Here is a 56,717-nt window from a genome sequence, read left to right as displayed (position 1 = left end):
AAAGAAGCTGAACTCTTTAAAGTGCTGCAAGGTTTAGAAGCCAATACCTTGCGTGAAGATGGTTGCCTGCAGTACAGAGTGACCCGTCATATTTCAAGCCCTTATGCCGAAGGCAAAAGTTTTCCGATTGTGTTTAACGAAATTTGGGCTGATATGCAAAGTTTTGAAGCTCATTGCCAGCGCAATGAAATAAAAGACTTTTTCCAGACCTACTGCGTCGCTGAAACAGGTTTAGCAGCAGATTGGAATGTCTGTATTTACAGCGATGAGCCGGAAAACTTTGATGCACCAAAGTTGGTGTAACAGAGTCAAACTGAGCTGGCTTTATCTTTTAATCGCAGATCTGCTACTTTGCCGCGCAATGCCCAAATGTAGCCTGAATGCTGTAAACACGTTCTTACTGGGTGAGTTCCGAGATGTCAAAACCTGTATTTAAAAAACTGCCTGCCCGCTCTATGGCCTATGTGATGCCGCTGATTTTATCCATTATTATGAGCTGTATTGTATCTTTGATCAGTACCTTAAAAAGTACCGGTTTTGGCGGCTTTGAACTGACGATTTGGCTGGGAGCCTGGGCTCTGTCCTGGGTGGTGGCCTATCCGGTATTACTGTTGATATTGCCGCTGGTGCGAAAACTAACCAGTTTTATTGTTGAAACGCCTTAGTTTTTTTCGCTGAAAAAACATTAAAAAAGCCGGTTTTTACACCGGCTTTGTGTTTGGAAAGCGTTTTAAGAGCCTATCACGCCACCATCATCTTTGGTGACAATCACAGTCGCTGAACGTGGTCTGCTGCTGCCGTCGTTCGCTGGCCAGTTACTGGTAAACTGGGTTGGAGTAGAGCGATCACCAGGGTGTTGAATATTCACAAACATGGTTTTCAAGTCTGGTGTAAAGGCTAAACCTGTTACTTCTGCATCCACTGGTCCGACAAAGAATCGCTTCACTTTGCGGGTTGCCGGGTCGGCCACCAGCATCTGATTGTTACCATAAGGGCCTTCACCTTGCTGAGAACCGCTCATATCTGTCTGGATCCACAGCAAACCGTTGGCACTGAACATTAAGCCGTCCGGGCTTGCCATATGATTGTCTGCAGTCAACGTCAGGTCAGTACCTGGGGTGGTAGTACCAACATCACCTGCCAGCAGAAAAATATCCCAGTTAAAACTTAAACCTTGAGTTGCTGCATTTTCTTTCCAGCGAATAATATGGCCAGTGGCGTTATTGGCGCGTGGGTTTGGTGCATCAATTTGAGCCGTGGTTCGGGCTGTATTGTTAGTCAGCGTAAAATACACTTCACCAGTCGTTGGATGCACTGCACCCCATTCAGGTCTGTCCATTTTCGTCGCACCGGCAATATCAGCCGCCAGACGGGTGTTTAACAAAATGTCGGCCTGACTGTCGAAGTTAACACCAGCAGCAGCGGCTTTGGTCATCAGGGTTTCGTTATTGATATCCAGAGCCAACCATTCGCCAGAACCGTCGGCGTTAAATTTAGCAACATACAAAGTACCGTCATTTAGTAAATGACCGCCTGCAGTGGCTTTAAAGTAAGGCGCTTTAGAGACATATTTGTAGATGTATTCAAAAGTAGAGTCATCGCCTGAGTACACAACGATCGGCTGACCTTCCACCACAGGGCCAAAAATAACGCCTTCGTGGCCAAAACGGCCTAAAGCTGTGCGTTTTTGTGGCACGCTGTCTGGATTAAATGGGTCAATTTCTACTATCCAGCCAAAAGTATTTGGCTCGTTACGGTAATCTTCTGTGGCATCAGCACCTAAGCTGGTTGCGTTAAAGCGCTGATACTGCTCGGCACCTGAATCGGCAGTTTCCCAGTAATAGCGGCCATTTCTGCTGCCAACGCCATAACGTCTGTGTTCACGTGGCTGAGTTGCATCTGCATTCATAAAATAACCCGCCCAGTTTTCTTCGCAGGTTAAATAAGTGCCCCAGGGGGTAAAACCATTACCACAGTTATTTAAAGTACCGCGGGTGCGGGTGCCGTCCTGGCTGTATTTAGTCACCACTTTGGCATCACCACGCACTGGGCCTGTGATATCCATAGGAGTTGCACCTGTGATGCGGCGGTTTAGCGGGCTGCCTTGCACCAGTTGGAACTGGCCTTGTGCATCTTTTTTGATATGAGCCACAGTGACACCGTGGGCTGCTACTTCTTTACGAACTTCGTCAGCTGGGCGGGGCAAGCCTGTTGGACCCATAGGGTGCAGTACGTTGGCATCCAGATATTCATGGTTAAATACCAGTACACCTTCGTTGCTGTTTTGGTTGCTGCTGCGCGCATCTAAAGGGAAAAAATGCATACCATCATGGTGAGCACCCACTTGCTGTTCCATGTCGGCACCAGTGTTGCTGCCATCAGCCAGATAAGCCGGGTAACTGCCAGAGAGTGGCGTGCCCATAGGTAAAAATGCCCGGGCTGTGTAACCCACAGGTACTGTAATCTCATCCAGACGGTTAGCCGCAATAGCGGCAAAACCCAACAAAACCGGAGCTGGTTCAGGCTTGACACCCACAGGGCCTGTGACTGGTTCAGCTGTATCACTGCTGCAGCCGACTAAAGCTGAGCCCATAATGGTGGCTATGGCTGCGCCTAAAGAACCTTTTAAGAAACTGCGGCGCGAGGCCAGTACGGACTGAAAATCGGGGTTATCTGAAAAGTTAGTTTGTGGATCTATACCCGAGTTATCAATCTGGAAATTTTTGTTCTGCATTTTGACTCCGATGTCGGTTTAATTAGAAATCTGCCGCGACATTAGAGCTGTTGTTTGTTTCAGTAAGGTTACTTTTTGTTGATAAAATAAAGACAACTAGGGAGCTATAAGAAAAAAACGATTAACGGCAGGAAAAATGCGGTGTAAGCAACTTACACCGCATCTGAACTTTAATGATGACCTTTGCTGACGCCATCGCTGCCGTCCGGCAAACTGATCCGCACATTTTGCATCATGCCCGGATCTTCAGGATAACTTCAGCTTAATTTCGCAAGGTAAGCAGGTACTATTTTAGCCGCAGGGCCGTAATAACCTTCGGCAAAATCGCCACGGGTGGCTTCCAGATTAAGCTCAACTGTATGGGCACCTGACTCTGCAGCTATCTGCACAAAACCTGCAGCCGGATAGACCTGACCCGAAGTACCAATGGAAATAAACAAATCGGCCTGCATCAGTGCATCTGTGCATTGGTCCATCTGATAAGGCATTTCACCAAACCAGACAATATCAGGTCGAAGTGGTTGTGGCGTTTTGCAGCAGTGGCATAGATCTGTGGCTGTTAAATCTTTTAACCAGCTTTGGCTTTTGCCTGAAACAGCACATTTTACTTTTTGCAGTTGACCGTGCATGGCAATGACATGCTCTGATCCTGCCCTTTGATGCAGGTTATCGACATTTTGCGTGATCAGTAAAAAGTTGCCCCCCCTGGCTTTATGTTGCTGTTCAAACTGCGCTAAAGCCAGATGAGCGGCATTGGGTTTAAGTTTGGGGTCCAGTAGTTGAGCGCGGCGCAGATTATAAAACTGCTGCACCAAGGCTGGATCTCGCGCATAACCTTCAGGAGTCGCCACATCCTCTATCTTATGGTTTTCCCATAATCCATTGTTATCACGAAAGGTTTTAATGCCAGACTCGGCAGATACACCTGCACCTGTCAGCACAACTATGTTACTAAACCGCATAAATGGAATCCTTTGTTGCTGTCAGTGCAAAAGTGTTTTGTCTGTGGCTTTGCTTATTCTGAAGATTAGTCTGGTATATGCTACTGCCAACTTTAACGGAGAACCAGACATGAACACTACTCTTAAACACACTATTCCTGTATTAGGCGCTGGTACTTTTCGCTTAAAAGGAGAAGATGCCTATCAATCGGTAATCACCGCCTTATAGCCACCGCTCAGATTTACGGCAATGAGCAGGATGTCGGCCGTGCTATCCGCGACAGTGGTATAAAAGCCAGTGAGCTTTTTGTTACGACCAAGATATGGACGGAGTTTTTAAATAAAAACAAACTCAAAGCCAGTCTGGAACAAAGCCTGGAAAAATTACAGCTGGATCAAGTGGATTTAACTTTGGTGCACTGGCCGTTACCAGATGAAGTGCCAGTGCAGTCATATGTTGAAGCTCTGGCTGAAGCAAAACAAGCAAAATTAACCCGGCTAATGGGCGTTTCCAACTTTACTGTAAGCCAAACCAAAGCAGCGATAGATGCAGTGGGAGTGCAGGAAATAGCCACCAATCAGGTAGAAGTGCATCCGTTTTTACAAAACCGCACACTGGTGGCATTTTTAAAAGAGCAGGGCATTCAGATCACCGCTTATATGCCTTTGGCTTATGGCAAGGTGCTGAGTGAACCTTTGATCCAACAGATAGCGGCAGGGCATCAGATCACGGCTGCACAAGTAGCGTTAGCCTGGTCGTTACAACAAGGTTTTGTGGTGATGCCGTCTTCCACTAAAAAAGTGAATCTGGCACAAAATTTAGCAGCTTTGGCTGTGAACCTTACCTCAGAGAACATGACTCAACTGACCAGCCTGGATAGAAATGAGCGTTTGGCCAATCCGGATTTTTCGCCTGCATGGGACTAATGTATTCGTCAGAGGTACCTCACTTAATACTGCAAATGAGCGTGTGATCAAAAGCTTAGGCTCTTCTGGCTTCTGACATAAATGAGTGGCCAAAGTCTGGCCACTTCAGCGTCCCCCTGCTTTTCTGAACGTCCTTCTTTTTTCTTCATTGGCCTGATGAGTTGGGGCATTTCTACTGATCTGACAATGACAAAAACCTGCATTCAGTGAATGACTGTGGTCCACCAGATAGTTACGGTGAATGCATTTATCACTTTTATCATTTTTATTGATATTTCGCTTTTGCTTTGTTACTATGCCGCTAAGGATGTTGTTACAGGCTATTCACTCATTTGTTGTATCGCTATTGCCTGTTTTTAAGGTTCAGCAGGAATCAGGACAGAAAGCGTAAGTGAGTTTACAGATGCAGAAGCAGGCTCTGACTTATGTATCACAGTGTGATGTCAATACAACGGGGTGACCTATGATTTTTAGCCGTAAAACGAAACAACTGATAGAAAACTTAACAACTCGCGTGACTATAGCCGACGCCGATCTGGGGGCTATTGAACAGTATTTAGCCGTGATCGAGTTTAGCCCCGATGGTTATGTGCTGAAAAGTAATGCCTTGTTTAACACCATGATGCGAGTGCAGGCAGATGCCATCATAGGTCAGCATCACAGTAAGTTTTGTAGCAAAGATTATGTAAATACACGTGAATACAGTCAGTTCTGGCAGGCTTTGAAAAATGGTGATTGTTTTGACGGCCAGTTTCAACGGATCCGCGGTGATGGCCAGATTGCCTGGTTGGAAGCGACTTATTTCCCTGTCAGGGATAGCAACGGAGTCGTAGAAAAAGTTATTAAAATTGCATCTGACGTCACAGCCTCTAAAACTGAGCTGGATACAAAAAATGCGGTTTATGATGCTATTAATCGCTCTATGGCTGTGATCCATTTTGATCCACAAGGCAATGTGCTTGAAGCAAACGCAAATTTCCTGCAAGCCATGCGTTACAAAGCTGCGGAAATAACAGGACGCCATCACCGGATGTTTTGTGATGATGAGTTTTATCAGATGAATCCAAAATTTTGGCTTGAATTGGCTGCGGGTCAGCATAAATCTGGCCGTTTCAAACGTTTTACCAAAGAAGGTCAGGTGATTTGGATTGAAGCAACCTATAACCCTATTTTTGACAATAACGGCAATGTAGTACGGGTTATTAAATTTGCTTCAGATGTAACCCTCTCTGTGAATAAAGAGCAGGCAGTCCGTCATGCTGCCGATATGGCGGGTAACACATCCGAAGAAACTTCAGTTATTGTGGCAACCGGGGTCGAAAAATTACAAGAAACAGTCAGTGTCACCAACGCTATGGTAAGAAAAATAAGCAGAGCCTATCAGCAAGCTGAAACTCTGACGTCCCATGCAAAAAATATTGGTGTCATTGTCAGCACCATAAGAGCTATCGCAGAACAAACAAACCTGCTGGCCTTAAATGCAGCCATAGAAGCTGCCCGGGCTGGTGATATGGGGCGGGGTTTTGCTGTTGTAGCCGATGAGGTTCGCAGTCTTGCTTCCAGAACAGCCAATTCAACCAGTGAAATAGCGACTGTGATTTCGTCTACACAGCAAACTGTTGAAGCCATGATGACGGTAATCACTGATGTAAATCAATCTGCTCAGCAGGTGAATGATCGTATCAGCGAGGTTGAAGATGTGATGTCAGATATTAAAGCCGGTGCAGATAATGTGGTGTGTCAGATCTCTAATGTTATTTTAACGTCGTAGACAGTGTTGCCTGAAATTGGGATGACTTCGGGTAATGTGTTGCAGCGACACAGTAAAGAGTGGCAGGATGTAAAAGTGATAAGTTTGAAAGCTGGAGCTCATGGTGAGCTCCTCGCAGTTATCCGAGCTTCTATTTACAGGTAGGATATGTCAAGCCCCTCGTTAGGTTCGTTAAGTGACTATATTGATCAATTGCTTGAAGCTATTTGTGTGGTTGATGCCAACGGCCACTTCTTGTATCTGAGTTCCGGTTGTGAGCGAATTTTTGGCTACAAAAGCACTGAAATGATCGGTCGGCCCATGATTGAATTAGTGCATCCGGATGACAGAGAACGTACTTTATTGGCCGCCAGCGAAATTATGTCTGGCGATCAGAAAATCGATTTTGAAAATCGTTACATCCGCAAAGATGGTCAGATTGCTCATATCCAGTGGTCTGCCCGCTGGTCTGAAGATCAAAAAGTACGGGTGGCTGTAGCCCGCGATATCACCAAACACAAACAACTGTTAAAGCAGTTACAGCACATTGCCTTTTACGATCCTCTGACCCAATTACCGAACAGAGCTTTGTTTGACGATCGGCTACAGCAGTCATTAGCACGTGCCAGACGTGAGAAGGGCATGCTGGCTTTATGTTTTGTGGATTTAGATAAATTTAAAGAAGTGAATGACCAGTACGGCCATGCTGCTGGCGATTCATGTTTGAAAAAAGTAGCTGAACTTTTGCTACATTCAGTGCGTGAAACCGACACCGTGGCCCGTTTAGGGGGAGACGAGTTTGTTATTGTGATGGATGCAGTGACAGATCAAGCCGCAGTATTAAGCATTTTGCAGAACCTGTTGACTAAACTTCAGTCACCGTTTTTATTTGAACAACACTCTCTGCAATTGTCCGCCAGTATTGGTATTGCACTTTTCCCGCAGCATGGCCAGGATCAAGTCAGTCTGTTAGCCGCAGCAGACCGGGCTATGTACAAAGCAAAACATGCGGGTGGCAATCAACTCTGCAAGGCCACTGAGCTGCCGAACTCAACTGACAAGAATTTCGGTTAATTTTACTCTTACTGCTGTTAAACTTTTGTTTTTCCAACGATAGTGAGTGTTGTGTCAGATGTCTTTACCTCGTCGTGTTCATCGCTTTTTAGGCTGGTGCTTAATTCTGCCATTTTTTATCTGGGCTGTTACGGGTCTGATATTTTTTATCAAACCAGGTTATCAGGCTGCTTTTTCCTATCTGACTATTAAAACCTATCCAATTAGCAGTGCTGTTCAAATTAATCCTCAACCGGATTGGCAGGAAGTTAAATTGCTGCAAAGCGTGTTGGGTGTGCATTTGCTGGTGAAACAAGCAGATGGTTGGCAGCAGTTGAACCCGCAAGATTTCACAGTACGTTCCCTGCCTGAAGAAGACGAACTGCAGCTGCTTATTAAAGATGCAATCAGCGTCGACCCTCAGCGTTATGGCCAACAGCTGCAAAAAACCGATCAAGGTTTTATCACAGATACCGATGTACAAATTCAACTGGATTGGCATAGTTTGAGTGTGTCGCAACAAGGTAAAGATACTGAATTAATTAACAATTTATACAAAGCTCATTACCTGCAATGGACAGGGTATAAAAGTCTGGATCAGGTTGTGGGTGTAATGGGATTAGTACTGCTGATGCTGACTACTGTACTTGGGATCCGCTTGTTGATCCGCCGTCGTTAAAAATGAATAAGAGCCTGTATACCGGGTATACAAAGTTCCCTCTGCATTAAACTGGTTGCAAATAAGAATTATTCTCGATAGCATACTTCCTGTCTGAGTGCAGTGCGATAAAAGCTTTGTCGCACTGCTGTCGCTGTGGATTCGTGCAGCTTTGCATTGACTCCAGGTTTAACTTTTCAGATCAGAGAGTCCAATTCAGGTTACCCAAAACGCCTGTTTGGCATACTTTGATCTGTTATCTGGCATTAATGTGGTGGAAAAGCGGTGAAAAGATCTGCCCTGTTATTTATTTTTGTACTGATGGTGCATGTAAGTTTAGTTGCAGCAGCTGTGACTCTTTCGACAGAACCACAAGCTAAAGCTGTGGAAACAGCCATTGAAGGCCTTATTATTCCAGCTCCAGTTACCCCGCAGCCAGAAAAACCTGAACCCAGCCCTGCATTATCAAAACCAGTAAAAAAGCCGAAGCCAAAGCCGCTTCAACAAAAACCGGCTGTCGCTAAAAAAAATGTCAGTCAGCCCAAAGCTGCTCAGTCCAAACCAACTCCTGTTGCAGAAGCTTCACCCACTGCTATCAGCGCACCAGAACCTGTTGCGGAGGCAGTACCTGCCAAAACCGTCACTGAAAATCCGGAGCCAGAAGCAGAGCCTCCAGCAACTCCACCTGTCGCATCGGCCAGTAATGCGGTGAATAAAGCGCCGATTTATCCGATGTTATCGCGCCGTTTGAAAGAGCAGGGCACAGTTTATTTGCAGGTGTTGGTGCTGAAAAACGGCAAAGTAGGGCAGTTAAAACTGAAACAAAGTTCTGGGTTTGCACGACTGGATCAATCGGCACTGAATGCGGTGCGCAACTGGACCTACGAGCCAGCGTTAAAATTAGGCCAGCCAATAGATTTCTGGTTTGTGCAGCCTGTGGTTTTTAATTTAAATTCAATTCATTAGAGAGTAAATCATGCAAGAAAATCCCTACGGTATTGCCGCACTCTGGGCCCAGGGTGACTTTGTTATTAAAGCTGTGGCTGTGATGCTGCTACTGATGTCAGTAGCAAGCTGGACTGTGATCGTGATCCGGGCCATTAGCTTATGGCGCTTAAAACGCATCAGCAGAGCCAGCAATGATTTTTGGCATGCCCATAGTTTTACCGAAGGTTTACGGATTTTAAGTTCGGCCGACTCAGCAACAGGGCCTATGAATCCATTCCGTTATATGGCCGATGAAGGTCAGGCGGCTTTGGATCATCATCAAAGTCATCAGCAAGACTTACATGGCAATTTACCGCTGGCTGAATGGCTGGTTTCTTGTTTACGGGGCGCTATAGATGAAAGTGCCGAGCAGATGCAAAAGGGCTTAGCTATTCTGGCGTCAGTCGGCTCCACTGCGCCTTTTGTTGGTTTATTTGGCACTGTTTGGGGCATTTATCATGCGCTGGTGGGCATAGGTGTATCCGGTCAGGCCAGCATCGACAAAGTTGCAGGCCCTGTAGGTGAGGCACTGATTATGACAGCTTTTGGTCTGGCCGTGGCTATTCCTGCAGTGTTGGGTTACAACGCCTTACAGCGTGGAAATAAAGAGGTGCTGAACAAAATGCAGCGTTTTGCCCATCAGTTACACGCCTATTTTCTGACGGGCGCAGCGCCAAAAAGCAGCAGAGTGGTTGTGCCTTTAAAGGAGGCAAAATAAATGGCTTTTGGTGGAGGTTTAGACTCAGATAATGAAGTGATGAGCGAAATTAATATGACGCCACTGGTCGATGTGATGCTGGTGTTGCTGATTATTTTTATTATCACAGTGCCAGTGCTGACTCACAGCGTAAAGGTAGATTTACCTCGGGTCAGCAATGAAAAGCAGGAAATTAAACCTCAAACTGTTACTTTAACGGTCAAGGCCGATGGCGCTGTATTTTGGGACGATCTGCCTATTGAAGTCGCCGTGCTGGATTTAAAACTGGCGGAGCAGGCGCAACAACAGCCTCAGCCTGAAGTACATATTAGGGGTGATAAAGCTGCACCTTACGAGCATGTACTCAAAACCATGGCTGCTGTGCAGCAATCGGGTTTGTTAAAGTTAGGCTTTATCAGCGAACCTGCGAACTGACTGTGATTGCTGTCTTGTTCGGTTTTTTGCTTCAACTACATCTATAAAATTAAATTGCATGCAATTTAATTGTTAGGCATTATGTTTTTACTTTCAGCCTTGACTGAAACCCCAAACTACAGAGGAGCACATGATGCCAAACCCCATTTTTGATTTAGCAGTGACCAACATCAAAGGCCAATCGGTCGAGTTAAAAGATTATCAGGGCAAAGTGCTGCTGGTTGTGAACACTGCCAGCAAATGCGGTTTTACGCCGCAATACAAAGGTTTGGAAGAGCTGTATCAGAAATACAAAGATCAGGGCCTGGAAATTTTAGGTTTCCCTTGTAACCAGTTTGGTAAGCAAGAGCAGGGCAATGAAACGGAAATCAGTGAGTTTTGTGAACTGAACTATGGCGTGTCTTTTCCCATGTTCGCCAAAGTGGATGTAAACGGTCCGGACGCTTCGCCTCTATTTAAAAATCTGAAACAGCAAAAACCTGGCCTGTTAGGCTCAGAATCCATTAAATGGAACTTCACTAAATTTCTGATTGGCCGGGACGGCAAGGCGATTTTACGTGCTGCACCGCTGACCAAACCAGAAGATTTAGAAGCTGAAATTCAGCAGGCGTTAGCAGCAAAATAGACCTAATCGAAATCCCCCAAATTAATTGATGTTGTAGCAAGGCGACAAGTGATTGGGACCCCAGGAGCATAGTTTTCCTATGTGCACTTGGATTGAAGCGTGATTGAGCAGGTCGTGCCAAGCGGATGTTTTAGAAAACACTGGGGCGAAAGAGCGAAGGTAACGCAGCTACAGCTTCAAGTAAGAAGGGGATTAAAAAATCGTAAGGAGCGATTTTTAACAGCTTTAGCTGGCCCTACGGGCATTTTACAAGGATGTAAAATGTAAAAAATCGCCTGACGACAGAGGTGTAGTCAGGCGCAAAGTACACAAGGCTGGGATTGGTTAAGTAAAAGACCTGTAGCTTTTACAACCTGTTCTGCTGTAAGGCAAGAACGGAGCAGAGTGTGCGCCTGTTTTGCTCTATGTACCTTGATATAAAACAATAAAACACCAACTCTGCCAACTATATAGTCAGCATCGATAAAACCAATAGAGTCGCCTGTTGCTTTGGCTAAACTGGTATTTCTTGCCACGCTGACACCTGCATTAACCTGACATAACAACAGGTAAAAGTTTGGTCGTGCTGAACTACAAATATGCTGTTGTGCCAGTTCAAGGCTGGCGTTTGTGGCACCATCACAGATCAGAATCACCTGAAACTGCTCTGCCAGTTACTCTGCGATGGAATCAAGCAACTGAGGAAAATAGCTGGCGATATTGTAGAAAAGGACGATAAGAGATAACAGCTGCTAATTATCCTTACATTCAGCATGCTGTTGTGACGAAACTGTATGCCGCTTTGGCGCCGCAAAAGCGGCATCATCTCTGGAATCACTGTGTTTACAGATCAGGCTTAATCTTTGCTGTTTTTGCACTTGCTTTAGTTTAAGGATTTTTGAACACTAGCCCGCTGTTTTCTGCATTAATCAGGTGGTTATGAAAAGTCTGCTTCACCCCGCTGTCGATCAACCGACTAAGGGAATTCTGTGTATGTTGCTGGCCGTTGGCATGTTTTGCGCCATGGATGCCTGTATGAAGCAACTGACGCAACATTATGGCCCTATGCAAATCACCAGCTTACGAGCTTTGTTTGCCTGGCCCTTAATAGTCGTCTGGTTAGTGACAACCAACAGAGTGCAGCATTTACTCAATTCACGCTGGTCTTTGCATTTGCTAAGGGCCGTGCTTGGCATCGTCATGTTGTCAGCTTTTGTGTATGCCATTCAAACCTTATCACTGGCTGATGCTTACGCCATCTTTTTTGCAGCGCCGCTGTTGATTACTGCTATGTCGGTTTGGTTTTTAGGTGAGCATGTGCAGCTAAGACAATGGGTTGCTATCGGCATTGGTATGTTGGCGGTGCTGTTTATGCTAAAACCAGAAGGCGATCAATTGTTGAGTTTAGGCGCGCTGGCAGCTTTGGTTTCAGCGCTTTGTTATGCCATTTCTGCTATTACGGTTCGGGTATTATCCCGCACTGACAACAGTGGAAATATGGTGTTTTGGCTGATGACCATGATAGGTCTTGGTGCTGGTGCTTTAGCTTATCCTGATTGGGTATCGATATCTTCGGATCATCTGTGGTTATTAGCGCTGATGGGGTTAAGTGGTGCTATAGGTCAGGTGTTTATTACTGAAGCTTTTCGTTTAGCACCGGCTTCTGTCATTGCGCCTTTTGAATACACTGCGCTGGTGTGGGGTTTAGGTTTTGATATTCTGCTATGGCAGTTGTTTCCAAGCTTATCGCTGCTTATTGGCGCTGGGGTTATTATGGCCAGCGGCTTATATTTATGGGCGCAGGAGCGTCGCTGATCTAAGCTTTAGGGTACAGCTTTTAACACCAGACGGGCAGGGCAAGCCCAGCTCTGGGATTTTGTGTCATGCTATTGTCATTCTGTGGTTTTAGTATGAAGTTTTTGCAAAAGGTGTGACAAAAGGTGTGAATAGTATGCTGATACAAAAAGGTTTTTCCCTGCTGCCTCTGAGCCTGTTGTCTTTAACTCTGTTATCCGGCGTTGCCATTGCCGCAGATGCTTGTGTTACTGCTCCTTTAGTTATTGCACACCGTGGTGCCAGTGGTCATTTACCTGAACATACGCTGGAAGCTTATATGCTTGCCATGCGGATGGGCGCTGATTTTATCGAGCCCGATTTAGTACCCACCAAAGACGGTCAGCTTATCAGCCGTCATGAAAATGATTTAACTCACACCACTAATGTGGCTGAACTAGCGCAGTTTGCCGATCGCAAAACCACCAAACGTATTGATGGCATTCCAATCACGGGCTGGTTTAGTGAAGACTTTACTCTGGCTGAAATAAAGCAGTTGAAAGCCCGCGAACCTTTACCTGGGTTAAGGCCTCAGGGCGCAGAGCACAATGACAAGTTTGCTATTGTTACTCTGGCTGAGATTGTGAGTCTGGTAAAACAGTTTGAGGCCGATACCGGCCGCAAAGTCGGGCTTTATATTGAAACCAAACACCCGACTTATTTTCGTTATGAAGGCAAAACTATAGCAGGAAACCTCATAGCGCTGGATATCAGCAAAATGCTTGTACAGCAATTACAGCAGCTGCGTTTTACCGAACCAAACCGGGTTTTTATTCAGTCTTTTGAAGTGCAAAATTTACTGGAGCTAAAACATCAGTGGATGCCAGCTTTGACGCTGAACATTCCGTTGATCCAGTTGATAGGAGATACAGAAAAAGCCTTTTTGCCGCCGAAAGATAGTTTTTCTGTGCCTTATGACGTGTTTTATCATCAGCAGCAGAGCGCTGATTTAGCGTCCATTTATAAAGACAGCAGCAGCTTTTTAGCCACAGAGTCCAAACCTCTGGATTATTCTGTTTTACTGAACGACAAAGGCCTGAACTTTATGCAGAGCTACGCCGCTGGTATAGGTCCATGGCGCAGCAGTATTTACCAGAAACACAGCCTGAATTTAAAGCCTTTTGTCAAAGCGGCCCAGCAACAAGGTTTACAAGTACACCCTTATACCTTCAGGGCTGAAGCGAACTATTTAATGCCCAAAGATGAAAAAACTAAATTCAGTTATTCTGATGAAATGCAGGCTTTGTTTAAGCAGGGTATAGACGGACTATTTACGGACTATCCAGATTTAGCGCTGGAACAACGCGCCTTGTTCCGGCAAAATTGTAAGCCTTAACTCGAGCCTGGAAAAACATGTTGTGACAGGTTTTTCTTGAGTACAGAGCAGGTCACAGATCAGCTCTGTACTAACCAATCAGTCTTGTGATCCAGCGAAACCCTACCAGACTGCGCATCATTTTCACGGCGCTGTTATGGCGCATCTGAAACAGGCAACCAGCGCAAAAACTCAGCATTAAGCCCGGAGTTGAGCCAATAAAACCCAAAGCTGCTGCTGATAATTGTTGTTTTCTTATCAGCAATAACTGCTGCTGTAGCTGGCTTTGTGCGGTCAGCTCAGTCAGCTTCTGTTGCTGCTTAGTGAGTAGCCGTTGGATCAGCATTTGTGTCTTCCTTCTGTGGCCTGAACAAGAGCAATTGCAATTGCCGCAAGGTATTTGAAAAGCCAGCCTGTGCCAGCACATAGGCTAAACTGCGCCAACACCACAGCAATAAAGCAAACTGCAACAACAACAGCGCTGTGGCAGTGATCACGACAGAGCTGCTTAACTGAAACAACAGATACCCTAACAGCAATAAAACACTGCCCCATAGTAATATCATGCCAGCGCCAAAGCATACGACCAAAGCCGCTGCTATGGTCAGGCTTCTGCCTGTGAGCTGCCATTCAGCAGTTGCTATTTGCCCTGTTAGTTTCAGCTGGCTGGCATAAGCTTGCTTGACTGAATTGCCAAGTGCCACTATTTCAGCCAGCTGATCCAAGGCTTGCTCTGCTGATTTAGTCAGGGCAGCCTGAGTGGATTCGGGCTGCCCTGGTCTTTGCGCAGGTGCTTCAGAACTTTCGCTAGGTTGCATAAATCCGCCTTCGTTGTTACTGCGTCAGTTGCAATCCTAGTTACGGCGTAGCAAAGCGGTCAAGAGTACACCAGCCGCAAAAGCTATGCCTGCAGTGGCCAATGGGTTTTGTGCTGCAAACTCACGGGTTTTACTGTAAGACAGTTGCAGTTGCTGTTTGATCTCTTCCTGTTTGTGCGTCAGCGTTTCCTGAGAGCTCGCTGCTGTTTTACGTAATGTATCTTCAGCTATAGCCGCTTTTTCTGCGACTGCGTCCACTGCATGATGGGCAGCTTCAATAGCTTTTTCCGTCACAGGTGAATTTAACGCACTATTGCTTTTTGCTTTCTCTGTTGCACTTTGTGAAGTAGCCATAATAAATCTCCTTGATGAACATTGTGAAATGCAGCTATGGCTGCAATTCGCATCTTACTCTTTGCGTTGTACTCTTTGCCTATTAATTAAAGCATTGGTTGTGCCAAATAGATATAAATCAATAAAAACAGTGCTTTGTCGATTCTTTATCTGCTGCGAACCTGTAGCTTGGCTGTAGAAGTTACCCGTTGCTGGTAATTTTTACACAGCAGTTCGCCTTAGATTCAAGGCTGCATAAAAGCGCTTATAACTCACTCAGCCATTGCTTTATGGAGTGGCTAAGTAAAGCAGGTTGCTCTAAGGGCAACATATGGCCAGAACCTGCCACTGCATGAAACACGACCTGGCTGTATTGCTGATTGCATATCTGACTGCTCAGAATAAAATCCTGCATCCAGTTACTATTAATCAGCGGATCCTGCTCGCTGTAAACAAAATAGATGGGGAAAGTCAGCTTAAGTAATTCATCTTTTAGATCTCTGCGTTCTGAGGTTACACGCAGCTGAGCTACTAACGCATCCTCGCCAAGTTCGGCATCCATTTGACGGATGATTTTTACTATATGTTGCATTGCATCAGGGCTGAGCTTAGCGCTGTCCAGTAAGGCTTCAGCTTTTTTCTGACTTATGCCTTTGTAACCAAAATCAGTGATCAGCTTCAAGCTATGCTGACGTGAAATCAACTCTTCTGTACTTAGCGGGCCGGGGCTGTTAGACACCAACATCAAGCCGGCAACTTTTTCCGGATAACGCACCGTTAATAATGAAGCTAAATAAGCGCCTAATGAAAACCCGAGCAAGGCTGATTTGTGTGGCGGTAAAGCCGATGCTAAGTGTTCGACCAATTGGTCTGGATCCGATCCTGATGGAATGGGCAAATGCACCAGTTCATAGTCGCTAAGGTAAGGTACAAGCTCAGACCAAAGCCTGGCATTACACAAAGTACCTGGAATTAAATACAGTTTGGTTTTCATGCTGTTACGCTTTTCGTACTGCCATTACTGGCCAGCATAAAAGAAGTCCGGCCAAATACCAAACTGTTGGTATTTTGCACGAGCGCTATCCCCGGGCTGGTGCTATATAACAATAAAAAAGCCGGAGCTTTGAGGGCTCCGGCCTGGCTTTTGTCACTCTGGATTAACTTAGAAATCCAGTTTTAAAGTGATGGTCGCAGTGCGTTCCGCACCTAAGTAATAAGCGCCTTCCTGTCCACCCGCTAAATAATCTTGGTCTGTCAGGTTGTTCAGCACTAATGACAGATCTATGCCTTTAAACATATCCTTTGATGACAAGTCTTTGCTGTAGCCCACATAAAAATCCATCAGGGTTGAAGCAGGAATTTCATCTTTATTGMCGCCCAAAGCAGCGCCAAAGTAGTTGTCAGTGCGCTTGGCAGTTAAACCAGCACGGTATGCATCACCCTGATAACGCAAGGACAGGCTGAGCATAGTTTMAGGTGAACCTGCTACTTTGTCGCCTGCAAAAATAGCAGCAGGGTTGATTGCAGGTTGTCCGTCCGGGCCTAACACCACTTCACCGTCTTCATCCAGTACCAGGGCATTAATCGTTTGGCTGTATTCAGCCTTATTGCTGGTGAACGCACTGTAAACACTCCAGCCCTGAGTAAATTCCCAGTTTAAGCTGGCTTCCAGACCACTGGATTCAATACCGCCTACGTTGACATAAGTGCCGTCTAACTCGTTCAGGTAGTCGGGGCCACCGCCGTTAGCGCCAGGCTGCAGGAAGGTAATACGGTTATCAAACTTCACATCGTAATAGGTGAAAGACAGGCTCAGGTCGTCGCCAAAATAACGTAAACCTAAGTCGATGTTTTTTGCCGTTTCAGCTTCCAGATCATCAAAATCCTGATCAGTTTCTAAGATGGCATCGCTGATGGCTTTAAAGTTCTCAGCATAACCACCAAATACTTCGTAGCTTTCGTTTAAGCGATAAACAAAACCCAGGCTTGGTAATAGATCTGAATCGCTGTCGAGTTGATCTGTATTGGTAGCGACAATATTGTCTTTGCGGCTGACATCAACAAAAAACTTCTTCACACCCAAAGTAACGGTTAAGTCGTTCCAGTTGATTTGATCCTGCAGATAAATTTTCTGCGTATCAGTTTCATATGTACGATCGTAATGCACCCAGTACGGCTGATTGTCGAAATAATGATACTGTTTCGGGTCGATAATATTGTGCCAGTCGCGGCTTTCATCACGGTCTTGCTGTTCAAGCCAGGCACCTAAACGCAGTTCATGATTATCCATGCTCCATTTCAACTCAGAAGTCAGGCCATAACGGTCTTTTTCATAGTGAGTGTGACGGTAAGAGGCGACCCGGGTTGCTCCTGTTAAATCAGCATTTGGATCCAGAATAGGCTGGCCTGCCGCATTAACATATTGATAAGGAATTAAAGTTCCATTGCCTGTGCCACGGCTGACTCTATTGCCTGCTGCATCTTCCACATACACCTGATAAGGCGGCATCCAGTCACCGCGACCTGATTGCATATGCACATAAGGTGTGACTGTCAGGTTCAGACTGTCGGTTAAGTCGGTATCAATTTTAACGTAAGTAAAGCTGTTCTCCCGCAACGTAGACCAGACTTCAGCAAAGTTCTGATCGATATCCGGGTTGCCAGTCCAGATGTTGGTCAGGCGATCCCAATCCGGGTTATCAAAAAACTGCTGCAAAGACACAGTGTTGTAGTTGTCTTCTTCAGTGTCGTCATAAGAAAAACGCGCTGTGATGGTGGTGTTGTCCAATTCAGTGACAGTTTTTACTTCACCGTGCAGACGGTCAGTAAAACCATTGCTGCCTGAACCTATCCATCTGTTGTTAAAGCTGTCAGACAAGCTGAAGTAAGCTGTGGTATTGCCACCAATCTGGCCAGTATCAAAGCGGGTGTAGTAACGGCGGGCATTGTGATCACCACCTGTTGCAGCGACAGATAAATTTTGTTCAGCTAAAGGGTTATTTGATACAAAGTTTAAAGTACCACCCAAAGCGTCTAATGAAGCAGATGCGATATCAGAGGTACCCTGACCCACTTCAACATAAGCTGTGTTTTCTGTGTCCAGGTAACGGTTGGCTTTACTGCCGCCACCGTAAGCTGAACCACCATTAGGTAAACCATCAACGGTAATACCCAGCTGTTGTTCGTTCAGGTTCACGTTAAAACCACGCATTGAAATGGTCGTGGACCAGTCATCACCACCAAAAGCATCACCCTGACCTACACTAATACCAGGCAGTTGGCTGACTAAATCCAATACGTTGCCTATAGGCGCTTTGGTGTTTTTGATCGCTTCATCTGTACTGTTATTGGCATAGCTAATGCGTTTGCCAGTAATGGCCAGCACTTCTACTTCCTGCTCGTCGGCTGCAGCAATTGCGGCTTCTTCTGCAACTACAGGTGCTGACAAACCTAAGGCTGAACTGATCGCAAGAGCGAGCAAATGTTTGTGATGTAATGCCACGTGAAACTCCATATTGTTGTTTGAATTGAAGAAAACGCGGCCATTCTGAACTGACCTAATGACAGCAAAGTGAAAGGAAGATGACAAAATGAAGTAATTAAAATGTGATTTTTATGAAAATAATTTTCTGTTGAATCAAAAGAACTCAAAGAAAATAGTGGTAATTGCTGTGAACTCTGGCCTATGCTGAGTTCTGCTTCAGATGGAATCTGGTTCATGAGAACACTGCTGTATTTTTGCTTTTTCTGCATTAGTAGTTGTATTGGTCTGGCGCAGGCGCAGCAACTCCAGCTATTGGTAGGTGTAGAAAAGCCTCCTTATATTAAAGTGGCGACTCAAACGGGCTACGAGCTGGAATTACTGAAAGCTGTAGTAAAGCGTATGGGGTTTGACAGCCAGTTTATTCATGTGCCAAACGGCCGTTTATTATCCTTATTCAGCGATGGCCAGGCCGATTTAGTCTCGTTACAGCGCAGCACTCCAGAGGGGCTTTATGCCACTCAGCCCTATATCAGTTATCAAAATATTTTGATTGTGCGACAAGACTTATATAAAGAAATCTTAAGCCTGCAAGATCTTGTGGGCCTGAGGGTGATGGCCTTTCAAAATGCCCGCCAGTTTTTGCCACCTGACTATACAGAAGCTGTTGCTAAAGCCAGCAGCTATCTGGAAGTGGTAGAGCAACATCAAATGCCCGCATTGCTGTTAAAAAACCGGGTAGACGTGCTGGTAATGGACAGAAATATCTTCTGGCATTATTACCGCCAAACCGCACCTGACGACAGCAGCCTGAAAGTTCTGAGTTTTTTCCAACCGAATCACTACCATGTACTGGCCCGCACCCCTGAAGTGGCAGAGCGTTTTAATAAAGCCCTGTCTGAAATCAAACAATCCGAGTTATTTAGCCAATTACAGCTGAGCTATTTTTCGGAGCTGAATCAGTAGGGGATTGGTTTGTAAGGCATTCGTGATTTTAGAAAAAGCTGTTGAAATAGCGGGATATTGGCGCTAGCTTGGTGTGAATTAGTAATTATGGACAAGTTAAGCCTGACTCCAAACGTATTTTGAAGCCACGCATACTGAGAGCGTTAAGTGACAATATGAGTAAATACATACCATTAGCTGAATACCTCGCTAGCCAAACTTCAGATTTTACTCAGTTCACATTTCCTCAAATAGAAGAGCTCTTGGGTTTCAATCTACCCAACAGTGCGAGGTTACATTCCGCTTGGTGGGCAAATTCAAGAACTAATGACTCCCATACATGGGCGCATCTATGGATCAATAGCGGATGGGAAGTGGATTCGTTAGATATTAATACCGAAAGAGTGACGTTTAGAAGGTTTGAAATATTCGAGATAAACAGTGACGCGGCTATTGAAGGCTATGATCGGGATAGGAAAATCTTAGTTAAACACCGAAACTCTGAATTGGCAAAGCAAAGGAAAGAGAGAGATAACTATTCATGTGCCGCTTGTGGGTTCTACCTAAATATTGAAGGAAAGTGGGTAATTGAGGTTCATCATTTGAACCCTTTAAGCATTACCGGAGAGGTTGTTACATCAATCGATGATCTTGTTTGCTTGTGTCCAACTTGCCATCGTATCGCGCACACTAAAAATCCACCATTTAACGTTGCCGAAATAAATCAGTTATTGCCTAAAAAGAACTCTGGCAACAGGTCTTGATTCTTGCACCCATTATTTTTCAATGGTTTATAAAAAGTTAATAGCCGTAGGGGCATTTGGTAACTAACACAACAAAGCTACATCTGCTATTGGGAAGCCATGCAAAGGAAAAAAATGAAAGATCTATTCCTGCTTAAAAATGAACTTCACAAGTCATTATTTGAAGACGTTAACTCGGCGCTGGCAGAGAAAAATCAGGCATACCTGCAGAAGTTTGGTGAAGTCGGTAGCCTGAAGTGGTGGGAGCATTATTCAAAAGGGGAAATTGAGTCTTTTGTGGTTAGTGGCGATGTGCTTTCAGTCTGGTCGGAAAGGAACGAAGAAAACCGATTAGTGCATTATGCTGAAATAGAAACTGATAAAGCTGTGCTGGAAATAGAGCAGACTGAATTTATAACGGCTGGCTTGATCGCTGTAGGTCAGTATTATGAACAAGAGTTAGTGACCATCTATGTTGATGAAGATGATCCGGAATCCAGTTATCAATTTTTAATCAGGGTGAGTGTTAACTCTTAAATGGCTGCTGCGTCAGATGTTGTCTGCAGTTCCTGCTGCAAAATTAAGTTTCAGATGCAGCAAAAAACTACTGTTTTATGGATGTGACTTCTCTCCGGAGTTTTTTGCAAATTGGCCTGACAGATCGTATTTTTGATCTGAATGAAATTTGCAGCGCAAGACGAAATACCTGATCCCAGTTGTGTTAATAGTACAGTGCCTTATCGCATCAGTAACTGCCATTCACGGACTATTTGTATGGACCAAAACAAGACCAAAGCCACCGATGCCAGCGTCGGGGATTACATCGCCTCAAGAGCCAATACGCAGCAAAGCAGCGATTGCCGGGATTTGATGGTTCTGCTTGAAAAAGTGACAGAGCAGCCTGCAAAAATGTGGGGACCGAGCATAGTGGGTTATGGCTCCTACAGCTACACCTACGACAGTGGTCGCAGCGGAGAAGCTCCTTTAACCGGATTCGCCATTCGTGGCCGGGAACTGGTGCTTTACCTGTCGGTGGATAGTGAGCCTCAGCAAACTTTGTTGTCAGGCCTTGGCAAATACAAGATGGGTAAGTCTTGTTTGTACTTTAAGCAGCTGGCTGATTTGGACCTGTCGATACTGGAACAACTGATTCGGGGGTCAATCACTGAGTTAAGGCAGCGCTACGGCTAGGATGATTCCGTGGCAGCTCTGGTATCTTATATCTCAGTATGGGCTGCGATGGTGTTGCCGCTTTGCATCAAGTGACATGCTGCCTCTGGAAAGTTAAAGGCGATAATCAAAGAACCCGAAGGTTCTTTTCACACTGACTCACATCAATACTTAGCGCGCTGATCCGGCTTAGGTAAAGTGGCTTTGATAAAGTCACGTAAATCCTGATTCGACTGGCGTGAGTCGTCGTAACGCAGGTAGATCATATGACCGCTGCGATGGCCTTTGAAGCTTAATCTGTTTTTCATTTTTCCACTTGGATGCAACGGCCACCTATTGTATTTGGCATCAACATAGTTGCTGTCTTCGCTCACCTGCCTTCAAACAATATAAAAAAAGTAATTGAACGGTCCTTTAATGGGTAATTAACTTGGCTCGGATAGTGGAAATATAGAAACCTTGAGGCTAGTTTTATGTCGGCGAACATTTTGAAAAAAAGAACATAGCTCCCTGTAAGCTCTTTTGATAAAAGTTAATTCAGTCAGTAGGCATAAGAAAAGGAAACAGAAATGAAAAATTTAATTTTACCGCTTTTGCTTTTGATGGCTGGCTGTTCTTTTTTACCCAAGGAAAAAGCGAGTACCGATAATATTCCAGAAAAACTCCGAGCAGCAGCCATAGTCGGATATGAATATGCGCAAATGGCTGAAAACACATATAAACCTCATGCTACATTTACACTACCAGTCAGTATTTCTAATCCAAAAAATGAAGACAATGATCGCTATGGTCTTGCTTACTCAGTATTTCATCGAATGGATAGTGGTTCTTTATCTGAAGTGATTTTATCTTTTCGTGGTACCGAAGGTTTGCAAGACTGGATCTTTGGTAATATCTTTGCCATGCAGAATGATAGAGGTCTTGCTGTATATCGAGATCTGCGAAAAACAACCCCATCAAATATTCCTATAACCGTAATTGGACACTCTCTGGGTGGAGCTATTGCTTTGCATGTTTCTCTGAGGGAGGAGAACGTAAATACCTTTGTATTTAATACCTCGTCACGGTTTACAAGAGGAAATGCACTCAATAGTGAACGGCATTCATATTCAGAGTACGCAGAGGTAAATAAAATTTTAAGAGTTTTCACTATTGATCCAAAATGGACGCATAGTATTTATAGCTGCACATTTGGTCATCCTGTTAAAAATCATGCTCAAGACAAGCTTGCAGCCTGCTTGACTGCCTGTGCCGCTCAGAGAGATGAAAATGCAAAACAAAGTGTCGCTAATAACTCAAAAATATTTGATGGAAACAGTGTTTTTGATCGTGCTTGTATGGAATAAAAGCCTTACAAACACCTTAGGTTGATTTGTTTGCGCAGGTTTATATAACGTAACTCCAGGTTTCAGGTCTAAAGTGTTTGGTGATCCAACCACCAGGAGTTCAACTATGAACTACGTAGTCAAAATTCTTTTCCTTGTATTTAGTATGTCCGCCCACAGCAGTGAGCCAGCTGTGCTTTCTGACCTTGCTGCTTTGCAGTGGAACCACAGAATTGTGGTTGTGAATGAGGTGCAAAGTCAGGAAGCTATTTTGGCTCTGTTTGAAAAAAATAAAAGTAAAATCGACGAGCGGGATATTATCTGGTTTGTGTTTACTGACAGTAAAGTCGAGACAAACTATCAAGGCGGCTTTTCAGAAGATTTTATCGCTCACACCAAAGAGCGTTACCAGATCAAGCCGGGTAAAATTATGCTGATTGGCAAAGATGGCGGCGTAAAGTTTTTGCTCGATCGTATGGATTTAGAGGCGATATTCTCAGAGATTGACGCTATGCCTATGCGGCAAAATGAAATGCTGTATTGAGTGTGGTGCTGGTTATGATTGAGTGCTTGATGGCGTAATGCCGCGTTGCGGCGATTGCACCCTACAGCCGACATAAAAAAGGACCCGAAGGTCCTTTTTCACACTCACTCACATCAATACTTAGCTGCTTGATCCGGCTTAGGTAAGGTGGCTTTGATAAAGTCACGTAAATCCTGATTCGACTGGAGTAAGTCGTCATAACGCAGGTACATCATATGACCGCTGCGATAGCCCTTGAAGCTTAATCTGTCTTTCATTTTGCCACTTGGGTCCAACTGCCACATATTGTATTTGGCATCAAAATAGTTGGTGGCGCCGTCGTAGTAACCCGACTGAGTCATCACATGCAGGTAGGGGTTTTGTGCCATGGCCTGACGTAAGTTTTCACCTGTATTGTCATTGCTTCTGTCCCACGGGTGCACGTTGCCAAACATATTGTATTTAATGTCAGTTTTGTAATTCAGCTCGTTTTTCAGGTAATGATTAATAGCCGGAGTAAAAGAGTGCAGCCAAGAGGTGAGTTCGGCGTTGTAATCCGGCACTGAACCAGCTTCTTTTTTATCTATGCCTAAATAACGGGAATCTAAACGGCCTACGGTCTGGCCGCGCTCACGCAGTAATTCTTTCCAAAAGAAATTGTTATCAATATCTAAGTTATTTTGCAGCACAACTTTGACTGATAAACCTGAATACTTCGCTACCTGTTCTGCAACTTTTTGTTTCTCAGCTTCAGGTAATGAATTGCCTTTTGCCAAAGCGGGCAGGTAAGTGTCTAACGTAAAAGCTTCCACTTCAGGTAAAAAATCCAGTAAGTCTTTTTGTTGGAATTCGCTGCTAAGCGCCTTGTGATACCAGGCAGTCGCCGCGAAATACGGCAGGCGGTTGGCTACATCGACAGGGCCGTCACGTTTAATACCTATATCAGTGGGAGACACCAGCACTACGCCGTTTAAGTACATCCACTGTTGGTTTTGCAGGGCTAAAGCTAAACCTGAAACCCGTGTCGTACCATAGCTTTCACCAATCAGATACTTAGGCGATTCCCATCTGTTGTAGCGGCTGACAAAGGTATTAACCCACTCGGCCAGGTATTTGATATCAGCGTTTACACCAAAAAACATTTTTTGCTGCTCATCACGGCTTGGCATTTTGCCATCTTTGCCCGGCAATACGCGGGAATAGGCTGTATTCACCGGGTTTACAAAGACAATGTCGGCCGTATCGAGCACTGAATAAGGGTTTTGTTTTACGCCATAAGGCTGCAGCGGGTAACCCTCGCTATCTACATTCAGCGCTTTAGGGCCACTGTAAGCAATTTGCATCCAGACCGAAGCAGAACCAGGGCCTCCGTTAAAAGAAATCAGTAAAGGACGGCTTTTTCGGTCTTTTACATTCTGACGTTCATAGTAGGTATAAAAAATGGCTGCTGTAGGCTCACCTTGTTCATTCCATACCGGCTGAGTGCCAGTGTAAGCTTTGTAGTTAAAGCTTTGATCCAGTACTGTGGTTTTATGGTCGGTCACCACGACTGAATCGGCATCTATTTGTATTGACGCATTTTTTGCGGTTTTGGCTTCTTCAGCCTGAACGGCCGGGCTTAAACTGGTTGCACTCAGACACAGGCTGAGCAACAGAAGTGGACTGATTTTCATAAGTTTCCTGATTTTACTGTTGTTATTCTAGTTCAGCCTACTGTTTAACTCAGAGCCAGCAAAATAACCACCCGGCTTGAGACTAATTACAAAGATTCAGGTTAAAAGGATATGCGGCTTTGTCTGTTGCTCCGCACTTCTTGCCTAAAAGTCCATTTGGGTAGTGTGGCTGATGCAGGTGCTGTAGTCTGCTTTTATACTGCGTTTACCGATCGCCAGAGGAGTGAAGTGTGAGCAATTTAATCGAGCAACAACTTGAACAGCTAAAAGCCCAGCTTATGCCGCATATGCCAGCCTATGGCGCGATGGAAAGCATTATTCCAGATCTATGTTTGTATCGCACTGAAGTGACCACCGAGATCACTCCTGTTATTTATGAGCCTTCTTTATGCATTATGCTGCAGGGCGAAAAAGAGGTTTATCTTAGCAATGACCGAATTGTGTACGACCCTTTAAGTTATTTGCTGGTGCCTGTGGCAGTACCTGCCAGTGGTAAAGTGACGAAAGCCAGTGCAAAAACACCTTATCTTGCACTTCGATTAACCATAGATCTAAAAGAACTGGCTGATTTAGTCATTGATGTAGGTGGCAGGGTAGAACGTAGCAAGGAGCAGGTGAAGGCGATATCAGTGGGACGGGTGGATGAAGGATTGTTGTCCGCTATAGCTCGTCTGTTGCAGTTGCTGGATAAACCTGCCGACATACCTGTGCTTTATCCACTCTTAAAACGTGAAATTTTATACCGCTTATTGTTAGGTGATTTAGGCAGCCAGTTACGTGACTTTATGCTGCTGGACAGTCAGGGCCATCGCATCAGCAAAGTGATTGAAGTACTGCGGAAAAAGTACAATGAACCGCTGCGTATTAAAGATCTGGCAGAAGAGGTACATTTAAGTGAATCGGCTTTATTTCAGGCGTTTAAAGCCGTGACAGGTATGTCACCTTTGCAGTATCAGAAGAAACTTCGCCTGAACGAAGCTCGCCGTATTATGTTGCATGAAGGCATCGAAGCCGCGACAGCCAGTTATAAAGTAGGCTACGAAAGCCCGTCACAGTTTAGCCGTGAATACAGCCGTTTATTTGGCGCACCACCTAAAGCGGATATAGAAAGAGTGCGTTTGCAAGGATACTGATTAATTCGGCTCAGAGTAAAATGAAGCTTAGGTGCTTAATTCTACTCTGACCCTAACTGGTTTATTGCTGTAACCACATCCGGGCGCTGCGTGCCGGTATGGTGACTTTTAACCACTGTGTATTGACCTGAAAACTGTTGCCGCTAATCACGTCGGTGTAATTGACGTACCAGTTCAGTTCATTGGCATAGGTATCTACCCAGTACTCTTGTGCTGTGTCGCATTTGTTAATGCCCACTATGCCTTTTTTATCCCGCTTAAACAGCAGGAAACACTGGCCACTGCCCAGCACTTGCATACCACTGCCTTGGGTGCTGTTGTGAAAACGGATCATGTTTTTAATGTCGGCTCTTTTATAAAAATCCTGCCAGCGATAGCCATCTAAATTAGCGGTCTCACCGTGATCCGAATAAATCATCGGCGTGCCGCCGTTGCGACCCAAAATATAAGCATGAGCCAGGGTTTCATCCGTGCTGTTCATGATCTGATAACGAAAGCCATCATTGGTTGGAATGTCGTGGGTAATGGCAAAAGTCACAGCTTTATTCCAGGCCAATGCCTGACCATAAGCACCAGGGTCGACCAGCACATTCATCGAACCGCCAAAACTAAAGGCATTACGCATCGAGGCAAAGAGTGGGAAGTCGTAAGCGCTGTGGCTGGTATTATCCAAATAAGGTTTTAAAAACAGCTCATATTCCTGATTACCTGAACCGCCGGAAGTAATGACTTCACCAAATACATGCATGCCGCTGATGATGGATGGCGTCAGCACAGCGTTGATATGAGCATTGCTCATATGTTTGACTGCATCGACCCGAAAACCTTTAATACCCATATTTTTCAGGGCTTGTAAGTAAGCTTGTTGCTGGCTGATCACCCAGTTGTTATTGTCCAGATCGGGTAAACCCGCATCACCACCGCCACCACACAAACGGTAATACTGCACTTGCCAGACATCCAGGTAATTACTGATACAACCTGGTGCATGAAAGTCTGAGCCTGACAGGAAGTTTTGGCTTAAATCGCCAAATAACTTCTGATTATTGGCATAAGTCCAGTTTGCCTGATAACTGCTTAACACAGCTGAGCCCGGGTAATTCAGGTCGCTGCGCTGTGCACTTTCGTTCGCCATATGATTCAGCACCACATCGGCATAAACTTCAATGCCTTTGCTGGTCATGGTTTGGATAAGGCTTTGCAGTTGTTGCTTATTACCACGCGGGTGATCAATTAAGCGCAAATCTTGCGGCTGGTATCGCGCCCACCATGGGTCTCCGCTGGATTTCATCGGTGGTGCTATCAACACCTTTTTATAACCAGCTTGCTGAATTTCAGTAGCTTTTGCTGTGATTTCGCTGTAGTTCCAGTTAAATGCGTGCAAAATTACATCGGCATAAGCCGGGCTTGCTGCGAGTAAGCCTGAGCCCACCAACAGTGTCTGTAGTGATAATTTCATTCGTTTTACCCTGTCATTGTCATCTTTTTATAGTCATGCTCATTCACCCGAACCAGAATGGCTGTTGGATTGATGGCTGCTTTTTATTCGTTGTGCACCGGTGACAGCTAAAAGTTATGAGTAGATGGCCTGTTTGTAAATGAATTGGTGTTGTTATTGATGAAATGCATACGTATTCACTGCAAACTGTTGCCAAATGGCAGGTTTTTGCTGATGAGCAACTACAGCGCAATTTTTAAACGGATCTTTGTTAATCTTTGTAATACAGATCAATAAAACGCTCTGGGGCTGTGCCATAATCGCTGCCACAAAAAGCTGAGGTCAGCTTTACTACTGCGCTTTTTCGGCAGTCTTATCCCTTTTGCATCAGGTGTTGAACATCCATGTTTAAATCTACAACTATAAGTCTGCGTTTGATTCTGGCTTTTGCGGTTCCATTGCTGTTATTAGTCGTTTTGGGCGGCCAAAGTTACTTTTCAGTACGGGCTATGCATCAACATATCGACACCTTATACGACGAACGTATAGTGCCTTTGGCCGAACTAAAATTGATTGCCGACGCTTATGCGGTGAACGTTATCGACGCAGTGAATAAGGCCAATGCCGGCGTATTTAGTGCCGAACAGGCCGTGCAGGAGCTGGAAAAAGCCCAACAGATCATTAAAGAGCAATGGGCGATTTACCAGTCCCATGCGATGCAAGCCGAAGAGCAACAACTGATCAACCAAACCCAGCAATTATTCAGTGCCGCCGATCAGCAGATTATCGCTGCTATTGAACTGATTTCGTCGAAACAAGGTTCTGTAGTGCGGCAACTGGATAGTATGGACGGGCCTTTGTATCAGACCATCGATCCCATCAGCAATCAAATCTCAGCTTTAATTCAGTATCAGTTAGATCAGTCCGAAGTGATTGATCAGCAAGCTACGGCTTTGTATGACTCAGAAGTGTGGGGGATCTGGATTATTACTTTGCTGGCTTTTGCTGGCAGCGCTGTGGCCGGCACTATAGTGACACAACGCATTTTACGCCAGTTGGGCGGGGAACCTTTGTACGCAGTGCAACTGGTAAAAGAAATTGCCGCAGGGCGTTTGGACCTGACCATTCATTTGCAAAAAGCCGATGAACAGAGTTTATTGTTTTCGTTAAAACAAATGGTTGATCAACTGATTAATGTATTAAAACAAGTGCAACAGGCGGGCGATTTAGTCAATCAGAACTCCGTCGCACTGGAGAACAACAGTCATCAGGCGTCAGCTCAGTTAGTTGTGCAAAAAAATGAAGTGATGTCGGTCAGCGCGGCGATGAACGAAATGACCACTACTGTGGCGTCTGTCGCTCACAGTGCCCGTCAGGCTTCGTTAAAGGCAGAATTTGCCAGCCAGGAAAGTGTTAGCAGCGGTAAGGTCATGAGTCAGGCGCTGAGTGCTATGCATCAGTTACAGCAAAATATTCAGCACTCTACTCAGACAGTACAAAGCTTATCGGCTGAAAGTGAGCAAATCAGTCAGGTGATTGAGGTGATCCGCGGTATTGCCGATCAAACCAATTTATTGGCATTAAATGCTGCCATTGAAGCGGCCAGAGCAGGTGAGCAGGGCCGCGGTTTTGCTGTAGTGGCAGATGAAGTTCGTACTTTAGCCAGCCGCACTCAACAATCAACTCAGGCTATTCAGCAGATCATTGGCACCTTGTTAAGTGGGGTGGATCTATCGCTGCAGTCGATGGAGAAAAGCCGCGATGAAGTGCAGCAGGTGGTGGAACTGGTCAATCAATCCAGCGACAGATTGCAGCAAATTAACCAAAGCGCGCATCTGGTATGGGATATGAGCTCAGAAATAGCCAGCGCTGCTGAACAACAAAGTGTGGTGGCTGAAGATATCAATAAAAATGTCAGTTTCATTCATGCTGGCGCAGAGCAAAGTTCAGTTGCTGCTGCAACTGTATTGGCATCGGCGGAACAGTTACAGCAGTTGTCTGTGCAATTGAAGCAACAAATTGCTTATTTCCGTTTACCGGCCTGAGTGAAGTATCGAATCAGGTTTTAATCAGAAGGTGCTAAACGCCATTGATCTAACCAGCTCCAGACTTGTTGTTGCTGTTGCTGGTTAAATTCGTGGCGCGCTTCAGTCCAGATCTCAGTGCGAAGTGCTGAGTCTGCGTCAAAAGCTTTCCAGACTTTTTTCAGTTGGCTGTGCCCCTGCAGAACACCTTGCAAAGGCATCAATGGGTCTTGTCCGCCATTGATTAAATACAAAGCTTTAGGCGCCATTAAACTGACCTGATCCACTATATCAAACTGACGGGCCAAACCCGGATGCAGCAGATAAAAAGACGATTGGCCTTTGGTCAGGTTTTGTCCGGGCTGCACTAAATGCTGATAAGTGTTAAACCAGCAAATAGCCGCTGCAGACTGAATATGCTCTGACAAAGCCGCCACTTGCCATGCCCGGTAAGCACCCATCGAAAAGCCTATGGCAGCAACTTTGCCTTTGGGCACATTGGGTCTTTGTGCTAAAAATTGAGCTAACTGCATATCTTCATAGGCCGACAAACCAGAGAGCGAATACCCTGTTGCCAGCAAATTAGCGGCTAATTGCTGTTGTTGTTCATACTGCACTGGCCCACGTTCACCAAAACCTAAGGTATCAGCGGCCAGCACCAGGTAACCTTGTTCCGCCAATTCATCGCCAATAAAACGGCCGCCGTAGTGTTTGTTTACCCAGTGTTGCGCTTCTGTTTTGACGCTGGAACCAGCAAAAGGCCGGATCATTTTTTCTTTACCAATGACAAAATAAGCACCGTGGTCATGCAGCAATAAAACAGCAGCTTTAATCGGCTGATTTTTAGGGGTTAGCAGAAGGGCTTTGCTATGGCTGATACTGCTTAACGGGATTTGCCATAGCTCAGCCTGATAACTGCCTCTGTTTTCCTGCTGCAGCAGTTGAGGTGTCGCCAGAGGCGTTGCTGGCGGAGCAAGCAAGGCATGGAGATAAAGCTGGCGTTGCTGCTGTTGCCATTGCTGCACTGGCATCGAGGCTTGCCAACTGCCCGGATAAGTGGCGGCAGGACTTACCGGCACTGTGATATCGGCATTAACAAAAAATACAGCTAAACCCAGCCATACCACAGCACTTAATCTGAACATAATGTAATCCCACCAATCTTTTATTCAGCATAAAACAAAGCTGAACAACAAGCCGGTATTCTGTCGATTTATTCCATAAACCGCACAGCGCTGGTGATTAGTCGCGTCTTTTGAAAGCCTTGGTGCAAAGGGGTGCTTTGAGCTGGCAGTTTTGTTATGCTCGGTTTCGAATTTTATTAACACTCACCCATTCGTCAGTGAAGCACTGGCTTCCACTGCGAAGGGTATAACATCCGGGGAACAGGATAGATGAGATACGCATTAAGCGCAGTAGCATTGGCTTTGTTAACAGCCTGCGGCCAACCAAGTGACACCACAAAAACACAAGAAACAGTTATGACAGAAACTCAGGCCGCTCACCCTTTTACTTACCCTGTAACCGCTAAAGGTGACGTGGTAGACAGTTATTTTGAAGAAAAAGTGGCAGACCCTTACCGCTGGCTGGAAGATGACCGCAGCAGCGAGACTGGCAATTGGGTAAAAGAGCAAAATAAAGTGACTTTTGCTTACCTGGACCAGATTGCTTACCGCGACCAGATTAAACAACGTTTAGAAGCGCTGTGGAACTATGAAAAAGTAGGCGCACCTTTTATTGAAGGTGAATACACCTACTTCTTTAAAAACGACGGCTTACAAAACCAGTCGGTGCTTTACCGTAAAAAAGGCGATGGCGAAGCTGAAGTCTTTTTAGACCCAAATACCTTCAGCACTGATGCGACAACCTCTTTGGCTGATGTGTCTTTTTCTGACGACGGTAAAACTCTGGCGTATTCCATCTCTGAAGGTGGCAGTGACTGGCGCAAAATTATTATCATCGATGTTGAGACGAAAAAACCAATTGAAGAAACTTTGGTAGACGTTAAGTTCAGTGGTGTGTCGTGGAAAGGTAACGAAGGTTTCTACTACTCCAGTTATGACAAACCGGAAGGCAGTGAGCTATCTGCAAAAACCGATCAGCACAAGCTGTATTACCACCAATTAGGCACTGCACAAAAAGACGATCCTGTGGTGTTTGGTGGTGTTGATGCTGAAAAACACCGTTATGTCGGTGGTGGTGTAACGGATGACGGCAAATACCTGATTGTTTCTGCCGCCAACGCAACCTCTGGTAACAAAGTCTTCCTGAAAGATTTAACCAAAGCCGACAGCGCTTTTGTCACTTTATATGCGGAAGGCAATGCCGATTTTGAATTTGTCGATAGCCGTGGTGATGCGCTGTATTTTGTCACCAACTTAAATGCACCGAATAAAAAGCTGATCAAAATTGATGCGACTGCACCTGAAGCGGATAAGTGGACAGAAGTGATCCCGGAAACTGCCAATGTGCTGGATGTGAATAAAGGTGCAGGTTTCTTATTCGCCAATTACATGGTGGATGCGATTTCTCAGATTAAACAATATGACTACGACGGCAAACTGGTGCGTGATGTGACGCTGCCGGGTTTAGGCACTGTGTCTGGCTTTGGTGGTAAAACCAAAGACACTACTTTGTACTACAGCTTCACTAACTACAACACGGCACCTAGTACTTTTGCCTTTGAGCCAAAATCTGGCGAAACCAGTACTTATTACAAAGCTGCTGTGAAGTTTAACAGTGACGATTACGAGTCAAAGCAGGTGTTCTATACCTCTAAAGACGGTACTAAAGTGCCGATGATGATCACCCACAAAAAAGGCATCAAACTGGATGGGTCTAACCCAACTATGTTGTACGGTTATGGCGGTTTTAACGTCAGCCTGACACCCGCCTTCAGTGTGGCCAACCTGGTATGGATGGAAATGGGCGGCGTGTACGCTGTACCTAATCTGCGTGGGGGTGGTGAATACGGTAAAGCCTGGCATAACGCCGGTATTCAGCTGAAAAAACAAAATGTGTTTGATGACTTTATTGCTGCAGGTGAATACCTGATCGCTGAAAAATACACGTCCAGCAACAAACTGGCTATTCGTGGTGGTTCTAACGGTGGTTTGTTAGTTGGTGCTGTGATGACACAACGCCCTGATTTAGTGAAAGTAGCTATTCCTCAGGTGGGTGTACTGGATATGCTGCGTTACCATACTTTCACCGCCGGTGCAGGTTGGGCGTACGACTACGGCACGTCAGAGCAAAGCAAAGAGATGTACGACTACATCAAAGGCTACTCGCCAGTGCATAATGTCAAAGAAGGTGTGGCTTATCCTGCAACTCTTGTTACGACGGGCGATCACGATGACCGTGTAGTACCAGCGCATTCCTTTAAGTTTGCCGCTGAACTGCAAGCTAAAGCCACTGGCCCTAACCCACAGATGATCCGCATTGAAACCAATGCAGGTCACGGTGCCGGTGTGCCGGTATCCAAGCAAATCGAGTTAGCTGCGGATATCTTTGGTTTTACCTTGTTTAATATGGGTGTGAAAGAGTTACCAAAGCAGTAAATACCCTTGGTTCTTGAAGCCGCAGCGTTGTTGACAGCGCTGCTCTCGCTCTTCAAAAGGTTTGTACATGAGACGGGCAGGGATAAACCCTGCCCCTACAAACTAATCTGAATTACTTTCCAACTACCTGATATAAAAACCGTTTTGCCACCTGCAATACATTCTGTCGTAACTGATACATCAACGGGCTTTCGCTTTGCCAGTAGTGCCAATACAGCTCTGTGTCGAGATAATAACCCGGGGTTAAGTCCACCAGCTCGCCGCTATCGAGCTGTGACTGCATTTGTAGTTCTGGCAATAAACCAAATCCTAATCCGGCTAATGTGGCTTTTAAAAAACCTTCAGAAGAAGGGCACAAATGAAAACGTTGCGGTACGGCTTGGGCTACATGCTGCAAATACTGATGCTGCAACTGGTCATCCTGATTAAACACCAGGCAAGGGGACAAACTAAGTTGAGCTGCTAAATTTGGAGTTAACTGATAACGCTGAATAAAAGCCGGACTTGCCACTGCGCGGTATCGCAGCGCTCCCAAAGCCATCACAGCGCCACCATTTACTGGCTGAGGGCTGGCACAAATACAAGCCATTACATCTCCTTGTTTCATCCGTTTTAAACCAACGGACTGATCTTCCACTACCAGATCAAAACGCACTGCCTGTTGTTCAGGCAAGACCAAAGCTTCGGGTAACCAGGTGGCTAAAGAGTCGGCATTGGTGGCCAGTCGCACCACCAGATCCTGTGGATCGTCAATCAACCCTAAAGCGGTTTCCATTTGCCGCACCTGTTGTAAATGGTTTAACAAACGTTGTCCTGCAGCAGTGGGCACTGGCGGGTTGCTGCGTAACAGCACTGGCTGACCCAACACAGATTCCAGCTGTTTAATGCGCCGGCTGATGGCTGACTGAGTTAAATGCAACACTAAAGCGGCCCGTTCAAAACCACCTTGTTCCACTACTGCAGAAAGTGCCTGTAATAAGCGATAGTCAATCATCAGTTTTTCTCATGAGGTAGGAAATTTATTTGTTGGATTCATGGTAAGCCTGTTGGTTAAGCTGGCGCTACTAATTTTATGGCGTGAATGGCTTTTGGGGAGTGAATAAGATGCTGTCGTTTTTTACCGGTTTTACTGTGGGTTTAAGTTTAATAGTGGCTATTGGTGCACAAAATATTTGGGTGTTAAGCCAAAGCATGGCTGGTGCAAACCGGCTGGTGATTGCTGCTGTCTGTATTTTATGTGATGCCGCTTTAATTGTTGTTGGAGTTTACAGTGTGCAGTTGATCCAGCTTTGGTTGCCTCCGCTGGTGCCAGTTTTGACCTGGGCCGGTGTTGCGATGTTGTTATGGCTGGCCTTTGGAGCAGCAAAGCGGGCCTGGCAGGGGCAAGGCACTTTGCTGGCAAAAGCTGAAGTGCAAGTGCAAAGCTCGCCAAAAACAGCAGTCACTGCGTTGGCCATTACTTTGTTAAACCCTCATGTGTATCTGGATACAGTGGTATTGATTGGCAGTGTGGGTTCTGCGCAGGCCCAACCTTTCTGGTTTACCGTTGGTGCTTGTCTGGCGTCTTTGTGTTGGTTCAGTGCCTTAACTGGATTAGCGCCAAGGCTTAAAATTTGGCTGAGTTCCCCACTGCGCTGGCGGCTGTTTGATGGCCTGGTGGCTTTTATTTTAGCTGGCATAGCACTGAAGTTGGCTGTTTAACGCGATATCCGGCAAGGAAAAGCCGTTGTGTCGCCCTTGCAGAGCTGTCTGTGATCAGGTCTGATAGAGGTCAGATTTCAGGAGGCCACAAATGACAGATTTTCGCAGTGACACAGTGACTCAGCCCACAGCAGCAATGAAAGCAGCTATGCTGGCAGCGCCTTTGGGTGATGATGTGTTTCAAGACGACCCGACGGTAAATGAGTTGCAGCGTTATGCGGCAGAGCTATTAGGTTTTGAAGCGGCTTTGTTTGCGCCAAGTGGCACTCAAACCAACTTAATAGCCTTGATGGCGCATTGCCAGCGTGGCGATGAAGCTATAGTTGGGCAGCAGTGGCATACCTATCGCTGGGAAGGCGGTGGTATGGCGGTGCTCGGTTCTATTCAGCCTCAGCCTATCGAGCATCAACCCGATGGCACTTTAGCGCTGGAGCATATACGAGCAGCGGTAAAACCTGACGATCCACATTTTGCCCGCACTAAATTAATTGTGATGGAAAACACCACAGGCGGTAAGGTGTTGCCACTGGCCTATATGAATTCAGTGGCGGCTTTGGCTAAAGAGCTGGGGTTAAAGTGCCATATAGACGGTGCCCGGCTGATGAACGCCGCTGTGGCTTTAGCCTCTGAAGACAATTCAGATCCAATTCAAAAAGCCCGGCAACTTTGTGCTGGTTTTGATTCATTGTCTTTATGTTTATCCAAAGGTTTAGGAGCTCCGGTTGGCTCTTTGCTGCTGGGTAGTCATGCTTTTATTCAGCAGGCAAGACGACTTCGTAAAATGTTGGGCGGCGGTATGCGCCAGGCCGGAGTGCTGGCTGCTGCTGGTTTATATGCACTGCAAAATAACATTCAGCGTCTGGCAGAGGATCACCAGCATGCACGACAACTTGCTGATGGTTTACAGCATATTGCAGCTGAACATCCACTGCTCAAAGGTAAACTGGAACTGGTGTCTGTTCATACCAATATTTTATTTACCGATATAGCTGTCGAAGTGGCAGAGCCTTTACTGGCTTATCTGTCGGAGCAGGGTATTAAACTGACCAGCAGTAATTACAACAAAGCCGATCACTACTACAAAAGAGTACGTTGGGTGACTCATTTGGATATCAAGGTTACTGATATTCAAAGTACGTTGGATGTAGTGCAAAAATTCAGGCTTTAAGTGGGATTAACTGACTGATTTCTGAGGCGGCCCCCTCTGCTTTTTTTTGGTTGAAGCTGATAAGGTAAAGGCAAATTAAAAAACAGTAAAAACAAAAACTCCGGGGCCATCTATGAAACTCAGTTTAGTCGCTTGTCTGACCGCCGCTCTTTTTGCCAGCAGTTATGCCGATGCTGCGTATTACCGCTCACCCGCTTTGCAAAACGATCAACTGGTATTTACTGCCGAAGGTGATTTATGGCTAAGCCAACTTAGCGGTGGCGATGCCAAACGTTTAACCACACATCCGGCAGAAGAAACTCAGGCGCTATTTACCCCTGACGGTAAAGCCGTAGTTTATGTGGCGGCTTATGACGATACCCCGGATATTTATTATTTACCCTTAACAGGCGGGTCGCCGAAGCGTTTAACAGCACACAATGCCAAAGTAAAACTGCAAGGCTGGAGTCTGGATGGCAAATTGCTGTACAGCACTGATGCCATGACGGGCCCGGTGAACAGCTGGGTGCTGAAGCTGATGGATATAGACACTCAGCAAACCGAAACCTTGCCGTTACTGGATGCAGTAGAAGCTGTATTGGATCAGCAAAATGGTTATGTTTATTTTATCCGTTACGGTTTGCAACTGACAGGCGATAATGCCCGACAGTATCAGGGCGGAGCTAAAGGCCAGTTATGGCGCTGGAAACTGGGTTCAGTGCTCGAAGCAGAGCGCTTATTGGTAGATCATCAGGGCTCGTTACGCAATCCTATGCTTTGGCAAGGACAGCTGGTGCTGATCAGTGACGCAGGTGGCAATGCTAATTTATGGTCTTACGATCCTGTCTCTGCACAGCTGAAAGAGCTGACCACGCATCAGGATTTTGCCGTACGTTCTGCCCGTCTTGAGCAAGGCAAAGTGGCCTATCAGTTAGGCGCAGATATTCAACTGCTGGATTTAAGCTCGGGCCAAAGCAGTACTCTAGCCCCTGCGTTGGTGACAGACTCTCCGCAGCAACGTCAGCGTTTATTAACTGAACCGCTGAAGTATTTAACCTCCAGCTCTGTTGGTTTTGCCAAAGAAAAACTGGTACTGACGCTTCGCAGCAAAGTGCAGGTGTTGTCCCGTTCGCCACAACGTATTGTCGAGCTGGCCGTGCCTGAAACAGCCCGGGCCCGCGGTGCTGTGATCAGTCAGGATGGCAAATGGGTGTATCTGATTTCGGATCAATCCGGTGAACCTGAAATTTGGCAATATGCAGCCGATGGTTCAGACAAAGGCAAGCAACTGACTAAGGATGGCCGTGGGTTTCGCTGGAACTTAGCCTTATCGCCTGATGGCCGTTATCTGGCGCATGATGATAAACAAGGCCAGCTTTGGGTGTTTGATTTGAAAACCGGCAGCAATCAACTGGTCCACAAAAGTGGCTTTGGTTTAAGCCCTTACGGCGATATGGTCTGGAATAAATTCAGCACTGTATTGGCCTTTACCGCAGAAAAAGATGGCACTGGTCGTCAGCAAATTGGTTTGTATTCCATCAAAGAGCAGCAGGCAAAATTGCTGACTACAGATAAATACAATTCCTACAGCCCGGCTTTTCATCCTGATGGTGACTGGTTGTACTTTTTATCAGAGCGCGAGTTAAAACCAACCCCAGGTTCACCTTGGGGAGATAGAAATATGGGGCCTGCTTTTGATAAAAGAGCGCAAGTATTTGCCTATGCGTTAACCAGCTCTGCGCAGTTTCCCTTTGATGCAGAAACTGAATTAACCGCTGGGCTTGAAGGCCAGGGTAAAGCGGTTTCAGTGAAAGACTTACCTGGGCAGTTGTGGCAAGTACCGGCTGCAGCGGGGAATTATCAGAAACTGCAGGTTGGCGCTGATTATTTATATCTGCATGAATTTGAACACAGTAGGGATGCGGGTTCAGTACGGGCCTTAAAAATTGAACCTGAAAACAAAAAACTGTTGAGTTTTGCCGGTAAGGTACGCGCTATACAAAGTAGTGCAGATGGTAAATCACTGTTTTTGCAGTACGAAACAGCGCCGGGCAGTTATAGATTTTTCTTAGGTTCTGCCGCAGCGAAAGCACCGGAGGGTGAAGAAGCTGAACCCTGGGCTATTGATAAAATTAGCCTGACCGTCACGCCTAAAGCCGAATGGCAACAAATGTTCCATGATGCCTGGCTGATGCATAGGGAGTTTTTATTTGACCCGGCAATGCGTGGTGTGGACTGGGGCACCACCAAAAGACGCTATCAGCCTTTACTTGAAAGGGTGACGGACAGATTTGAACTGGATGATTTACTGGCACAGCTGATTGGCGAATTGTCTGTATTGCACTCGCAGGTGCGGGGCGGCGATTATGCCAAAGCCAATGAAAGCAGCAAAGCTGCCAGTCTGGGGGGCGAGTTTGTCAGCCGCGATGGCAAATTAATACTACAGACTATTTATCAGACCGACCCTGATTTACCCTCTATTGCCAGTCCACTGAACAGAGCCGGAGTTGAACTGAAAACTGGCGATCAGTTGCTGGCTGTGAATGGTAAAGCTGTGGCTTCAGTATTGGATTTACATCAGGTTTTACAACAACAGCAAGGCCAGCAAGTGCTGTTGCAGTTAGAGCGAAATGGTAAAAACCTGAAAAAAGTCGTGGTGCCTGTCAGCCCGCAACAAGAGCAGATGTTGCGTTATCAGCATTGGGTGCAGCAGAAAAAACAACAGGTGGAACAGCAAGGCAAGCAGCAACTGGGTTATCTGCATTTATACGCTATGACAGCCAACGACATCAGCAACTTTGCCCGTGACTTTTATGCCAACGTGGATAAACCCGGCCTGATCATTGATGTGCGCCGCAACAGAGGGGGCAATATCGACAGTTGGGTGATTGAAAAGTTGTTACGCCGGGTTTGGGCATTCTGGCAACCGACTCAGGGCAATGCTTATGGCAATATGCAGCAAAGCTTCCGAGGCCAGTTGGTGGTACTGACCGATCCACTGACGTACTCAGATGGTGAAACTTTTGCCGCCGGTATTAAAAGTTTAGGTTTAGGCCCTGTGATTGGGCAACAAACCGCAGGAGCTGGGGTTTGGTTATCGGGTCGTAATTTATTAGCTGATATGGGGGTGGCCCGTGTGGCTGAAACCGCACAGTTTGATAAAGACGGCCGCTGGATTATCGAGGGTAGGGGCGTGAGCCCGGATCTGATGGTTGATAATTTACCTTACGCCAGCTTCAGTGGTCAGGATGCGCAGCTGTCATACGCTATTAGCTTGTTGCAAAAACAACTGCAGGAAAAAGCCGTGCCTGAACTAAAAGCTGAACCGTTAAAACCGGGCATTGCCAAAGACGCACAAAAGCTGAACTGGTAACCATATTCCTTTATCGCTTTAAGGGCTGAGTCAAGACTCAGCCCTTATTACTAAAAAACGTAACAGGCTTTATCCCTACTTCATTATGTAAGCGCTTTACATTTTGCGGTTAAACTGGTATCCAATTGAAATCATTCACTATTGGATAAAAGCTATGAAACTTAAACTCCTCTGTTTTTCCATCGTCTTGTGTAGTTATTCCGCAGTAGCTGCCGACTGGCAACCCTTACTGGATAAAAACCTCAGCCAGTGGGATACCTACTTAAGCTATAAGCATAAGGAGTCTTATGACGGTTCTGTGCCTAAAGATGAGCAGGGAAATCCTATAGCTCCTATAGGTTTAAATAGGGGCAACGACGTACATAAAGTTTTTACTATGCAGGAAGAAAATAACGAGCCAGTGCTTAGAGTCAGTGGTGAAATTTATGGCGCTGTGACCAGTAAAAAATCCTATAAAAATTACCATTTAAAACTGCAATTTCGTTGGGGTGAGAAAAAGTGGCCACCTCGTCTGAATAAACTCAAAGACAGTGGCATTTTGTATCATGCAACGGGTGAGCACGGTCAGGAGTACTTTCGTTCCTGGATGTTGTCACAGGAGTTCCAAATCATGGAAGGTCATAACGGCGATTATTGGCAACAGGCCACATCGGCTATTGATATCCGCGCTTATCAACCCGAATTTATTATGAATGCAGTAGCTGATGAGACTCAGCCCTTTATCAAAGTGGGCAAAGGAGAAGAGTTGCAGGGTTTTGTACTGCGTAAAGAAAACCATGAAAAACCTGCAGGGCAGTGGAACACGCTGGAGCTTATTGCTTTTGAAGGGCAAAGCCTGCATATAGTGAATGGTCATGTGGTGATGGTGTTGCGTAATTCCAGATATGTCACGCCAGAAGGCAAAACTGAACCTTTAATTGAAGGCAAAATTCAGCTGCAAAGTGAAGCCGCAGAACTGTTCTACAAAGGCATACTAATCAAACCTTTAGAGCAAATGCCAGCAGAATACAGCAAGCTGTTTTTATAAAAAAGGCAGCCAAATGGCTGCCTTAACTTCAATGCGCTAGTCGAACAAGAACGTCAGAATTTATAGCCAGCGTTAAAGACTGCGACAGTTCTGCTGTCGCCATCACGACGGCCACCATCGTAATCTGCAGTGCCTAAACCACCACCTAAAGTCCAGCCACGACCGCTAAAACCGCTGAAGTGGTAATCATAAGTGGCCAGTAATAAAGCTTTGCTATCAAATACATCGGAACCCGACGCATATTGAGCACCAAATACGTGCTGACTGCCTGCAGATGGCGCTATATGAAAACCTACAGCTGCACCGCCTACACCCACACCCACGTAAACAGCCATATTGTCTTCGCGGTACATAAATTTACCGCCTAAGTCGCCGTATTGAGAGCCAAAACCTGCGGATGGTACAAATTCACCGGCCTGAGCAACGCCTGTTGCGAATACTGTTGCGACGACCAGGGTGGCCAGAGTTAATTTAATTTTCATTGTTATGATCCCTCTTTCAAACACATACCGGGAGTTGCCCGGTTCAGATAAGGCGGCAGTGTACCTTGGTTAACTGAACGGCAGCTTACTGCTGTTGAGCCTGGTTTCGCAGAAGGATTTGGCCAAAAAATCAGGGGATAATGACTGGTTAAAAAACAAGCATTCAGTTCAGCTTAGGCTCATCTTTACGGGAGCAAACTAAAAATCCACCTGCCAGTGGGCTCTGTAATGAAGTTTAGATTTTAGTCCTTGGCAGTCTCAATACCACAAGGTATTAGCTTAAGTAAAAAGACAGGAGTGCATCTTATGAGTGCAATCAAACAACAGAAAAGTGCGCAACCCTTTAGCTTTGACGCCACTAAGAACGATACAGATTTAACCCAGCAAGAGCGCCGGGCTTTAAGTTTAGTCTGGAGTGATGCTGAGTCAGAGCCTGTGAAATCCAAAAGTCCTGACTTCACTACAGATCACTGTGCTGAGCTTGGTTATAACTAGGCCGATGTGCCACCACTCATCTGTAGTTCTGGTTTTAGTCAGTACTCAGGCAAGGCAGTCGCTGGTTTTATACTGGGCCCGCAGCTGTCTTCTGCCTTGCTTGTTTTTCGCTGTCAGTTGCTTTGATACAAAGCCAGCTGTTGCATCAGTTGCCAGACGCTTTGAGGCTGCTCCGTCGCCTGCAAATAGTCGCCTACTTTTTGTCGTAGTTCTGCTGATTTGTTCTGCGAGAGCTTCATTTTCCCAATGACGCTGCTGATCTCTATCCGCACCCCACAAATACCGTTCACCAGCTTTTGCTGATAATCCGCAGATTGCAGCATGTCGGGTGCGGAAAAGCTTTCCTGCCTGCGTACTAAAGCCAGAGTTTGTGCTGTATCTAAAGTAAAAGCTGTGCCTTTAAGTTCGACCAGGCTGTAGTTCCAGGTTGAAACAGCCTGCTCATCGCCATAACAGTCTGCTGCGACAAAAGCATGAGGCCCCATAATCACAATCTGCACCTGCTGATCATTAAGCTGCTTTAACTGCGGATTAGTGCGGGCCAGATGGCAAAATACAGTCAGATGATCGCCCTGCCAGTCCATTAAAAATGGCAAAGGGCTGTAATACAAATCCGGGTTGTTACTCAATAGCAAACCAAAATAATGCTGCTGTAAAAAGGAGCGGATCTGATCTAAATCGTCGCTCTGAAAGTGTTTAGGTAAATACATAGTGTTTTAGCTTTCCCTTTTGGCTACAAAAGCATTGTGGCATAACTGATAACCTACTTTGGGGTAATAACTCATCGCGCTTTCGGCACTGTGCAACAACTGCTGCACTTGCGGCCCTGTCACCAGTTGCACCTGACGTAACAACTCTTTACCTATGCCTTGTTGTTGCAGGCTTTTATCGACCAGTAAATCGCAGATATAGACCACCCATGCTTTGTCCGTCATGCAGCGGGCTAAGCCAACCAATTGACCATTTTGCCGCGCTGTCAGCAGTAAATTCGCACTGGAAAGCAGGGTTGCCATACGGCTTTTATCCTCTATGGGCCTGTTAATACCTGAGGCTTTATACAAGGTCAGCATTTCTTCTAAATCAAAACTGGATTCCACTTGATAACTCAGCATATACATTCCTCTTCGCTTGTAGAAGACGCTGTTTTATCGCTAAACTGGTTCTATAGAAAGTGCCAGTTTTGTCAAAGTGAGAGATCCAGTTTGCGTATAGAACTTGGAAGTTTTTTTCTGTCCGGTCAGGGCACTCTGCAGCAGCAGCTGTATCAGGCATTACGAGAAAAGCTGCTGACAGCGCAGTGGCCTGCAGAGGCATTATTGCCCTCTAGCCGTCAATTGGCTGTGGATTTACAGTTAAGCCGCAATACGGTCAATCAGGTGTTGCAACAACTGGTGGCTGAAGGTTATTTGTTGGGCCAGCCAGGCCGGGGTTATCAGGTGCTGGCTGTGGCTCCTGATCAATTTTTTCAGGCAAACGGTCATGCCCAAGTAGCGTTGGATCCAGATCAAATAACAGTATTTGATTATGGGGTTACAGCCAAAACCGGGCCTGCTTCGGGTTTGCTGCAAACCGGAGTGCCTGACTTATCGGCCTTTCCTTTTGCCTTGTGGCAAAAGTTAACTCAACGTCATAGTGGCAGAAGTGCTTTAGCTGGTATGGCTGATGCTATGGGATATTTGCCACTGCGCCAGGCGCTGAATCATTATTTACGCCAGTCCCGTCAGGTGGTGTGTGATGAAGAGTGTATTTTGATCACACCAGGCGCTCAGGCCGCTTTATTTATTGCCACTAAGCTGGTGAGTCAGGCAGGGGATAAAGTGGCGATGGAATCCCCTGGTTATCCTCGTTTACGGCAGGCATTGCAGTTATCCGAAGCCGATATTCATTACATCGATGCCAGTTCAGACACAGGGCTTGCCACTGCAGATCTCAATGGTTTGAACGGTTGCAAAGCCTTGTTTGTGACTCCGGCTCATCAATACCCCATGGGTGGCATTATGCCGCTGTCAGAACGGTTGCTTTTGCTTGAATGGGCCAGGCAACAGCAATGCGTTTTGGTCGAAGACGACTACGACAGTGAGTTCCAGTTTAAACACAGACCTATTGCCAGCTTGCAGGGACTGGCGCAAGGGCAGGGGGTGATCTATGTTGGCTCCTTTAGTAAAACTTTGTTTCCTGCACTGCGTTTAGGGTATCTGGTGTTACCCAATCAATGGGTCGCGAAAGCCGCTGCTTTATTACAGGCTTTGTATGGCGACGTCGCTTTATTGCCTCAGGCAGTGACGGCGGATTTTATGCTTGAAGGGCATTTTGGCCGGCATTTGCGCAAAATGCGTCAGCTGTACCAGCGCAAACAACAGTTTTGCCTGCAACTTCTTGCAGAGTTTCTGCCACAAGCGAAGTTACACGCCCGTTATGCCGGTTTACATATCAGCCTTGAGTTTCCCTATGAAGTGGCAGATCTGCAGCTAACGGCCGAATTGTTAAAAGCAGGCTACAGAGTGCAGCCTTTGAGCCGTTATGTATTTGCAGGTTCTGCGCGCACTGGGTTGGTGATAGGCTTAGCCAATAGTTCAGAGCAGCAACTGCGGTCAGGTGTACAGTTCATTGCACGTTTACTGCCTTTGTATAAAAAAGTCTGAAAAGCATAAATTATTGCTTAAATTGCAAATGGGAATTATTATCATCTGAGTTGTTTTTACTGAAGCCTATACACCTGATGACAGAACCCAAGCCACAAAACACACCCAATAAACTGTTTAAAACTATACGGCAATTGCTGGGGTTTGCCGTTGTACTGACAGGTGCCCTGGTCTTACTGCTTGAAAGTTTTGCTCTGATCCCTGGTTGATACTCCGGTTCTGGTTACACATCTGTGGATCAGGCCTTGGTGCTTTCAGCCGCAGCCAATAAAATCCTGCTCTTGTTGTTCTACTGTACACTGATTACAATCGCCGCCATTTCTGCTGTTAGTTTGGAGTTCTGATGAATAAAAGTCTTTTAACCAATCTGTTGTCTTTAGTACTGATGGCTGCTGGCTGGTTTTTCGCCTTACCATGGTTATGGGCTGTAGGGTTGTTTGCCTTTTCCGGCGCTGTCACCAACTGGCTGGCCATTCATATGTTGTTTGAAAAGGTGCCCTTGTTATACGGTTCAGGCGTGATACCAGCTCGTTTTTCTGAATTCAAACAAGGTATTTATGATCTGATCATGGGGCAGTTTTTCAGCAAAGAAAATCTGCAGCGTTTGCTTGCTGAGCAACATGAGCAAGACGCAGTCAGCTTAAAACTGGCACCTGTCATTGAAGCTATCGACTTATCACCTGCTTTTGATGCCTTGCTGGAGACAGTACAAAAATCTTCCTTGGGTGGCATGCTGGCGATGTTTGGCGGAGCTCAGATGCTTGTACCACTGAAAGAGCCTTTTATCGAAAACCTGAGCCGTTCTTTAATTGAACTGGCCGATAGCCCTGAAGTACAGCAGCAAATTAAAAACCAGCTGCATCAAGGCGATACTATTGATCTGTTGCAGCCTAAAATTGCCGCTGTAGTGGAAGGTCGTTTAGCTGAGCTGACACCTCAAATGGTAAAAGACATAGTGCAACAGATGATCCGTCAGCATTTAGGCTGGTTGGTGGTCTGGGGCGGTGTCTTTGGTGGCTTGATAGGTTTATTAAGCAGCTTTATTCCTGCGATTTGATTAAAACAATAGTAAGGGCAGAGTTGTCTGCCCTTACTATCAAAATGACAGTTAAGCTAAAAAAATCTCACCCTGTAAATAGAGTTTGGCCTGACCCGAAACCAGTACTCTTTCACCTGCTAATTCACAGCGCAATACACCGCCTCGTGCCGATGCCTGATAGGCCATCAACTGAGTTTTGCTAAGCTGTTCTGCCCAATAAGGCACTAAACCCGCATGAATGGAACCTGTCACAGGATCTTCATCGCCGCCATTGGCAGGCCAGAAATAACGTGAAACAAAGTCGTAATTTGTGCCCTGCGCTGTGGCAACCACATCATAAGGCGCCAGCTTTTTCAGTTCATGGCTGTTGGTCGTTAGCTGCGTTACCTGCTCTTCATCGGTATAAATTGCAAAATAGGCCTGAGCGCTTTGCAACACCAAAGCCGGAGCTATGGATAATCCGGCCATCAAAGCATCTGGTGCCGAGACCGCACTGGCTGGGCGTTTAGGGAAATCCATTTGGATCCAGCCATCAGCCTGTTGGCTCACCACTAAGTCACCTACTTCTAAGGTGCTGAAGCGAAGAGCTGTGCTGCTATTTTGTGCAAATAATACAAAAGCCGCAGCTAAGGTGGCATGACCACAAAAATCAATTTCAGTGACAGGAGAAAACCAGCGGATCTGATAATGATCTTTCGCCAAAGGCAATACAAAGGCGGTTTCAGATAAGTTATTTTCGGTGGCGATTTGCTGCATCAGTTCATCACTAATGGCCTGTTGCAAAGGCACAACGGCGGCATAATTGCCTTTAAATAGCTGATCGGTAAAAGCATCGACCTGATAAATCGGAAGTTTCATAGGCGTCATTCCTCTGTCTGACCTTAAGTTGCTGCATCATAGCTCAGAAATACACAGCGTAAGGATTGAACTTGCTTATAATACCCCAGCATTTTTTTGAGGATTTCTGATGAAAGTAGTAATTTCTGTGGTGATAACAGCTGTGTTGTTGTGTGGCTTTGCTTTTGCGAATGATGTGGATATGGAAAAAACCATGAAGCAAATGGCGCTAAACTTTAAACAAGCCAAAGAAGCGCAGTCAGTGGAACAGATGACGCTGGCATTAGCTAGTTTTGAAATTCAATTACTGCAGGCACAACAAGGTAAATTTCAGGCGGACAAAGCAGAGCTGTATCAGCAAGGTTTAAAAGAACTGGCTGTTGAAGTGGATCAAGCCCAATTGTTGTTAGAGCAACAGAATTTGGAAGGGGCGAAGCAGCACCTGCTGAAAATGGATGAACTGCGAAAAAAATACCATAAACATCGTAAACCCAGCTTCTGGCAACTGATTTTTGGCTAAGCTCTTAAGCTCGATTTTAAAGCTGAACTCAAGTATATTGCACACAATTCAATTGAGTCCGGCTATCTGATGATTACAGAAAACGAAGATTATTTAGTATTGGAAAAACAGCTGTGTTTTTCACTCTACAGCGCCAGCCACCGACTGGTGCGCAGTTACCGATTATTGCTGGAACCTTTGGATTTGACCTATCCGCAGTATCTGGCAATGCTGGTGCTGTGGCAGCAACCAGAACTGAATGTCAAAGAATTAGGTGAAAAACTGCATCTGGACTCTGGCACTTTAACTCCTTTGTTAAAACGATTGGAAACTAAGGGTTTAGTCAGTCGAACCCGCAGCCAGCAGGATGAACGTGTGGTGCATATTCGCCTTACTGAACAGGGGCTGTTGTTAAAAGCACAAGCCAGCCATATTCCAAAAACTATTTTTCAGCAATCAGCAATGCCGTTAGAGCAGTTGCAGCAGTTAAAACACAGTTGCGATCTGTTATTTCAACACCTCGAAGCCTTGTAATAACTTTTCGCATCCCCATTTCAATCATCAGATCCTCGCAGAGTGCAGGATGGTTTAAATGAGGCAAAAAGCATGAGTTTATCTTTTTACAGCGCGTCAGTTCCGGTCTTTAAGCAGTTCCTTACCAGTTTAAAAGACTTACTGGTTAAAGCTGAAAAGTTCAGCCAGCAAAAAGATCTGGCCGATGCAGTGTTGCTGCAATCGCGTTTATACCCTGATATGTTTCCGCTGGTACGCCAGGTACAAATTGCCGCTGATTTTGCTAAAAGTGTCTCGGCCCGTTTAGCTGGTGTTGAAGTGCCGGGTTATGAAGATACTGAACAGACTTTTGCAGAACTGCAGCAACGTCTGGATAAAACTCTGGTTTTTCTTGATACCTTAAGCGCAGAGCAATTTGCTAATGCCGCAGAAAAAGAAATTGTATTGCGTGCTGGTACACCAAAAGAAAAACGTTTTACCGGTACTCAATATTTAGCTCAATACGGTTTGCCACAGTTTTATTTCCACGTCACCACCAGTTACGCTTTGTTGCGTCACAATGGTGTTGAGGTAGGCAAAAAAGACTATATGGGCCAAATCTAGGTGATGTATGGGCGGGTCTTGTACCCGCCCGTCTTGCGTTCAATTCTGCCTAGGGCTATGGTATGAAGCCAACACAACTGTGGTTTTAAGTGCGACGGAGTTTGGCTTACTCGAAGTGCAAAATGCCATCAATAGCTTGTGTATTGATATTGTGATAATGCTTTAAAATCATCTGCCATTTTTCCGCAATAAACTGCTGCTGACCACTTTGACGGAATTTTTCTGCAGCTAATTTCCAGCTTTGCATCAGTTTTTGATCTGTGCCTGATTTCGACATCAGCAGATAAACCTCTGAAGTTCGGAGTTTATACACAGCTTTAATGTCGTCTGCTTGCAAGCCTTCTTCCCATAACAAATGTTGGATCCCCTGGCTTTCGTAAGCAATTAAATCCAGCCGACCCGAACGCAACCTCTGAATATTTTGCTGATGGTTGACTGAAGGATGCAGGTTATGGAACTCTTGTTCCAGCAACCATTCTTCTCTGATATCCCCTCGAACCACACCTATGGCTTTGACCTTACGCAACTGATCCAGCGTTTGAATTTGCACAGGACTTGAACTCAGAGCATAGACTGACCAGGTTTTAACCACCAACTGTCCAATCCAATAAAACTCATTTTCTCGTTTTTCAGTTCGGGAAAAACTGAATAACAGGACATTAGGTTCAGTGCGGGCAATATGAATAGCGCGCGCTTCAGGCATGACTTCGATTTTAGTGTTGTCATTCAGGCTGCGTTGAATAGCTTGCACCACTTCAACAGAAAAACCTGTCAGTTGGCCGTGGCTATCCAGATAACTGGCTGGAGGTTCTACTACTGTGATGATGCGCAAGGCCTGACTTTGCAGAGCGAAGCTGATAAGAAAGAAAAAAACACCCACAATCCATCGCATAGTCTGCGTTCTCTGAGAAAGAAACACTGTACTAGGTATAGTCAGATTTCACAGTGCTGACAACAAAGACTTATCACAAGTGTTCAAAGACGGACAAGACGTCTTAACTTTGCTGCCGGCAACAAAATAATTAAATTGCCTAAAGCGACAATACAAACCCCAATAAGAGCTGACCAGCTCCAATGATAATTCTCAAACAGGGTGGATATGCCTAAAGCAACAATAGGAAACAACACCATAGTGTAAGCTGCTTTGGCTGGGCCAATACGACCCACCAGCGTGAGGTAGGCACCAAAGGCCAGTACTGAGCCGAATAACGACAGATACAGCAAAGACAGATTAAAATTAAGACGGGTATCGAAAACCGGCATAATACCCTGTACTAAGGCTAATACCGCTATCATGCCGGCGCCATAAGCCATACCAAACACGTTACTTTGCACCACAGGTAAATGCTGTTGCTGGTTTTTGGATGACAGCATATTGCCAAGCGAGGCGATATAAGTACCAGCAATACTCAGCACTAAACCCCAAAAGGCAGAACCATTACTTTCCAGCCCCGCTAGTTCTGGCCAGAACACAAAAGCTATACCCAAAATACCCAACAAGGCACCCAGCAGGGTTTTGATTTCAATGGGGCGGCCAAAAAATAAAGCTCCGTTGAGGATATTCATCAGCACTATGCTGGAAAACACGACCGCGATCAGACCACTGGTTAAATTTGAGGTAGCCAAATAAATAAGCAGGTAATTTAAGCAAAATAAAAACAGACCTTGCAGCGCCATCCAGCCGTGCTGGCGGCGGTTAAAACTCAAAGGCAATTTACGCCATAAACACCAGAACCAGAGTAATAAAGCAGCCAGTCCAAAACGATAGGCGATAGACCACATCTCCGGCACATCGCCGAGCTGAAATTTAATAGCATAAAAAGTCGAGCCCCAAATCAATACAGTAGCAAGATACAAGGTAATGGAATGGGTCAGCATACTGCCTCAGGATACATGGGTATTTAATTGGCTTGCGAAGCAAGTGTGGTCAGTTTCTTCTGGAAATCGCGTTGTACTATGGCCAGARCTGCCAGCACTGTTTCTGTTGGCAAATCCTGTTGTTCCAGCAACAGGATCAGTTCCACTGCCAGCTGCACCTCAAGGGGGGCTTCAGATAAAGCCGGAGTTTTAGTTTTTGTCACGTTGGGTGTCTAAGAAACCTTTGGCTTTGGCAACAGCTTCCCGCACTTTCATCACCATTTCAAAACGTTCAGTCTGAGGCAGGTAAAAAGCCATATCCACTTCGTAACGAATATATTTTGGCGGTAGCTGATTCAGCACTATGCAGCATAAATCGGCCAGATATTCGGTGTCGTACTCATCATCCAGACGTAACTCCACTAGATGGTCCAACAGAAGTTTTTCGTAATAGTTATGGATATCGTCATCTAACTTCATCTGTTACTCCTTGTGTGCCTGGGCTTTATGCCCCTGCCGCTGACTACTTAACTGAACCTAAGCATAATCAGTTCGGTTATAAAACGCTACCAGCAGATGTTAACTTCTGGTCGTGCTGATAGAATAGCGCGGTCAAAACAACAGGCTGTGGCCTAAGATTAAAAAAATGCAAAAGAATACAACCCCTTGTTACTACGGTGACTACCTACAACTGGACAAAATTTTAACTGCCCAGGCGCCTGAAAGTGCAAAGTATGCCAACGAAGCTCATGATGAAACCTTGTTTATCGTGGTACATCAGGTCTATGAATTATGGTTTAAACAAGTGCTGCATGAACTGAAAGCTGTACTTGGCGTGTTTGCTGCAGACGAAGTGAAAGATCAGCAACTGACAGGGGTAGTGCATAAACTTAAGCGGGTTATTACCATTCAGCAACTGATGAACCAGCAAATTGGCGTGATGGAAACCATGACGCCTCAGGATTTTATGTCGTTTCGCGACTACCTGGTGCCAGCCTCTGGTTTTCAAAGCGTGCAATTTAAAATGCTGGAAATTGGCCTGGGTTTAAAAAGCGAATACCGTATCGACTTTGATAAAAACTCTTTTTACAGCCGCTTAAACGAAAAAGACCGGAGCTTTCTAGAAAGCTTGGAAACTCAGCCGAGTTTGTTTGAGCAAGTTGAAAAGTGGTTGGAACGTATGCCATTTTTACAATTTGGCGACTTCAGCTTCTGGCAGATGTATCAGCAAGCAACAGAGAAAATGCTGAACGAAGATGAAAGCACTGTGCTGTCGATTGAACAGATAGCTGAACATGAACGTGAACTGCAGCTAAAAGAAATTATCAATACCAGAGCCAAGTTTGCCGCCTTGCTGGATAAAGACAAATATGCAGAACTACAGCAACAAGGTAGCTTCCGTTTAAGTCAGCGCGCTATGCTGGCCGCTTTGTTTATCACCTTGTATCAGGAAGAACCTGTGTTTAACCTGCCATTCCAGGTGCTCACCTGCCTGACTGAAATCGATGAAAATATGACAATTTGGCGCTACAAACACGCCATGATGGTGCAGCGTATGCTGGGAACTAAGATTGGTACTGGTGGATCGTCAGGTCATGATTATTTAAAACGCACCACAGAAAAAAACCGTATTTTTACCGATTTATTTCATATGGCCACGTTCTTACTGCCAAAATCGGATTTACCTGAACTGCCTTTGGCAGTGCGTAAACAATTGGGGTTTTATTTCGCTGGCGCGCAGCAGGTTTAAGCCGCGGGCGCGGGTTTATCCCCGCCCGTCTATAATTCCAAACAAATCTCTATCGGGTTTTATTACAGCCTGCAGGGTAGGGTGCAATCGACGCGAAGCGGCATTGCACCATGACGCCACAGCACAACCTCAAACAATCACCTTATAGCGGATTGCCTGTGGCGAATCCACCCTACCTTGTTTCAAGCACGTAAAGCATGAAACCAGCGGTTTGTATTTGGCAACGACAAACCGCTGATTTTAAAGGCGGCATAAAATAGTTGTAGATGAATTTGAGTCAAAGCCTCAAGATCACGTTGATAACCGCCGCCAATCACAGCTGCTACCGGAATGCCTCTGTTGTGACATTCGTTGAGTACATACCAATCCCGCTCTGCAACTCCAGCTGTACTGATATGTAAAAGGCCTAAATCGTCCTGCCGATGAATGTCGATACCCGCATCATAAATCACTAAATCTGGCTGATGAATACGCAATAAATAATCCAGACTCTGTGTCACCGCTGCCAGATATTCGTCGTCGGTGCAGGCTGTGGGCAAACCTAAATCCCAGCTGGATTGTTGTTTACGGGAGGGAAAATTCTTTTCGCCATGCAAGGAGGCCGTGATAATAGCGGGCTCATCAGCAAAAATTGTGGCGGTGCCATCGCCCTGATGCACATCACAATCAAAAATCAGCACCTTATCCACGCCTTGGGTTAAGGCATAGCGTGCCGCCACTGCTAAATCGTTAAATAAACAAAAACCACTGCCTTCACCTGCAAAAGCATGGTGATAACCACCACTTAAATGCAAAGCTAAACCTTGCTGCAATGCAAGCTGGACCGTTTGTACTGTGCCACCGACCGAAGTTAAAGAGCGGGTCACTAATTGTTCAGACCAGGGAAAGCCTATACGGCGCATGGCTTTACTATCGAGCTGACCGGAGATGAGCTGTTCTGCATAAAAAGCCTGATGTACTGATAATAATTGTTCAGTGCTGGCGATTTGAGATGAAGTGAATTGAGCAGCTGGCACACCCAACTCTAATAAAGCTTGATATAAAGCCTGATATTTACCTATCGGATAGCGGTGTTTAAAAGGCAGTTCGAGTTGGCTGTAAATCGGGTGATAAATCAGCCCCGGCGGTTTTGTTCGGACCACTGAATTTCTACCTCTAATTCACTTAAAGCTTTACGGCAGCGGCCTAAACGGGCGTGAATGGCTAATACTCTGTCGGCGCTGGTGTCCGCTGAACCACCGGACAACTGGCGTTGTTCCAGTTCCAGCATATCCAATAAACGTCGCTCAAAGCCTTGATATTCCGAAAGCTGCTGATACAACTCCTGAGTGGTGCGGCGTAACTGCCCAACCATAGCCTGAGCTTGTTCTGACGCATTAGGTGAAGTAGGGCGTTTTTTTCCTTTACCGGGCAAGTAACGTAAGTCTTTGGTTTGAAAAGCCCGGCTTAAGGCCTGAATTTGTGCGCTGAGTTTAGCTGCCAAAGCCTGAGCTGAGCTGGTGCGCTGCTCAGTGCTCAGCTTTAAGCGTTTGAGCATAGCTTCGGCTTCAAGCACATAGTCAGTTAAAAAAGGCGAATGCGATTGAAACAAGTTGCTGTCAAACCAGGCTTTTTGTTGCCAGCTGCTTTGTTTACCGTCAATTACTTTGGCTTGTTGGGTCAGCTGTTTAAGTTGTTGCTCAAGCGCTGCCAATAAGTCTTTCATCCATTGCTCCAGGCTTGCCATAACAAGCGGGCGGTAATAGCTAGTACCATAGTTAAAAAAATCGGCCTGATAAACTTACTGCCAAAACGTATCGCTGAACGGGCACCAAAATAGGACCCAAGCATTAAACAAGCCCCCATGGCCAAACCCAATGTCCAATAAATATGACCAAGCCAGGCGAAAGTCACCAGCGCAAATACATTACTGACACCATTCATAGTGCGAGCTACACCGCTGGTCAACAGCAAGTTAATTTTATACAGTGCCATGGTCGACACCATCCAAAACGCGCCAGTACCAGGACCTGCCAGGCCATCATAAAAACCTAAGCTAAAACCCTGAGCGCGTTGCTGCCAGAAATGTTTAGGCGTCTGCTCTGGTAAAGTCAATTGATCGTCTGGCTGCATTTTTACCACCAGGCTATATAAAGCTGCGATGACGATAAAAAACGGAATAATACGTTCCAGCCATTCTTTGCTGATTAAGTCCACCACTAAAGTGCCACAAATGGCGCCAATAGCAGTAAATATCAGCGCTGTGCGCCAAAAGGCAGGATCAAAAAGTCGTCGTCTGTAATAAGTGACTGACGCGGTAATGGAACCAAAAGTGGCTGCCAGTTTGTTGGTGCCTAACACCAGATGAGGTGGTAAACCTGCCGTCAGTAATGCTGGGACAGTCAATAAGCCACCGCCTCCGGCCACAGCATCAATAAAACCTGCGACTAAAGCGACTGCACATAAAGCGGCGACTACCCAAAGTTCTAAACCTAATTCCATTGTTACTCTTCAATAGTTTGTGAAAAGGGAGGCAAAGCTTTCAGCATTGCTTTGCCGTAAGTTTTGGTGACTAAGCGTCTGTCTAAAATCACAATGCGGCCATGATCCATCTCCTGGCGCAGCAGTCTACCACAGGCCTGCACCAGTTTTCGTGCTGTGGCTGGCACCGTCATTTGCAAAAATGGATTGCCGCCTCTTTTGGTAATGGCTTCAGATAAAGCTTCTTCTAAAGGAGAAGAAGGCACAGCAAAAGGCAATTTAGTGATCACCAGATTGGTTAGCAAAGCACCGGGTAAATCCAGACCTTCAGAAAAACTTTGAGTGCCGCATAAGATACTGCCATCCCCCGCTTTTACTTTCATTGCATGAAGTTCGAGTAAGGACTGACGGGATGCTTCACCCTGCACTAAAAAAGACCAGCCTTTAGCTCGCAGCGCTTCTACGACTTTTTGCATTTGCCAATACGAAGCAAATAGCAACAAGTTACCGGCCTTTTTATCCAGATAGTTTGGTAATTTATCGATCAATTCGTCAGTAAAAGCATCACTGCTGGGGTCGGTTTTCATTTTGGGCAACAATAAACTGGCTTTGTTTTGATAATCAAAAGGCGAATCGACTTTGAGTGTTTGCAAGCCTTGATGCTGGGCAAGCCCCAACTCCTGTTTGATATAGTCAAAACTATTCAGTGTGGTTAAAGTCGCTGAACAAAGTATGGTGGCAAAAGCCTGACTGAATAATAAGTCGTCCAGTAAAAAACTCACCGACAAAGGGCTGGCATAAGCGCTGCTTTGCTGATGCTCTTTTTGATCTATGCTGACCCAACGTGCCTGATTCACATGTTTTTGCTGCGGCACTGAATACAAACGCCAGAGCTCTGATTGCTGCTCAAATCTGTGCTCTATCGCTGTGAGTTCAAATTGCAGTGACAACACCAGTTTGGTCGCTACCTTGTGTTCTGTCGTGGCTTCAGATAAAAATTGTTGTAATTTTTCTACACAAGATAAAGCTTTACCACTTAACTCTGCCAGTTGATCGGCGTTGGAGGAAAAAACTTCCGGCAATACCGCGTCGGCAAACCGGTAATGCGGCTCTTTGGCAAACCAATGGTGCTGATTCAGCTCAATCTGATGTTGCACAGGTTTGAGCTGTTTTAAAAAGTCGCTCGCCAGCTCATCGAGTTTTAATACTTCGGTCATAGCGCCATGCTGTGGTAATACACCGGCCAGCTGCTGGGTGGTCTTTTTTAATTTTTCCAGATACTGGGCTGGGAAACTCAGCGGCGCATGAGCTGAAAAGAAATCACGACCACTGTCGGGTAAATGATGAGCTTCATCTATGACATAAATGCAGTCAGCTGGTTCTGGCAATATTTGTGAACCGGCATCCAAGTCAGCCAGTAATAAGGCGTGATTGACAACTAAAACAGTACTGCCTTCTATTTCGGCACGAGCTAAATGAAAAGGGCATTGATGGTGTACTGGGTTGGCTTTGCTGCAATGCGCAGGATCAGAAGCAATGGCATACCAATGCTCATCTGCGATGGGATCTTTTAAACTGTCTCTATCACCCAACCAATGCCTCTGCTGCCAGTTGCTAAGTAACTGCTGTAATAAAGGCGCTGGCGCTGTACTTTGAAATAATGGCAATAAATCTGGTTGCTGCAATTGCTGGCGGAGTTTTTCGACACAGGCATAACGTTGCCTGCCTTTGACTAAACAGAATTCAAATTTCAGGCCACTGTATTTTAGAAAAAATGGTAAATCTTTTTGCACCAATTGCTCTTGTAAGGCCACTGTTGCTGTTGCTATTACCAGTGTTTTTTTCTGTTTTAATGCAAAAGGGATGGCCGCCATTAAATAAGCCAGAGATTTACCAGTACCAGTTCCGGCTTCCACCAGCAAGGTTCTGTCGTAGCTGTGATAACTGCCTGCCAATGTATTGGCAATTTCAGCCACCATTTTATTCTGACCAGGGCGGGGCTGGTAATTCGTCAGATTGCTTTTAAGCTGCTGATGAATTTCACGGATTTGGTTTTTTAAAGCATCAGTAAGCATTAAAACATCTGGATAAAAAAACAGGTGTTCATGATAAGTCAGCCTTTAGTTCAGCGCAATATCGATATTACCTCTAAAAAAACACACTTTAGGTTGCGAATAAATGAAAAAAATTAACTTATATATTGTGGAGTTATGTTTACAAAATCAGGCGATGAATTTAGAAGATATGCTGGATTGGTTATAAATTATGCTAAAAAAGGTTTTTTTGTAGCCTGAATAGGGATGAACCTACTAAAAACATCGGCCAATTTGAGCGTTAAGGCTTTAAGCAGCTTGGTTTGACGGAGGCGTTGACAACACTCAGTGAAATTTGTTCCGTAAAAGCTGTTGACCGTGCTGAAAAATTGCGTTTATTATCGAGACGTTGTTTTCGGGGTCTACCTCGAATTCGAAAAGTCCGGAGTTCCAGTCGCCGTAAAGGTTGGTCATCGTAAAAATATAGAATCACTAAATAGTGGTCCAGGGAGAAAAACATGTTTACAAATAATAAATTATCAAAAGCAGTGCGTTTAGCAGTAGCTTTTGGTGCAGCATCTACTGCAGCATTTACTGGTGCAGTTTTTGCTCAAGAAGCTGAAGAAGCAAAAAACGTAGAGCGTATTGAAGTTACAGGTTCTCGTTTACAGCGTACCGACATTGAAGGTGCTTTGCCTGTTACAGTCATTAGCCGTGAAGAACTGAGCGTAAGTGGTGACATTTCTGTTTCAGATTACTTACGTGATACTAACTTCAACTCTTTCGGCTCTTACCAGTCCACCTCTGGTAGCAGCTTTGGTGGTGCTTCTACGGTCAGTTTACGTGGTCTGGGTCAGGGTCGTACTCTGATTCTGATCGACGGTCGTCGTGCTCCTACGTCACCATTAACTGGTAGCGGCCAGGACTTAAACTCTATCCCAATGGCAGCGGTAGAACGTATCGAAGTTCTGTCTGATGGTGCATCAGCAGTATATGGTTCTGATGCAATCGGTGGTGTAATCAACATCATTACCCGTAAAGATTTCGAAGGTGCAGAATTCACTTACGGTGTGGGTCGTCCTACTCAGGATGGTGGCGATACTGAAGAAATGAGTTTCGTTGTCGGTACTGCTACGGATAAAACCCGTATGCTGTTCGG

The 56,717-nt window shown here is 45.6% G+C and carries 58 protein-coding genes (2 of these 58 running past the window's edge); 33 read left to right on the top strand and 25 right to left on the bottom strand.

Annotated features, from left to right (window positions below):
- Together P3C17_RS15400 and P3C17_RS15395 are read left to right on the top strand one after the other, a co-directional pair.
- Nucleotides 1-303, top strand: partial view of a putative quinol monooxygenase gene (locus tag P3C17_RS15400; protein WP_300930254.1) — the 3' portion only. It extends 48 nt beyond the left edge of the window; only the last 303 of its 351 coding nucleotides appear in the window; its start codon lies beyond the left edge, outside the window; the stop codon is at nt 301-303.
- Nucleotides 304-416: 113 nt separating this feature from the next.
- Nucleotides 417-665: a DUF2798 domain-containing protein gene (locus tag P3C17_RS15395; protein WP_300930253.1), complete on the top strand. Its 249-nt coding sequence runs from the start codon at nt 417-419 to the stop codon at nt 663-665.
- A gap of 65 nt (nt 666-730) precedes the next feature.
- On the opposite strand, the gene P3C17_RS15390 is transcribed toward P3C17_RS15395, so the two are convergent.
- Together P3C17_RS15390 and cobB are read right to left on the bottom strand one after the other, a co-directional pair.
- Entirely contained in the window at nt 731-2,734 is a 2,004-nt protein-coding gene (locus tag P3C17_RS15390) for a PhoX family phosphatase (protein WP_300930252.1), read from the bottom strand.
- Between the two features lie 257 nt (nt 2,735-2,991).
- Nucleotides 2,992-3,696 carry a Sir2 family NAD+-dependent deacetylase gene (cobB, locus tag P3C17_RS15385; protein WP_300930251.1) on the bottom strand — a complete coding sequence of 235 codons (705 nt, stop codon included), beginning with the start codon at nt 3,694-3,696 and terminating at the stop codon, nt 2,992-2,994.
- 186 nt (nt 3,697-3,882) lie between these two features.
- Between cobB and dkgB the strand changes: the two genes are divergently transcribed.
- From dkgB to P3C17_RS15345, 8 genes are all read left to right on the top strand, one after another.
- A complete protein-coding gene (gene dkgB, locus P3C17_RS15380) occupies nt 3,883-4,602 on the top strand; it encodes a 2,5-didehydrogluconate reductase DkgB (RefSeq protein ID WP_346015670.1) in 720 nt (239 codons plus the stop codon).
- A 463-nt stretch (nt 4,603-5,065) separates the two neighbouring features.
- Nucleotides 5,066-6,373: a PAS domain-containing methyl-accepting chemotaxis protein gene (locus P3C17_RS15375; protein WP_300930250.1), complete on the top strand. Its 1,308-nt coding sequence runs from the start codon at nt 5,066-5,068 to the stop codon at nt 6,371-6,373.
- A 147-nt stretch (nt 6,374-6,520) separates the two neighbouring features.
- Nucleotides 6,521-7,426, top strand: a complete 906-nt coding sequence (locus tag P3C17_RS15370; protein WP_300930249.1) for a diguanylate cyclase — start codon at nt 6,521-6,523, stop codon at nt 7,424-7,426.
- A 58-nt stretch (nt 7,427-7,484) separates the two neighbouring features.
- Nucleotides 7,485-8,084 carry a PepSY domain-containing protein gene (locus tag P3C17_RS15365; protein WP_300930248.1) on the top strand — a complete coding sequence of 200 codons (600 nt, stop codon included), beginning with the start codon at nt 7,485-7,487 and terminating at the stop codon, nt 8,082-8,084.
- A 264-nt stretch (nt 8,085-8,348) separates the two neighbouring features.
- Entirely contained in the window at nt 8,349-9,029 is a 681-nt protein-coding gene (locus P3C17_RS15360) for an energy transducer TonB (RefSeq protein WP_300930247.1), read from the top strand.
- 10 nt (nt 9,030-9,039) lie between these two features.
- Nucleotides 9,040-9,768: a MotA/TolQ/ExbB proton channel family protein gene (locus tag P3C17_RS15355; protein WP_233081045.1), complete on the top strand. Its 729-nt coding sequence runs from the start codon at nt 9,040-9,042 to the stop codon at nt 9,766-9,768.
- Nucleotides 9,769-10,182 carry a biopolymer transporter ExbD gene (locus P3C17_RS15350; RefSeq protein WP_300930246.1) on the top strand — a complete coding sequence of 138 codons (414 nt, stop codon included), beginning with the start codon at nt 9,769-9,771 and terminating at the stop codon, nt 10,180-10,182.
- Between the two features lie 133 nt (nt 10,183-10,315).
- A complete protein-coding gene (locus P3C17_RS15345) occupies nt 10,316-10,807 on the top strand; it encodes a glutathione peroxidase (RefSeq protein ID WP_300930245.1) in 492 nt (163 codons plus the stop codon).
- Nucleotides 10,808-11,100: 293 nt separating this feature from the next.
- Here P3C17_RS15345 and P3C17_RS15340 read toward each other — a convergent pair whose 3' ends face one another.
- A complete protein-coding gene (locus P3C17_RS15340) occupies nt 11,101-11,442 on the bottom strand; it encodes a glycosyltransferase (RefSeq protein ID WP_300930244.1) in 342 nt (113 codons plus the stop codon).
- Between the two features lie 283 nt (nt 11,443-11,725).
- Between P3C17_RS15340 and P3C17_RS15335 the strand changes: the two genes are divergently transcribed.
- Together P3C17_RS15335 and P3C17_RS15330 are read left to right on the top strand one after the other, a co-directional pair.
- The gene (locus P3C17_RS15335; protein ID WP_300930243.1) at nt 11,726-12,601 is read left to right on the top strand and encodes a DMT family transporter; all 876 of its coding nucleotides are present in this window, start codon (nt 11,726-11,728) and stop codon (nt 12,599-12,601) included.
- A 136-nt stretch (nt 12,602-12,737) separates the two neighbouring features.
- Complete coding sequence (locus P3C17_RS15330) at nt 12,738-13,955, top strand: glycerophosphodiester phosphodiesterase family protein (protein WP_300930242.1); 1,218 nt, start codon at nt 12,738-12,740, stop codon at nt 13,953-13,955.
- Nucleotides 13,956-14,025: 70 nt separating this feature from the next.
- On the opposite strand, the gene P3C17_RS15325 is transcribed toward P3C17_RS15330, so the two are convergent.
- From P3C17_RS15325 to P3C17_RS15305, 5 genes are all read right to left on the bottom strand, one after another.
- Nucleotides 14,026-14,280: a hypothetical protein gene (locus P3C17_RS15325; RefSeq protein ID WP_300930241.1), complete on the bottom strand. Its 255-nt coding sequence runs from the start codon at nt 14,278-14,280 to the stop codon at nt 14,026-14,028.
- Nucleotides 14,255-14,752 (bottom strand): hypothetical protein, encoded by a 498-nt coding sequence (locus tag P3C17_RS15320; RefSeq protein WP_300930240.1) that lies wholly within the window; start codon nt 14,750-14,752, stop codon nt 14,255-14,257. The genes P3C17_RS15325 and P3C17_RS15320 overlap by 26 nt, the downstream gene beginning before the upstream one ends.
- Nucleotides 14,753-14,788: 36 nt before the next feature.
- Nucleotides 14,789-15,106: a DUF883 C-terminal domain-containing protein gene (locus tag P3C17_RS15315; protein ID WP_300930239.1), complete on the bottom strand. Its 318-nt coding sequence runs from the start codon at nt 15,104-15,106 to the stop codon at nt 14,789-14,791.
- 244 nt (nt 15,107-15,350) lie between these two features.
- Nucleotides 15,351-16,079, bottom strand: coding sequence for an alpha/beta hydrolase (locus P3C17_RS15310; RefSeq protein ID WP_300930238.1), 729 nt, complete (start codon nt 16,077-16,079; stop codon nt 15,351-15,353).
- Between the two features lie 168 nt (nt 16,080-16,247).
- Entirely contained in the window at nt 16,248-18,587 is a 2,340-nt protein-coding gene (locus P3C17_RS15305; protein ID WP_300930237.1) for a TonB-dependent receptor, read from the bottom strand.
- Between the two features lie 216 nt (nt 18,588-18,803).
- Here P3C17_RS15305 and P3C17_RS15300 point away from each other — a divergent pair, with 216 nt between their 5' ends.
- From P3C17_RS15300 to P3C17_RS15285, 4 genes are all read left to right on the top strand, one after another.
- The gene (locus P3C17_RS15300; RefSeq protein ID WP_300930236.1) at nt 18,804-19,532 is read left to right on the top strand and encodes a transporter substrate-binding domain-containing protein; all 729 of its coding nucleotides are present in this window, start codon (nt 18,804-18,806) and stop codon (nt 19,530-19,532) included.
- A 155-nt stretch (nt 19,533-19,687) separates the two neighbouring features.
- Nucleotides 19,688-20,275: an HNH endonuclease gene (locus tag P3C17_RS15295; protein WP_300930235.1), complete on the top strand. Its 588-nt coding sequence runs from the start codon at nt 19,688-19,690 to the stop codon at nt 20,273-20,275.
- A gap of 114 nt (nt 20,276-20,389) precedes the next feature.
- Nucleotides 20,390-20,791: a hypothetical protein gene (locus tag P3C17_RS15290; protein ID WP_300930234.1), complete on the top strand. Its 402-nt coding sequence runs from the start codon at nt 20,390-20,392 to the stop codon at nt 20,789-20,791.
- A gap of 237 nt (nt 20,792-21,028) precedes the next feature.
- Nucleotides 21,029-21,445 carry a DUF1801 domain-containing protein gene (locus tag P3C17_RS15285; protein WP_300930233.1) on the top strand — a complete coding sequence of 139 codons (417 nt, stop codon included), beginning with the start codon at nt 21,029-21,031 and terminating at the stop codon, nt 21,443-21,445.
- Between the two features lie 143 nt (nt 21,446-21,588).
- Here the strand turns inward: P3C17_RS15285 and P3C17_RS15280 are convergent, their stop codons facing one another.
- The gene (locus P3C17_RS15280) at nt 21,589-21,732 is read right to left on the bottom strand and encodes a hypothetical protein (RefSeq protein ID WP_300930232.1); all 144 of its coding nucleotides are present in this window, start codon (nt 21,730-21,732) and stop codon (nt 21,589-21,591) included.
- 261 nt (nt 21,733-21,993) lie between these two features.
- On the opposite strand from P3C17_RS15280, the gene P3C17_RS15275 reads away from it, so the two are divergent.
- Nucleotides 21,994-22,770, top strand: a complete 777-nt coding sequence (locus P3C17_RS15275) for a hypothetical protein (protein WP_300930231.1) — start codon at nt 21,994-21,996, stop codon at nt 22,768-22,770.
- A gap of 106 nt (nt 22,771-22,876) precedes the next feature.
- Entirely contained in the window at nt 22,877-23,293 is a 417-nt protein-coding gene (locus P3C17_RS15270) for a DUF4174 domain-containing protein (RefSeq protein WP_300930230.1), read from the top strand.
- A 113-nt stretch (nt 23,294-23,406) separates the two neighbouring features.
- On the opposite strand, the gene P3C17_RS15265 is transcribed toward P3C17_RS15270, so the two are convergent.
- A complete protein-coding gene (locus tag P3C17_RS15265; RefSeq protein WP_300930229.1) occupies nt 23,407-24,945 on the bottom strand; it encodes a carboxypeptidase in 1,539 nt (512 codons plus the stop codon).
- 230 nt (nt 24,946-25,175) lie between these two features.
- Here P3C17_RS15265 and P3C17_RS15260 point away from each other — a divergent pair, with 230 nt between their 5' ends.
- Nucleotides 25,176-26,078 (top strand): AraC family transcriptional regulator, encoded by a 903-nt coding sequence (locus tag P3C17_RS15260; RefSeq protein WP_300930228.1) that lies wholly within the window; start codon nt 25,176-25,178, stop codon nt 26,076-26,078.
- A 61-nt stretch (nt 26,079-26,139) separates the two neighbouring features.
- Here P3C17_RS15260 and P3C17_RS15255 read toward each other — a convergent pair whose 3' ends face one another.
- Nucleotides 26,140-27,537 carry an alpha-amylase family protein gene (locus P3C17_RS15255; RefSeq protein ID WP_300930227.1) on the bottom strand — a complete coding sequence of 466 codons (1,398 nt, stop codon included), beginning with the start codon at nt 27,535-27,537 and terminating at the stop codon, nt 26,140-26,142.
- A gap of 383 nt (nt 27,538-27,920) precedes the next feature.
- Between P3C17_RS15255 and P3C17_RS15250 the strand changes: the two genes are divergently transcribed.
- Nucleotides 27,921-29,561: a methyl-accepting chemotaxis protein gene (locus P3C17_RS15250; protein WP_300930226.1), complete on the top strand. Its 1,641-nt coding sequence runs from the start codon at nt 27,921-27,923 to the stop codon at nt 29,559-29,561.
- Nucleotides 29,562-29,581: 20 nt separating this feature from the next.
- Here P3C17_RS15250 and P3C17_RS15245 read toward each other — a convergent pair whose 3' ends face one another.
- Nucleotides 29,582-30,685 carry an alpha/beta hydrolase family protein gene (locus P3C17_RS15245; RefSeq protein WP_300930225.1) on the bottom strand — a complete coding sequence of 368 codons (1,104 nt, stop codon included), beginning with the start codon at nt 30,683-30,685 and terminating at the stop codon, nt 29,582-29,584.
- Nucleotides 30,686-31,021: 336 nt separating this feature from the next.
- On the opposite strand from P3C17_RS15245, the gene P3C17_RS15240 reads away from it, so the two are divergent.
- The gene (locus P3C17_RS15240) at nt 31,022-33,100 is read left to right on the top strand and encodes a prolyl oligopeptidase family serine peptidase (protein WP_300930224.1); all 2,079 of its coding nucleotides are present in this window, start codon (nt 31,022-31,024) and stop codon (nt 33,098-33,100) included.
- 112 nt (nt 33,101-33,212) lie between these two features.
- Here P3C17_RS15240 and P3C17_RS15235 read toward each other — a convergent pair whose 3' ends face one another.
- Nucleotides 33,213-34,094: a LysR family transcriptional regulator ArgP gene (locus tag P3C17_RS15235; protein WP_300930223.1), complete on the bottom strand. Its 882-nt coding sequence runs from the start codon at nt 34,092-34,094 to the stop codon at nt 33,213-33,215.
- 110 nt (nt 34,095-34,204) lie between these two features.
- Between P3C17_RS15235 and P3C17_RS15230 the strand changes: the two genes are divergently transcribed.
- The 4 genes from P3C17_RS15230 (at nt 34,205) to P3C17_RS15215 (ending at nt 40,348) form a co-directional block, all read left to right on the top strand.
- Nucleotides 34,205-34,801 (top strand): LysE family transporter, encoded by a 597-nt coding sequence (locus P3C17_RS15230; protein ID WP_300930222.1) that lies wholly within the window; start codon nt 34,205-34,207, stop codon nt 34,799-34,801.
- A 91-nt stretch (nt 34,802-34,892) separates the two neighbouring features.
- Nucleotides 34,893-35,969: a low-specificity L-threonine aldolase gene (gene ltaE / locus P3C17_RS15225; RefSeq protein WP_300930221.1), complete on the top strand. Its 1,077-nt coding sequence runs from the start codon at nt 34,893-34,895 to the stop codon at nt 35,967-35,969.
- Nucleotides 35,970-36,081: 112 nt separating this feature from the next.
- Nucleotides 36,082-39,321 carry a S41 family peptidase gene (locus tag P3C17_RS15220; protein WP_300930220.1) on the top strand — a complete coding sequence of 1,080 codons (3,240 nt, stop codon included), beginning with the start codon at nt 36,082-36,084 and terminating at the stop codon, nt 39,319-39,321.
- 154 nt (nt 39,322-39,475) lie between these two features.
- Nucleotides 39,476-40,348 (top strand): DUF1080 domain-containing protein, encoded by an 873-nt coding sequence (locus tag P3C17_RS15215; protein ID WP_300930219.1) that lies wholly within the window; start codon nt 39,476-39,478, stop codon nt 40,346-40,348.
- A 53-nt stretch (nt 40,349-40,401) separates the two neighbouring features.
- On the opposite strand, the gene P3C17_RS15210 is transcribed toward P3C17_RS15215, so the two are convergent.
- Nucleotides 40,402-40,830 carry a hypothetical protein gene (locus tag P3C17_RS15210; protein WP_300930218.1) on the bottom strand — a complete coding sequence of 143 codons (429 nt, stop codon included), beginning with the start codon at nt 40,828-40,830 and terminating at the stop codon, nt 40,402-40,404.
- 306 nt (nt 40,831-41,136) lie between these two features.
- On the opposite strand from P3C17_RS15210, the gene P3C17_RS15205 reads away from it, so the two are divergent.
- Nucleotides 41,137-41,325, top strand: a complete 189-nt coding sequence (locus tag P3C17_RS15205) for a hypothetical protein (protein ID WP_300930217.1) — start codon at nt 41,137-41,139, stop codon at nt 41,323-41,325.
- 113 nt (nt 41,326-41,438) lie between these two features.
- Here the strand turns inward: P3C17_RS15205 and P3C17_RS15200 are convergent, their stop codons facing one another.
- Nucleotides 41,439-42,035, bottom strand: a complete 597-nt coding sequence (locus P3C17_RS15200; RefSeq protein ID WP_300930216.1) for an FMN-binding negative transcriptional regulator — start codon at nt 42,033-42,035, stop codon at nt 41,439-41,441.
- A gap of 6 nt (nt 42,036-42,041) precedes the next feature.
- Nucleotides 42,042-42,437, bottom strand: a complete 396-nt coding sequence (locus P3C17_RS15195; RefSeq protein ID WP_300930215.1) for a GNAT family N-acetyltransferase — start codon at nt 42,435-42,437, stop codon at nt 42,042-42,044.
- Nucleotides 42,438-42,527: 90 nt separating this feature from the next.
- On the opposite strand from P3C17_RS15195, the gene P3C17_RS15190 reads away from it, so the two are divergent.
- On the top strand, nt 42,528-43,967 hold the full coding sequence (locus P3C17_RS15190; protein ID WP_300930214.1) for a PLP-dependent aminotransferase family protein: 1,440 nt from the start codon (nt 42,528-42,530) through the stop codon (nt 43,965-43,967).
- 343 nt (nt 43,968-44,310) lie between these two features.
- On the top strand, nt 44,311-45,024 hold the full coding sequence (locus tag P3C17_RS15185; protein WP_300930213.1) for a DUF445 domain-containing protein: 714 nt from the start codon (nt 44,311-44,313) through the stop codon (nt 45,022-45,024).
- Nucleotides 45,025-45,075: 51 nt separating this feature from the next.
- On the opposite strand, the gene P3C17_RS15180 is transcribed toward P3C17_RS15185, so the two are convergent.
- Nucleotides 45,076-45,864, bottom strand: a complete 789-nt coding sequence (locus P3C17_RS15180) for a PhzF family phenazine biosynthesis protein (RefSeq protein WP_300930212.1) — start codon at nt 45,862-45,864, stop codon at nt 45,076-45,078.
- Between the two features lie 109 nt (nt 45,865-45,973).
- On the opposite strand from P3C17_RS15180, the gene P3C17_RS15175 reads away from it, so the two are divergent.
- From P3C17_RS15175 to P3C17_RS15165, 3 genes are all read left to right on the top strand, one after another.
- Nucleotides 45,974-46,363, top strand: coding sequence for a cytochrome b562 (locus tag P3C17_RS15175; protein ID WP_300930211.1), 390 nt, complete (start codon nt 45,974-45,976; stop codon nt 46,361-46,363).
- Nucleotides 46,364-46,432: 69 nt separating this feature from the next.
- Nucleotides 46,433-46,876: a MarR family transcriptional regulator gene (locus P3C17_RS15170; protein ID WP_300930210.1), complete on the top strand. Its 444-nt coding sequence runs from the start codon at nt 46,433-46,435 to the stop codon at nt 46,874-46,876.
- A 72-nt stretch (nt 46,877-46,948) separates the two neighbouring features.
- Nucleotides 46,949-47,458, top strand: coding sequence for a DUF1993 domain-containing protein (locus tag P3C17_RS15165; RefSeq protein ID WP_300930209.1), 510 nt, complete (start codon nt 46,949-46,951; stop codon nt 47,456-47,458).
- A gap of 106 nt (nt 47,459-47,564) precedes the next feature.
- Here the strand turns inward: P3C17_RS15165 and P3C17_RS15160 are convergent, their stop codons facing one another.
- From P3C17_RS15160 to P3C17_RS15145, 4 genes are all read right to left on the bottom strand, one after another.
- Nucleotides 47,565-48,350 (bottom strand): transporter substrate-binding domain-containing protein, encoded by a 786-nt coding sequence (locus tag P3C17_RS15160; RefSeq protein WP_300930208.1) that lies wholly within the window; start codon nt 48,348-48,350, stop codon nt 47,565-47,567.
- Between the two features lie 83 nt (nt 48,351-48,433).
- A complete protein-coding gene (locus P3C17_RS15155; protein ID WP_300930207.1) occupies nt 48,434-49,336 on the bottom strand; it encodes a DMT family transporter in 903 nt (300 codons plus the stop codon).
- Nucleotides 49,337-49,359: 23 nt separating this feature from the next.
- Nucleotides 49,360-49,539 carry a DUF2496 domain-containing protein gene (locus P3C17_RS15150; protein WP_300930206.1) on the bottom strand — a complete coding sequence of 60 codons (180 nt, stop codon included), beginning with the start codon at nt 49,537-49,539 and terminating at the stop codon, nt 49,360-49,362.
- Nucleotides 49,526-49,795, bottom strand: a complete 270-nt coding sequence (locus P3C17_RS15145; protein WP_233080117.1) for a late competence development ComFB family protein — start codon at nt 49,793-49,795, stop codon at nt 49,526-49,528. Before P3C17_RS15145 ends, P3C17_RS15150 begins: the two co-directional genes overlap by 14 nt.
- A gap of 166 nt (nt 49,796-49,961) precedes the next feature.
- On the opposite strand from P3C17_RS15145, the gene P3C17_RS15140 reads away from it, so the two are divergent.
- Entirely contained in the window at nt 49,962-51,065 is a 1,104-nt protein-coding gene (locus P3C17_RS15140; protein WP_300930205.1) for a tryptophan 2,3-dioxygenase family protein, read from the top strand.
- Between the two features lie 182 nt (nt 51,066-51,247).
- Here P3C17_RS15140 and P3C17_RS15135 read toward each other — a convergent pair whose 3' ends face one another.
- The 4 genes from P3C17_RS15135 to dinG are packed head-to-tail and all read right to left on the bottom strand — an operon-like array spanning nt 51,248 to nt 55,600.
- A complete protein-coding gene (locus P3C17_RS15135) occupies nt 51,248-52,207 on the bottom strand; it encodes a histone deacetylase (RefSeq protein WP_300930204.1) in 960 nt (319 codons plus the stop codon).
- Nucleotides 52,180-52,770: a primosomal replication protein PriC gene (priC, locus tag P3C17_RS15130; protein WP_300930203.1), complete on the bottom strand. Its 591-nt coding sequence runs from the start codon at nt 52,768-52,770 to the stop codon at nt 52,180-52,182. The genes P3C17_RS15135 and priC overlap by 28 nt, the downstream gene beginning before the upstream one ends.
- Nucleotides 52,767-53,546, bottom strand: coding sequence for a TSUP family transporter (locus tag P3C17_RS15125; RefSeq protein WP_300930202.1), 780 nt, complete (start codon nt 53,544-53,546; stop codon nt 52,767-52,769). Before P3C17_RS15125 ends, priC begins: the two co-directional genes overlap by 4 nt.
- A gap of 2 nt (nt 53,547-53,548) precedes the next feature.
- Nucleotides 53,549-55,600 carry an ATP-dependent DNA helicase DinG gene (gene dinG, locus P3C17_RS15120; RefSeq protein WP_300930201.1) on the bottom strand — a complete coding sequence of 684 codons (2,052 nt, stop codon included), beginning with the start codon at nt 55,598-55,600 and terminating at the stop codon, nt 53,549-53,551.
- 476 nt (nt 55,601-56,076) lie between these two features.
- Here dinG and P3C17_RS15115 point away from each other — a divergent pair, with 476 nt between their 5' ends.
- A protein-coding gene (locus tag P3C17_RS15115; protein WP_300930200.1) for a TonB-dependent receptor crosses the window boundary here: on the top strand, nt 56,077-56,717 show its 5' end (the start). It continues 2,062 nt past the right edge of the window; only the first 641 of its 2,703 coding nucleotides appear in the window; it begins with the start codon at nt 56,077-56,079; its stop codon lies beyond the right edge, outside the window.

It is taken from the genome of Rheinheimera sp. 1928-s (assembly GCF_029269265.1).
In the GTDB taxonomy this organism is placed as follows: domain Bacteria; phylum Pseudomonadota; class Gammaproteobacteria; order Enterobacterales; family Alteromonadaceae; genus Pararheinheimera.
The sequence above is the reverse complement of the archived record's forward strand: the minus strand, read 5'-3'. Positions and strand labels throughout refer to the sequence as shown.

Excerpts from the sequence above, each read along its gene's own strand:
- dinG (WP_300930201.1), bottom strand. The coding sequence starts at position 55,600 with ATGCTTACTGATGCTTTAAAAAACCAAATCCGTGAAATTCATCAGCAG.
- P3C17_RS15155 (WP_300930207.1), bottom strand. The coding sequence starts at position 49,336 with ATGCTGACCCATTCCATTACCTTGTATCTTGCTACTGTATTGATTTGG.
- P3C17_RS15290 (WP_300930234.1), top strand. The coding sequence starts at position 20,390 with ATGAAAGATCTATTCCTGCTTAAAAATGAACTTCACAAGTCATTATTT.
- P3C17_RS15275 (WP_300930231.1), top strand. The coding sequence starts at position 21,994 with ATGAAAAATTTAATTTTACCGCTTTTGCTTTTGATGGCTGGCTGTTCT.
- P3C17_RS15140 (WP_300930205.1), top strand. The coding sequence starts at position 49,962 with ATGCAAAAGAATACAACCCCTTGTTACTACGGTGACTACCTACAACTG.
- P3C17_RS15315 (WP_300930239.1), bottom strand. The coding sequence starts at position 15,106 with ATGGCTACTTCACAAAGTGCAACAGAGAAAGCAAAAAGCAATAGTGCG.
- P3C17_RS15320 (WP_300930240.1), bottom strand. The coding sequence starts at position 14,752 with ATGCAACCTAGCGAAAGTTCTGAAGCACCTGCGCAAAGACCAGGGCAG.
- P3C17_RS15370 (WP_300930249.1), top strand. The coding sequence starts at position 6,521 with ATGTCAAGCCCCTCGTTAGGTTCGTTAAGTGACTATATTGATCAATTG.
- priC (WP_300930203.1), bottom strand. The coding sequence starts at position 52,770 with ATGAAAGACTTATTGGCAGCGCTTGAGCAACAACTTAAACAGCTGACC.
- P3C17_RS15295 (WP_300930235.1), top strand. The coding sequence starts at position 19,688 with ATGAGTAAATACATACCATTAGCTGAATACCTCGCTAGCCAAACTTCA.
- P3C17_RS15375 (WP_300930250.1), top strand. The coding sequence starts at position 5,066 with ATGATTTTTAGCCGTAAAACGAAACAACTGATAGAAAACTTAACAACT.
- P3C17_RS15350 (WP_300930246.1), top strand. The coding sequence starts at position 9,769 with ATGGCTTTTGGTGGAGGTTTAGACTCAGATAATGAAGTGATGAGCGAA.
- P3C17_RS15365 (WP_300930248.1), top strand. The coding sequence starts at position 7,485 with ATGTCTTTACCTCGTCGTGTTCATCGCTTTTTAGGCTGGTGCTTAATT.
- P3C17_RS15265 (WP_300930229.1), bottom strand. The coding sequence starts at position 24,945 with ATGAAAATCAGTCCACTTCTGTTGCTCAGCCTGTGTCTGAGTGCAACC.
- P3C17_RS15220 (WP_300930220.1), top strand. The coding sequence starts at position 36,082 with ATGAAACTCAGTTTAGTCGCTTGTCTGACCGCCGCTCTTTTTGCCAGC.
- P3C17_RS15390 (WP_300930252.1), bottom strand. The coding sequence starts at position 2,734 with ATGCAGAACAAAAATTTCCAGATTGATAACTCGGGTATAGATCCACAA.
- P3C17_RS15170 (WP_300930210.1), top strand. The coding sequence starts at position 46,433 with ATGATTACAGAAAACGAAGATTATTTAGTATTGGAAAAACAGCTGTGT.
- P3C17_RS15310 (WP_300930238.1), bottom strand. The coding sequence starts at position 16,079 with ATGAAAACCAAACTGTATTTAATTCCAGGTACTTTGTGTAATGCCAGG.
- P3C17_RS15180 (WP_300930212.1), bottom strand. The coding sequence starts at position 45,864 with ATGAAACTTCCGATTTATCAGGTCGATGCTTTTACCGATCAGCTATTT.
- P3C17_RS15235 (WP_300930223.1), bottom strand. The coding sequence starts at position 34,094 with ATGATTGACTATCGCTTATTACAGGCACTTTCTGCAGTAGTGGAACAA.
- P3C17_RS15185 (WP_300930213.1), top strand. The coding sequence starts at position 44,311 with ATGAATAAAAGTCTTTTAACCAATCTGTTGTCTTTAGTACTGATGGCT.
- P3C17_RS15255 (WP_300930227.1), bottom strand. The coding sequence starts at position 27,537 with ATGAAATTATCACTACAGACACTGTTGGTGGGCTCAGGCTTACTCGCA.
- P3C17_RS15160 (WP_300930208.1), bottom strand. The coding sequence starts at position 48,350 with ATGCGATGGATTGTGGGTGTTTTTTTCTTTCTTATCAGCTTCGCTCTG.
- P3C17_RS15335 (WP_300930243.1), top strand. The coding sequence starts at position 11,726 with ATGAAAAGTCTGCTTCACCCCGCTGTCGATCAACCGACTAAGGGAATT.
- P3C17_RS15200 (WP_300930216.1), bottom strand. The coding sequence starts at position 42,035 with ATGTATTTACCTAAACACTTTCAGAGCGACGATTTAGATCAGATCCGC.
- P3C17_RS15280 (WP_300930232.1), bottom strand. The coding sequence starts at position 21,732 with ATGAAAAACAGATTAAGCTTCAAAGGCCATCGCAGCGGTCATATGATC.
- P3C17_RS15240 (WP_300930224.1), top strand. The coding sequence starts at position 31,022 with ATGACAGAAACTCAGGCCGCTCACCCTTTTACTTACCCTGTAACCGCT.
- P3C17_RS15285 (WP_300930233.1), top strand. The coding sequence starts at position 21,029 with ATGGACCAAAACAAGACCAAAGCCACCGATGCCAGCGTCGGGGATTAC.
- P3C17_RS15125 (WP_300930202.1), bottom strand. The coding sequence starts at position 53,546 with ATGGAATTAGGTTTAGAACTTTGGGTAGTCGCCGCTTTATGTGCAGTC.
- P3C17_RS15205 (WP_300930217.1), top strand. The coding sequence starts at position 41,137 with ATGAGTGCAATCAAACAACAGAAAAGTGCGCAACCCTTTAGCTTTGAC.
- P3C17_RS15195 (WP_300930215.1), bottom strand. The coding sequence starts at position 42,437 with ATGCTGAGTTATCAAGTGGAATCCAGTTTTGATTTAGAAGAAATGCTG.
- ltaE (WP_300930221.1), top strand. The coding sequence starts at position 34,893 with ATGACAGATTTTCGCAGTGACACAGTGACTCAGCCCACAGCAGCAATG.
- P3C17_RS15145 (WP_233080117.1), bottom strand. The coding sequence starts at position 49,795 with ATGAAGTTAGATGACGATATCCATAACTATTACGAAAAACTTCTGTTG.
- P3C17_RS15345 (WP_300930245.1), top strand. The coding sequence starts at position 10,316 with ATGCCAAACCCCATTTTTGATTTAGCAGTGACCAACATCAAAGGCCAA.
- P3C17_RS15250 (WP_300930226.1), top strand. The coding sequence starts at position 27,921 with ATGTTTAAATCTACAACTATAAGTCTGCGTTTGATTCTGGCTTTTGCG.
- P3C17_RS15175 (WP_300930211.1), top strand. The coding sequence starts at position 45,974 with ATGAAAGTAGTAATTTCTGTGGTGATAACAGCTGTGTTGTTGTGTGGC.
- cobB (WP_300930251.1), bottom strand. The coding sequence starts at position 3,696 with ATGCGGTTTAGTAACATAGTTGTGCTGACAGGTGCAGGTGTATCTGCC.
- P3C17_RS15210 (WP_300930218.1), bottom strand. The coding sequence starts at position 40,830 with ATGAAAATTAAATTAACTCTGGCCACCCTGGTCGTCGCAACAGTATTC.
- P3C17_RS15165 (WP_300930209.1), top strand. The coding sequence starts at position 46,949 with ATGAGTTTATCTTTTTACAGCGCGTCAGTTCCGGTCTTTAAGCAGTTC.
- P3C17_RS15300 (WP_300930236.1), top strand. The coding sequence starts at position 18,804 with ATGAGAACACTGCTGTATTTTTGCTTTTTCTGCATTAGTAGTTGTATT.
- P3C17_RS15245 (WP_300930225.1), bottom strand. The coding sequence starts at position 30,685 with ATGTTCAGATTAAGTGCTGTGGTATGGCTGGGTTTAGCTGTATTTTTT.
- P3C17_RS15270 (WP_300930230.1), top strand. The coding sequence starts at position 22,877 with ATGAACTACGTAGTCAAAATTCTTTTCCTTGTATTTAGTATGTCCGCC.
- P3C17_RS15230 (WP_300930222.1), top strand. The coding sequence starts at position 34,205 with ATGCTGTCGTTTTTTACCGGTTTTACTGTGGGTTTAAGTTTAATAGTG.
- P3C17_RS15330 (WP_300930242.1), top strand. The coding sequence starts at position 12,738 with ATGCTGATACAAAAAGGTTTTTCCCTGCTGCCTCTGAGCCTGTTGTCT.
- P3C17_RS15355 (WP_233081045.1), top strand. The coding sequence starts at position 9,040 with ATGCAAGAAAATCCCTACGGTATTGCCGCACTCTGGGCCCAGGGTGAC.
- P3C17_RS15395 (WP_300930253.1), top strand. The coding sequence starts at position 417 with ATGTCAAAACCTGTATTTAAAAAACTGCCTGCCCGCTCTATGGCCTAT.
- P3C17_RS15215 (WP_300930219.1), top strand. The coding sequence starts at position 39,476 with ATGAAACTTAAACTCCTCTGTTTTTCCATCGTCTTGTGTAGTTATTCC.
- P3C17_RS15325 (WP_300930241.1), bottom strand. The coding sequence starts at position 14,280 with ATGCTGATCCAACGGCTACTCACTAAGCAGCAACAGAAGCTGACTGAG.